Below are 53,560 nucleotides of genomic sequence, written 5' to 3' on the forward strand. Positions count from 1 at the left end.
CAGCCGCTCTGGTACGAGCCGATCTACAACGTCACCAAGGCGGCCCTGATGATGTTCTCCAAGACGCTCTCCACCGAGGTGGTGAAGGACAACATCCGGGTGAACTGCATCAACCCGGGCCTGATCCTGACGCCGGACTGGATCAAGACCGCCCGCCAGCTGACCGCAGACACCGGCGGGGACTGGCAGGGCTACCTCCAGTCGGTCGCCGACGAGCACGCCCCGATCCGGCGCTTCGCCACGCCGGAGGAACTGGCCCACATGGTGGTCTTCCTCTGCTCCGACAAGGCGACCTACTGCGTCGGCTCCACCTACCACGTGGACGGCGGCATGCTGAAGACCGTGTGACGGCGGCGCCGTCACGCCGTCGCCGCCTCCTCCGCCAGCCAGATCCGGAAGGCCGCCATCGCGCCGGTCTCCGGGCGCGATTTCAGCCGCGTCAGCCAGTAGCTGCCGACGGCGGTGCCGACGAGGAACGGCTGGACGACCAGTCCCGCCCGGAGGTGGCGCTGGAACATGAGCGGCGGCGACAACGCCACGCCGAGGCCCTGGAGCGCCGCCTCCATCATGGCCAGCGAGCTGTCGAACACGTAGCCCTTGGCGTGCGGCGCCGGGGCGTCGATCCCCGCCGCCTCGAACCAGCAGGTCCATTCGTCGGCCCGGTAGGAGCGCAGCAGCGTCTCGCCGAGGAGATCCCGCGGCTCCCTCAGGCGCTCGGCGATCTCCGGCGTGGCGAGCGGCGACAGGGGCGCCTCGAACAGGTGGCCGGCCTCGGTGCCGTGCCACGCCCCGTCGCCGAACCGGACCGCGAGGTCCAGCCCCTCGGCCGCCATGTCCACCCGGTTGTTGTTGGTGGAAAGCCTCAGGTCCACGTACGGGTGACGTTCCTGGAACCGGGGCAGGCGCGGCACGAGCCAGCCGACCGCGAACGTGCCGACCGCGCCCACCGACAGCACCTCGCGCACATGACCGCCCTCGAACCGCTCCAGCATGTCGGCCATCCTGTCGAAGGAGTCGCGCAGCACCGGCAGCAGCGCCTCGCCCTCGGCGGTGATCATCAGCCCCCGGGGCAGGCGGCGGAACAGCACAACGTTGAGGCGCGCCTCCAGTTGCTTCACCTGCTGGCTGACGGCCGCCTGGGTGACGCAGAGCTCGATCGCCGCCCGGGTGAAGCTGAGGTGGCGGGCCGACGCCTCGAAGGCGCGGAGCGCGTTGAGCGGCAGGTGGCGGCGGACCATGATTGCCCCAGTTTCTCTAATGGCTCCCGCTAGGTATCACGGTTTGTGAGGACGTGTCCCACAGGTCTATCCCGGTGATGCGGCCGGTGGCCGCTCGCCCCCCCTGTCCCAGTCCCGAGACCGGAGATCCAGCATGACCCAGCGTCCGACCCGACGGTGCTTCACCCTCATCACGGCAGGCCTCGCCGCCATCGCCGCCTTCGGCCCGGCCGTTCGCGCCGAGGCCGCGTCCACCGGCCGGAAAAGCCCGGAAACCCGGATCGCGGACCTGGAGAAGCGGCTCGGCGGCCGGATCGGCGTGGCGGTCGTGGGTGTCCGGTCCGGCCCCCGCTGGACGCACCGGCAGGACGAACGCTTCCCGATGGCGAGCACGTTCAAGGTGCTGGCCGCCGCCGCCCTCCTCAACCGTGTGGATGCGGGCGCGGAAAGCCTCGACCGGCTCGTCCGCTACCGCAGCCGCGATCTGGTCACCTACTCGCCGGAGACCGAACGGCACGTGAAGACCGGCATGACCCTGGCGGATCTTTGCCATGCGGCCGTGACCCGGAGCGACAACACCGCCGGCAATCTCATCCTCCAGGCGCTCGGCGGCCCGGAGGCCATCACCGCCTTCGCCCGCTCGCTCGGCGACCGCGACACCCGCCTCGACCGCTGGGAGACGGCGCTGAACGAGGCGCGTCCGGGCGACCCGCGCGACACCACCACGCCCGCCGCCATGGCGGCGGACCTGCGGGAACTCCTGTTCGGCGGGTCCCTCTCGGACGCGTCCAGGGAACGTCTCGCCGGCTGGATGATCGCCAACACCACCGGCGATGCGCGCCTGCGCGCCGGCCTGCCTGACGACTGGCGCGTCGGCGACAAGACCGGCACGGGCGAGAACGGCGCGACCGCCGACGTCGCCGTCATCTGGCCGGGCGACGGCGAGCCGGTTCTGGCCGCCGTCTACATGGCTGACACCGCCGCGTCGTTCGACGACCGCAACCGCGCGTTCGCCGAGATCGGCCGCATCCTCGCCGCCGACCTCGACGCCTGACGACGGTGCCAGGGGCGCTCCCCCGCGCCCCTCGCCTGCCCACGCCGAACATCGCCATTTCGACCGCTCGCCATTTTGGCGAGTGACCGATCGCCGCACACGGCCCGGACGACGGCGCGCGTAGCCTTCCCTCAACGATCGCCGAACGGGCGACGCAACAAGGGGTAGGACATGTCCAAGTTCTTCGGAGAGACCCACCGGCGGTTCCAGGACGAGAACGGCACGCGCCGGCTCGCCGACCGCCTGGAGGCGCTGGCCCAGCCGACGTTCGACGAGCGCGCCATCGCGTTCGTCCAGTCCGTGCCCATGTTCTTCCTCAGCACCGTGGACGAGAACGGCCGCCCGACGGTCTCCTACAAGGGCGGCGCGCCCGGTTTCGTCCGCGTCACGGGCCCGAGCGAGCTCGTCTTCCCGATCTACGACGGGAACGGCATGTACCTCTCCCTCGGCAACATGGCCGCCAATCCGGAGGTCGGCTTGCTCCTCATCGATTTCGAGCAGCCGAACCGCCTCCGCATCCAGGGCACCGCGGACATATCCGACGATGCCGCCCTCCTCGCCCACTATCCGGGCGCCGACTACGCGGTGCGGGTGACGACCACCCAGATCTACGTGAACTGCGGCCGCTACATCCACCGCGCCGCCGGCACGACCCTGTCGCCGCACGTGCCCGACACCGAGGGCCGTCAGCCCTTCCCCGCCTGGAAGACGCTGGACCTCTTCGCCGGGACGCTCCCGGCCGACGACGCCGCCAAGGTGGACCGGCTCGGCGGTCCGATCCCGATGGAGGACTACCGCGGCGAGGCCGATCCCGCCCCCGTGTCGGAAACCAACCAGGCCTGACGCTTGCCCGCTCGCGGGCCCGGCGGACCGACGCCGCCGCGTCTTGAAACCGCCCGCGGGGCCTCCCATATCACGGCTATCCCAGCGGATACTGGTGGACTTCGGCGCGGCGTGCATCAACGCCGCCGCCGTCGCGACCCGGTCAGGACGGATGTACTCCGACCCGGTCTGTTCCCGCGCTCGCCTGATGCTGCGAGCGCCCGTCTGGTACACCATCAGCCCCCGCCCGTAGCAGGCGCGGCAAGCGGCGCGCAGGCGCCCTTGCCCGTTCGCCCCGGAGCGGGGGCTTTTCGTTGCCGAGACCTCGGCCGAACCCGGGCCTCGCGCCGCGTTCCGGTCGTGCCATGGTTCAGCAGTCGGACGACCGGACGATCGTCAGCGACGGACGTCATCGCCTCCGGACCGGCGATCGGTATGTCAGGACCTGTCTCGAGAGCCCCCGTCCGCCAAGGAAGCGCCGGGCTGCCGGTTCGGCGACAGATCTGGAGGCGGAGCCTTGGGGACCTTGCCCCAGCCCATCACCCGCAGCGCCGGACCCGCGCCCGAAATGAGCGTGGACGGAATTCGCCGGCGCGGCCGGGCCGCGACTCTCCACGGGGCGCGACCGGGCATCACGACCGCGCTTTCCCGACCACCAGATGCATGAAGAGAATGGGCTTCAAGAGAAATGGTACAGCTGCCCCGGCTCGAACGGGGGACCTTCGGAGCCACAATCCGACGCTCTAACCAACTGAGCTACAGCTGCCTGCGTGAAGCGAGGCGGAACCTAATTTGATCCGAAGGGCATTGCAAGAGCAAAGACGCCATCACCCCGAAGCCGTTGGCGGCGAAGCCCGTTTGGGCCCGGGCGGGGGTCCCGCCCGTCTGGCTCGCGAGCGAAAAGAGACGCCGGGCGGTTGCCTCGCCCGCCACACTTCCCAGCAAAAGGAGGCGCCGGGCGGGCGTCGCGCCCGCGGGCCTGATCCCCGAACGGAAAAACGCCCGGCGCGGCGGCACCGGGCGTTTTTCGATGGATCGCCGGTCGCCGGCTTCGGGCCGGCGGCCGGAGAGGGACCCGGCGGGTTGCCGGGCGCGCCGGTCAGGCCGCGCGCACGTCCTTGAAGATCTTGGTGAAGGCTTCCTTCACCGGCTGCTGGGTCTCGGTCGTGTACTTGGTCAGGAGATCCTGCATCTCCTTGGCCTGCGCCGACACGAGATCGAACTGCTGGCGCGCGAAGGCGGTCTGCAGCTCGATGATCTCGGCGACGGACTTGACCGCCAGCACGTCCTTGGCGAAGCGGAAGGTCGCGTCGGCGTTGGCCTTGGCCGCCTCGATCGCCTTCGCGTTCAGCTCGACGAAGCCGTTGCGGGCCGTCTCGAACTGGTCTTCCAGCATGTCGGTCGCCTCTTCGGCGGCCGCGCGCATCTTCTCATAGTGTTCCTTGGCCTGCTTGACCGACTTCTCGGCCATGTCCCGGAACACCTCCGGCATTTCGGCCGGAGCCATCGTGAAGGCCTCCACCGTCTCCGGCTTCGGGGCGGCGGCCAGCTTGGCGGTCCGCACGGTCTTCTCGGCAGCGTCCTTGACCGGCTTCGCCGGGGTGATCTTCTCGACCTCATCCACCATGGCGTTCTCCTTCCGCGTCATGATCATCAGATCGGAGGCTGACACCACTCCGTACACGTCCAGTCCCGATCGCTTCCGCAAATATAGGCCAAGTCATGCTGCAATGCAACATGACCCCGCAGCGCAAAAAGTCTAAGGCCCCGCGTCCGGGCCTTTTCGGGGTGTTCGCACGGCCCGCCGGGTCACCGCTCGAACGGTTTGGTCAGGTCCTGCGCGGTCCGGATCGCGTTGTCCCCGAACACCCGCGCCTGACGGCCGAGCCGCTGCATCTGGGCTTCCAGGAAGGCCTTCTGGATGGCGGCGATCTCGGCCGGATCCTTGGCCTTGGAGAGCTGTTCCACGAGGGTGAAGGCCGCTTCGGCCGAGGCGCCGGCGAAATCCAGCGTCTCGCGGGTCATCTCCTGGAGGTTCGACTGCAGGGAGGCGGCGTTGGTCTCCATCCCGCCGATCGCCTTCTGGGCGAGGCCGAGGGCGTCGTCGAAAGCCTTGCGGGCCTGGTCGACGGTCTGTTCCGCGGCAGCCCGGAAGCTGCCCGTCGGATCGAGTCCGTCCGGCCCGCCACCCATCCCGGTGCGCTCGTTGCTCGCCATGATCGTCTCCTCTCGTCCCGGGGCCGACAAAGGGCCAGGTCGGCCGCATGCCAAGTTCACCACGTTCGATCTCCACAGGCAAACGGGAACGAAAGCCCGTATCGCCGGGCCCATTAACGGTGATGCCATCCGGCGGCGACGGCGACCGGTCGGAGAGTGGCCTTCCGCGACACGGCGGGGTATTAACGAAGGCTTAACGACGCCCGCCTCGGCGCGGCGGCGGAGCCCTGACGCGAAGGCGGCGGGTCTGTATGAGGGGGCGGCCACGCATCCGGCGGGCCGCGAACGGGAGGGACGGCATGGCCGACCTGGATGACGTCTTCCTTGCCGCCGCAGCCGATCCGTCGGTTGCGGCCCTGATCGAGGACGTGCGCCCGGTCTTCCTGTTCGACCGCCGGGGCACCCGGCTCCTGTTCGTCAACGCCGCCGGCGCAGAGCACCTCGGCGTTCGCTCGCTTCACGACCTGGCGGCGCTCGGCTTCTCCGCCGGCCACCCCACCGCGCGGCGCGTCGCCGCCATCGACGGCCAGCTCGGCCCCGGCGAGGCGCGCACCGACCGGGTGCCCTTGTCGCGCACCCTGGTGCCGCTGACAGTCGTCTGCCGGGCGAGCCGCTTCCGGTTCGCCGGCACGCGCGGCCTTCTCCTGGTGGTGCTCGACCGGTCGTCGCGCTTCGCCACCGCCGAAGACGCCCGGGCGGCCTTCGTCGCCCTCTTCGGCTCTCCCGGCGACGCCGGCGCCGCACCGTCAGACGCGGCCGCCGAACCGGACCCGGCCGCCGAACCGGATACGGTCCCGACCGCCGGAACGGGCGTGGCCGCCGTCCTCGGCGACGGACCCGACGAGAGCGAACCCCGAACCGCCCCCGACCAGCCCGCGCCGGATCCGGAGGACGACCTCTCCGAAGCCGAGGCGCCCGCCGTTGTCGCCGAAGCCGAGCCGGCCGTCGTCCTGTCGGACCCGCCGGACGGTCCGCCAGCCTTGCCCCCCGAAGCCGTCTCAGCCGAAGACGCGCTCTCGGAGCCTGCCGGCGACTATGGCGCCGACTACGGGGTCGAAGACCCGTTCGCCGGAGCGTCGGACCCGGACGTTGCCGGCTACGGAGCCCGTCCGGACGCGGCGGACGAGGACGCGCCCGACGCGGTCGCCCCGGACGCGGTCGACGACCTCGCGGCGGAGCCGGCCGGCGCCGAACCGCCCGCCTCGGACGTCCTGACGGTCCTGCCGCCCCGGCTCGCCGCCGCCCTGGAGGATGTGGAGGCCGCCTCGGACCCGGACACCGGCCCGGAGGCGACCACGGCCGGCGCATATCCCGCACCGGACGACGCATCGTCCCTGCTCGACGCGCCCCCGACCGCCGAGTCCGTCGCGACGGATCCGTCGGCGACCGCCCCCGCCGATACCCGTGACACTCGTCTGGCCGACGATCCCCTGGCCAACGATTCCCGAGCCGACGCCCCGCTGGCCGAGACGGCCACCCCGGACCTCATCCCCGCCCCGGAACCCGTAGAGCCGTCCCCGCCCCACACAGCCGCCGTGACGGACGCGCGGTCCGCCGACCCCGGCTTCGTCTTTCCGGACCACGGCCGCTCGGTGCGCTTCGTGTTCGAGCTCGATCCGGCGCTCGCCTTCAGCTTCGTGTCGGAGGAGTTCGGCGCCGTGGTCGGGCCCGCCGCCGCGCCCCGGAGCGGCGAGACATGGGCGGACGTGGCCGCCCGCCTCGGCCTCGATCCGCGCGGCCGGATCCAGGCCGCCCTCGCCCGCCACGACACCTTCACCGGCCTCACCGTGGACTGGCCCGTGGAGGGCGCGCCGCTGCGTCTGCCCGTGGACCTCGCCGGCATGCCGGTGTTCGGCCGGGACCGGGCCTTCAAGGGCTACCGGGGCTTCGGCATCGCCAAGAGCGGCGCCGCCTTCCCGGCCGCCGATCGCGTGGTCCCCTTCCCCCTGGCCTCCGCCGCGCCGGCACCAGCCCGGTCCCCCGGTCTGGCCGACGCGCCGGACGCGCCCCTTCCGGAGGTCGCGCCCCCGGCCGAAATCGACTCCCCGGACACGCCGGAGGCTGTCTCGAACCCGGCCCATCCGGCGCCCGCCGACGACGACCTCCCGCCGTCCGCCGCGCACACGCCCGATCCCACCGTGATCGACGAGCCCGCCGCCGTCGACGCAGCGCTGTCCGAGCCCTCTCCGGCCGAGCCGCTGCCGTCCGAGCCGGCAGTGTCCGAGCCCTCTCCGGCCGAGCCCGCGCGCGCGCCGGACCCGCTCTCGGCCGCCCTGGTGGCGGTCGCCGCCGCCGCGTCCGTGGTCGGCCGCCTGTTCGCTCCGGCTCGGGCCGAGCCGAGCACCGTCGAGCCGCTGCCCTCGCCGGAGGTCACCGGCGAGGCCGATCTCGCCGCCGCCGAGGCGCCCGCCATCGTGGTGGACGAGCCGGTGATCGTGCTGCCCACCGCCATCGAGGAGCCCGAAAGCGCCGTCATCGGGCTCGATCCGGACCGCATCTACGCGGCGGAGTCCCTGCTCTACGGCGCCGGCCCGGACCGCCGGGACGCCGACGAGGCCGAAGTCGCGGAACCGGACGTGGAGGACACGGTCCACCACGCCGGCGAGGACCGCTCCGAACCGGCCGCCGGGCCGCATGCCGAGACCGGCTTCGCCCTCGATGCTCCCGACGCCGCCCCGCACACCGTGACCGAGGCGGACCCCGCCGCCGGGTCGGAGACCTCCGGCGACGCGCCGGATCCCGCTCTGGCCGACGCCATCGTGGCCATCCTGCCGGACGAGCCCGCAGCCGACCTTGCCGAGGCCGACGTGGTGCTCCAGCCGGAAGAGCCCGCGCAGCCGGACGGCGAGCAGGCCGAGGAAGCCGCCGCACCGGCGGATTTCGTCACCGAGGCAGCCTCCGCCGAACCCGACGAAGTCCCGTTCGAGCCCGGGCCGCCCCAGCCGGACGACGCCGCCCTCGGCCTCGTCGAGGAGCCGGACCCGTCGGAGGACGACGTCGCCTGGAGCGAGCCGCCCCTCGGCGAGGTCGTCCCCGCTTCCATGTCGGCGCGGCCCCTGCCGCCGGAGCCGCTCTACCGGGACACCGACGCTGCCATGCGCCAGCTGTCCCGTCCGGAGCGGGAAGCGTTCCAGAAGATCGCCGAGGCCCTCGGCGCCCGGCTGGACGACGGTCACCACGACAGTCGCCAGGACAGTCGCCCGGATAGTCGCCAAGACAGTCGCCAGGACCGGCAGGCCCCGGCTCCGGCCGTCGATCCGGGGCCGCGGATCCTTGACGACGAGACGGCCCCGGACGGCGAACCGGCGGCCCCCGACGAACCCGTTTCCGCCCCCGCGCCCGTCCCGACCATCGAGCTTTCCATCCTGGACCGGCTGCCGCTCGCCGTCGCCATCCTGCGCCAGGGCGAGGCGGTGGCCGTCAACCGCGCCTTCCTGGAGCTGTCCGGCTACCCGGACTTCGCCGCGCTCGACGACGCCGGCGGCTTCGCCGAAGCCTTCGTCGGCAGCCCGCTCATGCGCGATCACCGTCTGCCGGCGATCCGCCGGCGCGACGGCGTGGAGGTGCCGGTGCACGTCCGGCTCCACAGCATCGGCTTCCAGGGCTCCATCGCGTCCATGCTGGTGGTCCAGGAGACCGCCAAGGCCACCGGGCAGATGCGCGCCGAGGCCGCCGAGGCCCGCGTCGGCGAGCTGGAGGCCATCCTGGACACCGCCACCGACGGCGTGCTCGTCATCGACGATCGCGGCGCCATCTTGGGTGCCAACCGGTCGGCGGAGGCCCTGTTCGGGGCCGAGCGGGAGGCGATGGTGGGCGCCCCGCTGATCGACTATCTGGCGCCGGAAAGCCACCGCGACGCGCTCGACTACCTGGACGGCCTCGCCCGCAACGGCGTCGCCAGCGTCCTCAACGACGGCCGCGAGGTGATCGGCCGGGTCCGGCGCGGCGGCCTCGTGCCCCTCTTCATGACGGTCGGCCGGGTGTCGCCGGGCCGGTTCTGCGCGGTCCTGCGCGACATCACCCAGTGGAAGCGCGCCGAGGAGGAGCTCACCACCGCCAAGCGGTCGGCCGAGACCGCCTCGTCGCAGAAGTCCGACTTCCTCGCCAAGATCAGCCACGAGATCCGCACGCCGCTCAACGCCATCATCGGCTTCTCCGAGGTGATGATGGAAGAGCGGTTCGGCCCTGTCGGCAGCGAGCGCTACAAGGAATACCTGCGCGACATCCACATTTCCGGCACGCTCATCATGAGCCTCGTCAACGACCTCCTGGATCTCTCCAAGATCGAGGCGGGCAAGCTGGACCTTTCCTTCGAGGCGGTGCCGGTCAACGAGGTGGTGCGCGAGTGCGTCGCCCTCATGCAGCCGCAGGCGAACCGCGAGCGGATCATCATCCGCACGTCCCTCTCCTCCAGCCTGCCGAGCGTGGTGGCGGACCACCGGAGCCTGCGCCAGATCGTGCTCAACCTCCTATCCAACGCCATCAAGTTCAACCAGCCGGGCGGCCAGGTGATCGTCTCCACCCTCTACGAGGACAGCGGCGAGGTGGCGCTCCGCGTCCGCGACACCGGCCCCGGCATGAGCCCGGAGGACGTCGAGAAGGCGCTCGAACCCTTCCGCCAGCTCCACACCACCCGGCCGGGGCGCGGCACCGGCCTCGGCCTGCCGCTGACCAAGGCGCTGGTGGAGGCGAACCGGGCGGCCTTCCGCATCGACAGCGCGCTCGGCCAGGGCACCCTCGTGCAGGTGACCTTCCCGTCCACCCGCGTCCTCGCCGAGTGACGGGCCGGGACCTCGGCGCGGCGCCCGCCGCGCCCTCGTCCGCCCCCTCCCGGCAAGCTGGAGCGTGGCCGGCCGCCGCGCGCTCAGTCCGTGCGACCTCCGGCCACGCGTCAGACGCTCCCTGAAAACCTGCTCCGGAGGCTCAACATTCCGCGAATAACTGGAGCAACTTAGCCAAGTTTTTGGAATCGTTCCAAGGAGGCGTGACCCAAGTTGTTGATATTGAACGGCAAATTCGATTGACAGCGCCGCCCGCTCCGGCCTAGATCCTCCCGCACCACGGTCGCCACGCGACCGTCCCGATGACAGGGCCTTGCCCCCTGCCGATTGGAGTCGATCGATGTCGAAGTCCAGCAGCCTTCTCGCCGCCCTCGCCGCCACCGTCCTGACGGCCCTTCCGGCGGTCGCCGCCGAGGTGAACGTCTACACCACGCGCGAGCCGGGCCTCGCCCAGCCGCTGTTCGACGCCTTCACCAAGGAGACCGGCATCACGGTCAACACCATCTTCATGAAGGAAGGCCTCGCCGAACGCGTCGCCGCCGAGGGCGCCAATTCGCCCGCCGACCTGATGATGATGGTGGACTTCGGCAACCTCGCCGACCTCGCCGACCGCGGCCTCACCCAGCCGATCGAGTCCGAGGCGCTGAACCAGGCGGTGCCGGAGAGCCTGCGCGACCCGGCCGGCAGCTGGTACGCCCTCTCGGCCCGCGCCCGCGTGCTCTACGTGTCCAAGGACCGGGTGACCGACGACAAGATCACCTACGAGGATCTCGCCGATCCCAAGTGGAAGGGCAAGGTCTGCCTGCGCTCCGGCCAGCATCCCTACAACACCGCCCTCATCGCCACGGTCATCACCAAGGACGGCCGCGAGGCCGCCAAGACCTGGCTGGAAGGCGTCAAGGCCAACCTCGCCCGCAAGCCGGGCGGCGGCGACCGCGATGTCGCCAAGGACATCCTGGCCGGCCTCTGCGACATCGGCGTCGGCAACTCCTACTATGTCGGCCTGATGCGCTCCGGCAGCGGCGGCGACGAGCAGAAGACCTGGGCCGACGCCATCGAGGTCGTCCTGCCCACCTTCAAGGACGGCAAGGGCACCCACGTGAACGTGTCCGGCGCGGCGCTCGCCAAGAATGCCCCGAACAAGGACAATGCGGTCAAGCTCATGGAATTCCTGGTCTCCGAGGAGGCCCAGGAGATCTACGCCAAGGCCAACTTCGAGTATCCGGTGCGCGCGGGCGTCTCCCCGGACCCGATCATCGCCGAACTCGGCCAGCTCACCGTGGACCCGACCCCGGTGACAGACATCGTCAAGAACCGCAAGGACGCCAGCCTCCTCGTCGACGAGGTCGGCTTCGACAACTGATCCGGCGGGGCGCCCCCGCCCTGCTCCACCCGCCCGGCGACCGCCCGGGCGACCGACCCGATCCGCCCGGCCTTCGGTGTTCCCGAACGGCCGGGCGTCGCCATGAGGACCCGATGACCGGCAAGGCAACGCGCGGACCACGGCCGGACGGCCGTTCCTTCCGGATTGGAACCGGGGCCGGCGGTCCGGGCCCGCGCGCGCGCGACACGTCCGGCCACCTCTGGATGCTGGCGAGCGGCGTCATCGTGGCGGGCGTCCTCGCCCCCGTCGGCGGCCTCGTCTACTACGCCGCCAAGGGCTCGGGCGACCTCTGGCCCCATCTCGCCGGCACCATCCTGCCGGCGGCGCTGCAGACGACCCTCCTCCTCCTCGCCGGCGTCGGCCTCATCGTGTCGGCGGTCGGCGTCGGCACCGCCTGGCTCGTCGCCATGTACCGCTTCCCCGGGCGGCGCCTGTTCGAATGGGCGCTGTTGCTGCCGCTCGCGGTGCCCACCTACATCGTCGCCTACGCCTATCTGGACGTCCTCCACCCGGTCGGCCCGGTTCAGACGGCGATCCGCGGCGTCCTCGGCCTCGCCAGCCCGCGCGACCTCTGGTTCCCGGAGATCCGCTCGCTCCCGGGCGCCATCGTGCTCCTCGGCTTCGTTCTCTACCCCTATGTCTACCTGCCCGCCCGGGCGCTCTTCATGATGCAGTCGCCCGCCCTGGTGGAAGTGGCCCGCACCCTCGGGTCGTCGCGCCGGCGCGTGTTCTGGCGGGTGGCGCTCCCCCTCGCCCGCCCCGCCGTGGCGGTCGGCGCCAGCCTCGCCCTCATGGAGGCGCTCAACGACATCGGCGCGTCCGAATTCCTCGGCGTGCGCACCCTCACGGTCGCCATCTACAGCACCTGGGTCACCCGCTCGTCCATCGAGGGCGCGGCCCAGATCGCCCTCGTCATGCTGGCCTTCGTGGTGCTCCTGGTCACCCTGGAGCGCGCCGCCCGCCGCCGCCAGCGCTTCGTCAGCCGCTCGTCGAAGACCCGCACGGCCGTGCCGGAAACCCTTTCCGGCCTCGGCGGCCTCGCCGCCACCGCCGCCTGCGCGCTGCCGATCGCCGTCGGCTTCCTCGTCCCGGCGAGCTATCTCGTCCACCACGCCGCCCGGCGCCTCCTGGAGCACGGCCTGCCGAACGCCTTCCCCGGCTGGGTGGCGAACACCCTCGGCGTCTCCGCCGGCGCCACGGTGGCGACCATTCTGGCCGGCCTCGTCATCGCCTACACGGGCCGGTTCGCCCGCCACCGGGCGGCGCGCTCGCTCGTCCGCCTGTCCAGCCTCGGCTACGCCGTCCCCGGCACCGTTCTCGCCGCCGGCATGCTGATGCCCTTCGCCGGCCTCGACAACCTGATCGCCGATACGTGGCGCGGCCTCACCGGCGAGCGGGTCGGCCTCATCCTCTCCTCCACGGGCATCGTGCTGGTGCTCGGCTACGCCATCCGGTTCCTCGCCGTGTCGTCCGGCGGCATCGAGGCCGGCCTCACCAAGATCCCGCCCAGCCTCGACATGGCGGCCCGCACCCTCGGCGCCCGGCCGCTGCGCACGGTGGCGCGCATCCACGTGCCGCTTCTCAGGCCGGCGATCGCGGCCGCCGGCCTTCTCGTCTTCGTCGACTGCATGAAGGAGCTGCCGCTCACCCTGATGCTGCGGCCGTTCAACTTCGAGACCCTCGCCACCACCGTCTATGGGGAGGCGGCCCGGGGCACCTACGAGGACGGCTCCATCGCGGCGCTCACCATCGTGATCGCCGGCCTCGCGCCCGTCATCTTCCTCGCCCGCTCCTCCTTCCGCGACGCCCCGAAGGCGAGCCGCCGCAGCCCGGCGTCCGACGACGCCGTCGTCGAGGCCACCGCCGCGCCGGCGGTCTGAGGCGCCTTCAAGTCCAGCACGGCCCGCCTTCCAATGGCCCTGCGCACGCCCGCCGCACGCCCGGCCCTGTGGCGGCCGCGCAACAGAACGGCGCAAGCCCCGTCCGGCCGGGAACATTCCCTGGCGGCAGCGGTTAAGAACCGTTCGAGGCTTTCGGGGAAGCCATGTGTTCTCAGGATCGGATCCACGTGTCGCTTGACGGCAATCGCTATCGCCTGCTCGTCGACGCCATCACTGACTATGCCATCTACATGCTCGATCCGAACGGGATCATCGCGAGCTGGAATCCCGGCGCCCGCCGGTTCAAGGGCTACGAGGAGGCCGACGTGGTCGGCACCCACTTCTCCCGCTTCTACACGGAGGAGGATCGAAAGGCCGGATTGCCCGCCACCGCGCTTCGCGTGGCGGACCGCGAGGGACGCTTCGAGGCGGAGGGTTGGCGCGTCCGCAAGGACGGCACCCGCTTCTGGGCCTATGTGGTCATCGACCCGATCCGGAGCCCGAGCGGCGACCTGATCGGCTTTGCCAAGGTCACCCGCGACCTTTCCGAGCGGCGCGAGGCCGAGCTGGCGCTCCGCCGCAGCGAGGAACAGTTCCGCCTCCTCGTCCAGAGCGTCACCGACTACGCCATCTTCATGCTCGACCTGCAGGGCAACGTGTCGAGCTGGAATGCCGGGGCGGAGCGGATCAAGGGCTATTCGGCGGCGGACATCCTCGGGCGGCACTTCTCCGCCTTCTACACGGACGAGGACCGCGCCGCGGGCCTGCCCCGGCGCGCGCTGGAGATCGCCACCCGGGAGGGCCGCTTCGAGCAGGAAGGCCTGCGCGTGCGCAAGGACGGCAGTCGCTTCATGGCGCACGTCATCATCGATCCCGTCCGCTCCGAGAGCGGCGCCCTCGTGGGGTTCGCCAAGGTCACGCGCGACATCAGCGAGCGGGTGGAGAACCAGCGCAAGCTGGAGGAGGCGCGCGAAATCCTGTTCCAGTCGCAGAAGATGGAGGCCGTCGGCCAGCTCAGCGCCGGCATCGCGCACGACTTCAACAACCTGCTGGCGGCCATCCTGGGCGGCCTGGAGATCCTGAAGAAGCGTCCGCCCGCCGACCCGCGCGCCGCCGCCATCCTGGACAATCTCGTCCACGCGGCCGAGCGCGGCACCGGGCTGATCCGGCGCATGCTGGCCTTCGCGCGGCGCCAGGATCTCCTGGTCCAGCCGGTCGCGGTGCCGGACCTCGTCCGCAGCATGTCCGACCTCCTGGCCCGCACCATCGGACCGCAGATCTCGATCGAGGAGGACTTCCCCCCGGACCTGCCGATGGCGCTGACGGATACCAACCACCTGGAGACCGCCATCCTGAACCTCCTGGTCAATGCGCGCGACGCGATGCCGGACGGCGGGACGGTGCGGATCCGGGCGGCCGCCGAGCGGCTCGCCTCCACCCCGGAAGGGCCGGCGGGCGACTACGTGCGCATCACCGTGGCGGACACCGGCGAGGGCATGGACGCGGCCACGCTGGCGCGCGCCATCGAACCCTTCTTCACCACCAAGGAGGTCGGCAAGGGCACCGGGCTCGGGCTCTCGATGGTCCACGGCCTCGTCACCCAGTCGGGCGGGCGCATGAAGGTCGCCAGCACGCCGGGCGTCGGCACCGAGGTTACCTTGTGGCTCCCCGTCGCGGACGTCGCCGTGGCGCCCGCCCCCGCCGGGCCCGAGGCCCGGACCACCGCCGGATCCGGCGCTCCGCTGCAGGTGCTGGCGGTCGACGACGACAAATTGGTCCTCTCCAGCACGGCGACGATGCTGGAGGAGCTCGGCCACCGGGTCACGGGCGTGACGTCCGCCTCCGAGGCCCTCGAGGCACTGAGGGCCGGCCCGGCCTTCGACCTCGTGGTGACCGACCACGTCATGCCGCGGATGACCGGCCGGGAGCTCATGGACGAGGTCCGGCGGCTCCGCCCGGGTCTCGCGGTCCTGCTCCTCACCGGGCACGCGGACCTCGACGCGGACGACGTCGACGTCCCGATGCTGCAGAAGCCGTTCACGGTGGCGCAGCTCGCCTCGGCCGTCGCAGGGGTCGCGCCGCGCGCCTGAGCCTCCGTCCGGCCCCGTTCCGTCGGGGCCGGTCCTGCCTTACGTCTTCAGCTCCGGACGGTCCCGGAAGAGGTCCAGCGCCTCAGGGTTGGCCAGCGCCTCCTTGTTCTTCACGGCCCGGCCGTGCACCACGTCGCGCACGGCGAGCTCGGTGATCTTGCCGGACTTGGTGCGCGGAATGTCCGCAACCCTCAGGATCTTGGCCGGCACGTGCCGGGGGCTGGCGCCGGTCCGGATCTCGGTGCGGATGCGCTTCTCCAGGTCCGCGTCCAGCTCCGCGCCGTCCTTCAGGCGCACGAACAGGATCACCCGCACGTCGCCGTAGAAGTCCTGGCCGATGGCGAGCGCCTCCACCACGTCCGGGATGCGCTCCACCTGGGCGTAGATCTCCGCGGTCCCGATCCGCACCCCGCCGGGGTTCAAGGTCGCGTCCGACCGGCCATGGATGACGAGGCCGCCGTGGGCCGTCACCTCGGCGAAGTCGCCATGGCACCAGACGTTGTCGAACCGCTCGAAATAGGCGGCGCGATACTTGGCGCCGTCCGGGTCGTTCCAGAACATCAGCGGCATCACCGGGAAGGGCTTCACGCACACGAGCTCGCCCTTCTCGCCCACCGCCGCCGGCCTGCCGTCATCGCCCCACACCTCCACCGCCATGCCGAGGCCCGGGCCCTGGATCTCGCCCTTGAACACCGGCCGCGTCGGATCCCCCAGCACGAAGCAGGAGACGATGTCCGTGCCGCCCGAGATGGAGGCGAGGTGCACGTCCGCCTTGATGCCCTCGTAGACGAAGTCGAAGCTCTCCGGCGCAAGCGGCGATCCGGTCGAGCAGATCGTCCGCACCGTGGAGAGGTCGTGCGTCTCACGGGGCACGAGGCCGGCCTTCTTCACCGCGTCGATGTATTTCGCCGAGGTGCCGAACAGCGTCATGCCCTCCTGGTCGGCGAAGTCGAAGAGCACGGCGCCGGAGGGATGGAACGGCGAGCCGTCGTAGAGGAGCAGCGTAGCCCCCGCCGCGAGCCCGCCCACCAGCCAGTTCCACATCATCCAGCCGAGCGTCGTGAAGTAGAACACCCGGTCGCCGGGCCGCGTGTCCGCGTGGAGGCCGTGCTCCTTCAGGTGCTGCAGCAGCACGCCGCCCGCCCGGTGGACGATGCACTTCGGCACGCCCGTGGTGCCGGACGAGAACAGGATGTAGAGCGGATGGTCGAAGGGCATGCGCTCGAACGTCGGCGCCGCCGGCTCGAACGGCGCCACGAAGGCGTCCAGCGTCACCGCCGTCTCCAGCCGCGCCGCCACCTCCGGCGCGTGGCCGAGGTAGGGCACGATCACCACGGCCGAGACGGTCGGCAGCTCCGGCACCACCTCGGCCAGCTTGTCGGCGATGTCGATCCGCTTGCCGGCGTACCAGTAGCCGTCGCAGGCGAGGAAGACCTTCGGCTCGATCTGGCCGAACCGGTCGAGCACGCCGCGCGGCCCGAAGTCCGGCGAGGCGGACGACCAGACCGCGCCGAGCGAGGCCGTCGCCAGCATGGCGGCCACCGCTTCGGGCATGTTCGGCAGCAGCCCCGCCACCCGGTCGCCCGGCCCGACGCCGGCGGCCCTCAGCGCCTGCTGGAGCCGAGAGACGGCCGCCCGGAGATCGTCGAACGACCAGCGGGACGACGCCTTGTCCTCGCCGCGAAACACCAGCGCGTCCTCCGGGCCGGACCGGCGCAGGAGGTTTTCGGCGATGTTCAGCGTCGCGTCCGGAAAGAAGCGCGCCCCCGGCATCCGGTCGCCGTCCACCAGCCGCCGCTCGCCCTTCTCGCCGATCACCTCGAAGAAGTCCCAGACCGCGTCCCAGAAGGCGGCCGACTCGGCCACCGACCAGGCGTGCAGCGCCGCCGTATCGTCGAAAGCGCGCCCCGCCCGCTCCTCCGCGAACGTCTTGAACCGCGTCATGGCGGCCTCGGCGACCCGGGCCGGCGAAGGGGTCCAGAGCGGAGCGTCGGTCATCGGGGTCTCCTCCAGAGGGCGTTCGGCACGATCCCGAGTCGCCCCGCGTCGCACCGCACCATATCCCGCCGCCCGGCAGGGCAAAATGCCCGGAAGGGCGATGGCGCCCGGATCCGCGCCCGGTCCCGGTCGCCCGAACGTCCGGTCTTCGGTGGGCACGGCGCGTTTCCGGCCCAGGTCGGCGCGAGGCGCGCGTCCAGCCCCGGTCGGCACGGCGCGCCGCCCGGACGCGAAGACAACCCCTTCCGGCCCTTCGGGCCACCTTCCCCTGAGGGGAAGGATCAGCGCGGCGACACGGACGTTATCCTTCCCCTCAGGGGAAGGTGGCCGGCGAAGCCGCCCGGAAGGGGTCGTCTTTGTCTTCTTACCAAGGCCACCAACCGTGAAGCTGTTGCAAGAACGGATGCGGGGAACCGCCCTCAGTTCCCTCCCGTCACCCCGCCTGCAGCACCGCCGCGCGCTCCGCCTTCTCCTTCTCCACCTGCGCCCGCTTGGTGTAGAGCGAGGCCGCGATCACCCCGACCGCCACCACGGCGATCATCACTGTGCAGACCGCGTTGATCTCCGGCGTCACGCCGAGCCGCACCTGGCTGTAGATCTTGATCGGCAGCGTGGTGGCGCCCGGGCCGGTGTTGAAGCTCGCGATCACCAGGTCGTCGAGCGACAGGGTGAAGGCCAGCATCCAGCCGGCCACCACCGCCGGCAGGATCAGCGGCAGCGTGATGGCGAAGAAGGTCTTGGCCGGCGGGCAGCCGAGGTCCTGCGCCGCCTCCTCCAGGCTCTCGTCGAAGGTCACCAGCCGCGACTGCACCACGACCGCCACGAAGCACATGGTCAGCGTCACGTGGGCGATCGTCACCGTCCAGAAGCCGCGGCTGAAGTCCATGGCGACGAACAGGAGCAGCAGGGACAGGCCGGTGATCACCTCCGGCATCACCAGCGGCGCGTAGATCATGCCGGAAAACAGCATTCGCCCGGGAAAGCGCACGTAGCGCGTCATGGTGATGGCCGCCAGGGTGCCGAGCACCGTCGCGATGGTGGCCGACAGAACCGCGACCCGGATGGTCACCCAGGCGGCGTCCATCAGGGCCTGGTTGCGGATCATCTCGCCGTACCATTTCGTCGAGAAGCCGCCCCACACGGTGACGAGCCGCGACTCGTTGAACGAGAAGATCACCAGAAGCAGGATCGGAATGTAGAGGAACGCGAAGCCCAGCGTCAGGGACGTGACGTTGAACCAGGAGAGCCGGCGGTTCATCGGTGCGCTCCGGTCAGATTTTCTTCTGGTAGTTCTGGAAGACCATGATCGGCACCACCAGGATGACGAGGAGCACCACCGCCACGGCCGACGACACCGGCCAGTCGCGGTTGGAGAAGAACTCGTTCCAGAGCGTCCGGCCGATCATCAGCGTCTCCGATCCGCCGAGGAGGTCCGGGATCACGAACTCGCCCATGATCGGGATGAAGCACAGGAAGCAGCCGGCGATCACGCCGGGCAGCGACAGCGGCCAGGTGATCACCCAGAAGGCTTCCACGGGCGGGCAGCCGAGGTCGGAAGCGGCCTCCAGCAGCGTCCCGTCCAGCTTTTCGAGCGCCGAGTAGAGCGGCAGGATCATGAACGGCAGGTAGGAGTAGACGATGCCGATGAAGACGGCCGTCTCCGTGTTCATGATCCGCACCTGCTCGTCCGGGCCGAGCACGCCCAGCCCCTGGAGCGCCACGGTCAGCAGCCCCTCCGGCTTCAGGATGCCGATCCAGGCGTAGACGCGGATCAGGAACGACGTCCAGAACGGCAGGATCACCAGCATCAGCAGCGTCGGCCGGATCGACTTCGGCGCCCGCGCCATGGCGTAGGCGATCGGGTAGCCGATCAGGAGCAGCATCAGCGTGGACAGGCTGGCGATCCGCAGGCTGGACAGGTAGGAGCGCCAGTAGAGCGGGTCGTCCGTCAGCCAGACGTAGTTCTCCAGCGACAGCTCGCGCACATTGTCCCAGAAGGTCGCCAGGCCGTCGAACACCGGCGCGTAGGGCGGCATGGCGATCGCCGTCTGCGACAGCGAGATCTTCACGATGATCACGAAGGGCGCCAGGAAGAAGACCAGCAGCCACAGGTAGGGTACCGCGACGACGAGCCACTTGGTCCAGGTCGGCCCGCGGGCGGCGGATTGGTCGGCCATCACCGCCTCCGGTCAGGACGTCAGAACCAGGCCGGCGTCGCGCGGCCAGGAGAGATAGGCCTTGTCGTCCCAGCCGATCGGCCGCTCCACGAGGCGCGTCACGTTGGCGAGGGTGGACTTCACCACCGTGCCGTTCGGCAGCTTCACCCGGTAGACCGAGACGTCGCCGAGGTAGCCGATGTCCCACACCTCGCCCGCCACCACGTTCAGCGACGGGTCCGTCGGGGCCTCCAGGCCGATGCGCACCTTCTCCGGCCGGATCGCGAACCACACGGTGTCGCCGGCCTTGGCGCTCCCGGCGTGCTCGGTCACGATCGGCCGGTCGAGCCCCGCCGCCGCGATGGTGGCGTGCTGGCCCTCCACGGCGGCCACCCTGCCCTCCAGCAGGTTGATGTCGCCGATGAAGTCGGCCACGTAGCGGCTGTTCGGCTGCTCGTAGATCTCCGCCGGCGTCGCCACCTGCACCATCCGGCCGAGGTCCATCACGGCGATCCGGTCCGACATGGTCATCGCCTCCTCCTGGTCGTGGGTCACGATCAGGAAGGTCAGGCCGAGCTCGTACTGGATGTCCATCAGCTCGAACTGGGTCTCCTCGCGCAGCTTCTTGTCGAGGGCGCCGAGCGGCTCGTCGAGGAGCAGAACCTTCGGCCGCTTGGCGAGCGCGCGGGCGAGCGCCACGCGCTGGCGCTGGCCGCCGGACAGCTGGTGCGGCCGGCGGCCGGCGAACTTCTCCAGCTTCACGAGCTTCAGCATCTCGGCGACCCGGGCCTCGATGTCCGGCTTCGGCATCCGGTCCTGCTTCAGCCCGAAGGCGATGTTCTCCGCCACGCTCATGTGCGGGAACAGCGCGTAGGACTGGAACATCATGTTCACCGGCCGCCGGTGCGGCGGCACGCCGGCGAGATCGTTGCCGTCGAGGAGGATGCGTCCCTCGGTCGGCTCCTCGAAGCCGGCGAGCATGCGCATCAGGGTGGTCTTGCCGCACCCGGACGGGCCGAGCAGGGAGAAGAACTCCCGCTCGTAGATGTCGATGGAGAGGTTGTCGACGGCCGTGAAGTCGCCGAACCGCTTCGTGACGGCCTCGAAGCGGATGTAGGGCTTCGCGTTCGGGTCGAGCCACGGCGCGAACTTGCGCTTCACCGGTCCCACGGATTTCGACATCAGCCTCGCCCCTCGCCTTGGTCCGCGCCGGTGCGCGTCGGGTCGCGCGCGGCCGGGCGGTCCGTGCCGCCGGCCGCCGCCCGGCCGCCACGCAGAAAGACGCCCGGTGGTGAACCGGGCGCCGTGGTCTTCGTCTGTCTCAGGTCCCGGTCTTCACCGAGGTCCACACCCGGGTCAAGACCCGCTGCGCCTTCGGGTCGTAGGGCGAGATGGTGAAGAGCCGCTCCACCACCTCCGCCGGCGGATAGATGGCCGGGTTCTCGAGCACTTCCTTGTCCAGGAACTGCTGCGAGGCGAGATTGCCGTTGGCATAGGCCACGTAGTTGCTCGCCTTGGCGATCACCTCGGGACGCAGGAGGTAGTTGATGAACTCGTGCGCCTCCTCGACGTTCTTGGCGTCCGCCGGAACGGCCAGGTTGTCGAACCACATGTAGGTCCCCTCGGTGGGGATGTGGTACTCGATCTTCACGCCGTTGCCGGCCTCCTCGGCGCGGGCCTGGGCCTGCAGCACGTCGCCGGACCAGCCGAGCGCGAGGCAGATGTCGCCGTTCGCCAGCGCGTTGATGTATTCCGACGAGTGGAACTTGCGGATGTTCTTGGCGGCCTCCTTCCAGAGTTCGCCCGCGGCCTCCAGGTCGGCCGGATCCTTGCTGTCCGGGTCCTTGCCCAGGTAGCGCAGCGCGATCGCGAAGGTCTCGTCCGGCGCGTCGAGCGCGTAGATGCCGCACTCCTTGAACTTCGACGCCCATTCCGGGTCGAAGATCATCTTCAGGCTGTCCACCGGCGCGTCCGGCGCGATGGCCTTGATCTTGTCCACGTTGAGGCCGATGCCCGTGGTGCCCCACATGTAGTTGACCGCGTACTCGTTGCCCGGGTCGTACTTCGACAGGCGCTCGGCGATCTGCGGCCACACGTTGTTGATGTTCGTCAGCTTGGACTTGTCCAGCTTCTGGAACACGCCGGCCTGGATCTGGCGGGCGAGGAACGGGCCGGTCGGCACCACCACGTCGTAGCCCGAGCCGCCGGCGAGCAGCTTGGTCTCCAGGATCTCGTTCGAATCGAAGACGTCGTAGACGACCTTGATGCCCGTCTCCTTGGTGAAGTCGGCCAGGATCGAATCGTCAATATAGTCCGACCAGTTGTAGACGTTGACGACGCGCTCCTGCGCGAGCGCCTGTCCGGCAACGGCCGTGAGCGCGACGGCCGCGATTGCGCCGATGACCGGGAGTGTCCTGGACTTGTTCATCACCTGCGATCCTCTGTTCCGCCGGGACTGCCGGCGCGATGGCGTCTGTCGGGAGTGGGGCCCCGCCGCCGTCCGAGATGCCCCATGTTTTCCACTCCGACTGGATTATGCAAGTTGCTTCATCATGCCAATGACATCATCAGGAGACGCCATCGGGAGCGCCCGGCCCGGTGCTCCGGCCTCGGCGCGCCGCCTCAGAGATAAGTGGACCGCTCCAGCGGCGTGATCTCCTCGGCGAAGGCCTTCAGTTCGGCCCGCTTCAGGGCCGCGAACAGCTTGCGGTACTCCACCCCGAACGCGCGGCGGACGAAGTCGGAGCGCTCGAACAACCGGATCGCCTCGTCCATGGTGGAGGGAAGCTGCGGGTCGCTTGCCGCGTAGCCGTTGCGGTCGCACGGAGGCGGCGCCGCCGCCTCCCGCTCCAGGCCGTCCGCCATGCCGTTCAGCACCGCCGCCAGCACCAGGTAGGGGTTGGCGTCCGCTCCGGCCACCCGGTGCTCGATCCGCCGGGCCGCCGGCTCCGACATGGGCACGCGCAGCGCCACCGACCGGTTGTTGTGGCCCCAGGTGGCGCGGGTCGGCGCGTAGGAGCCGGGCTGCAGCCGGCGGAAGCCGTTGAAGGTCGGCACGAACATCAGCGTCGAGGGCGCCATGCCGTCGATCAGGCCGCCGACCGCGTGGGTCAGCCGCGCCTCGCCGACGCCCGGCGCCGAAAAGGCGTTGGCGCCGTCGCCGTCGATCAGGCTCACGTGCACGTGCATGCCGTTGCCGGCCCGGTCGATGAAGGGCTTGGCCATGAAGCTCGCCCTCAGGCCATGCTTGCGGGCGACCTCCTGGATCAGCCGTTTCAGCATCACCGCGTCGTCCGCCACCGCCAGCGGGTCCGGCCGGTGCTTCAGGTTCACCTCGAACTGGCCGGGCGAAGCCTCCGACACGATGGTGTCGAGCGGCAGGCCCTGGGCGAGGCCGGCGGTGCGGATCTCGTGGAACAGGTCGGAGAAGGCCGAAAGGTCGGAGAGCGCGTAGATGTTCTGCCGCTCCGGCCCCGGCTCGCCGGTCAGCACCGTGCGCGGCGCCGCGTCGGCGCGCTCGGTCTGGCGCGGGTCGATCAGGTAGAACTCCAACTCGAACGCCGCCACCGCCCTGAAGCCCGCCTTGGCGAGCCGGTCGACCGCGAAGGCCAGCTGCTGGCGCGGGTCGGCCAGGAAGGGGATGCCCGTCTCCGTCCACATGGTCAGCATGGCCTGGGCCGTCGGCCGCGCCGCCCACGGGATGACGCGCAGGCTGTCGGGCACCAGGCGGCACACGCCGTCCCGGTCGCCGGTCTCCACGTGGAGGCCGGTCTCGGTCACCTCCCGGCCCCAGACATCCAGGCCGAACAGGCCGAGCGGGAAGTTGACGCCCGTGCCGGCCGCCTTGGCGAGCGACTGCGGCGGGGCCCACTTGCCCCTCAGGACGCCGTTGGTGTCGGAGATCAGGTATTCGACGCCCTCGACATCCGGATATGTCTTCAGGAACCGGGAGACTTCGTCCTTGGCCGGGTGATCGGTCAGCGCACGTCCCACGATATCCTCATCGATCGAACGCGCCGCGACCGGCCGATGGGCGCCGGACGGCACGCCGGAAGTCCGCACCCGGCCGCCCGTGCGGACCACGCCGCCGGCCGGGGACTTTCCTGTTGCACTCCGACGACATTGTGATCACAACTAAGTCGAGGCGGTCAAGAGCCGACGGAGACGCGGGCTTCACCTCTCGCGGTCAGGCGCCCGGCGCGGGACCGCCCGCAGGCAAGAACCGGGACCGGGCGCACGCCCGCCACCCCGGCTTCAAGCCCGTCGGCGTTCCGCTTTTTCGTCCTCTCCGCCGCGCAGGAAGGGGCTCGCGCATGGAAGGCATCCGGGCATGACCACCAACGGCGCGGCTCCGACTCCTCTCCGCCGTCCGCGCCGGCAGGCGCCGGCTCTCCCGGCCCTGGAGGCGCACCCCGAGGGCGCCGTCCGGACGGGGGTGCGCGACCGGGTCACGGAGGCGCTGCGGGAGGCGCTCATCATCGGCCGGATCCAGCCGGGCCGGCCGGTCACCCTGCGCGGCCTCGCCGAACAGCTCGGCACCAGCCCGATGCCGGTGCGCGAGGCGATCCGAGGGCTCGCCGCCGAGCGGGCCCTCGACGTGCGCGAGAACGGCCGCATCGCGGTGCCGCGCATGACCGAGCAGCGGCTTTCCGAGATCCTGAAGGCGCGCGCCCTCCTGGAGCCCGTCGCCGCCGCCCTCGCCCTCCCCCGCCTCGACCGCAAGGCCGCCGCCAGGCGGCTGCAGGTCATCGACGACGCGGTCGACGCGAGCCTGAAGGACGGCGACGTGGAGGCCTACATGCGCCACAACCACGCCTTCCACTTCGCCATCTACGAGGCGTCCGGCTCGGACGTCTTCCTGCCGCTGATCGAGAGCGTCTGGCTCCGCTTCGGCCCGTTCATGCGCATGGTCTACGGCCGCGTCGGCACCGCGGGCCTCGTCGACCACCACAAGGCGGCCGTCGCCGCCATCGCGGACGGAAACGCCGACGCCCTCTCCGAGGCCATCCGCCTGGACATCGCCGAGGGCATGGACCTCATCCGCGACGCCCTCGTCGCCGGCGCCGCCGACTTCGCCGACCCGGGATGAGTCCGGGCGCCGCCGGCCGGAGCGCGCCCGTCCCACGCTCCCTCCCGTCCTGGTTCGCGTCACGCCAACCCGCCACGCCGTCCCTCGTCCCGTGATCGCACGACGTCCGTCCGCCGTCTCCCGCGCCGCCTCGCCCCGGCAAGGCCGGCGCTCGAGCCCGAATTGACTTCCGCCGAATTTGTGATCACAAATAGCCGCGACACGACCACCGGCCGCAGCCGGGGTGGAGCCCGAGGCTGCAAGGGTGTAAGCCCGTCCCACGGTGAAACGACACTCGAGACGGATGCCATGACGACCAACGCCGACGACGCGAAGACCACCCACAGGGGCGTGGCGACGATCGAGGAGGCCCGGGCCTGGCTGTCGGAGCGCGGCATCGAGGACATCGAGTGCATGACCCCGGACCAGGCCGGGGTCGCGCGCGGCAAGCTGATGCCGGCCGACAAGTTCTTCACCGGCCCGGTCATGTCGATGCCGTCGTCCATCTTCACCCAGACCATCACGGGCGAGTATCCGGAGGAGGACGAGAGCTTCAAGCACGACCCGAACGACGGCGACATCCAGCTGAAGCCGGATTTCTCCACGCTCGCGGTGGTGCCCTGGGCGTCCGACCCGACCGCCCAGATCATCCACGACGCCTACACCCGCGACGGCCGCCCGGTGGACATCGCGCCGCGCCAGCTGCTCCGGCGGATCCTCAACCTCTACGACCGCCAGGGCTGGAAGCCCGTGGTGGCGCCGGAGATGGAGTTCTACCTCGTCCGCCCCAACACCGACCCGGACTATCCGCTGGAGCCGCCGGTCGGCCGGTCGGGCCGGTCGGAGAGCGGGCGCCAGTCCTACTCGATCCAGGCGGTCAACGAGTTCGACGACCTCTTCGACGACATCTACGACTATTCGGAAGCGCAGGGCCTGGAGATCGACACCCTCATCCACGAGGAGGGCGCCGCCCAGATGGAGATCAACCTGCGCCACGGCGACCCGCTGCAGCTCTGCGACCAGGTGTTCCTGTTCAAGCGCACCATCCGCGAGGCCGCGCTCCGGCACGACATGTACGCGACATTCATGGCCAAGCCGATGAGCCGCGAGCCCGGCTCGGCCATGCACATCCACCAGTCGGTGCTGGACCTGGAGACGGGGAAGAACATCTTCTCCGACGCGGACGGCAACCCGACGCCGGAATTCTTCCAGTTCATCGCCGGCCAGCAGCGCTACCTGCCGTCGGTCATGTGCATGCTGGCGCCCTACGTGAACTCCTACCGCCGCCTCGCCCGCCACACGGCGGCGCCCATCAACGTCCACTGGGGCTACGACAACCGCACGGTCGGCCTGCGCGTGCCCAACTCCAGCCCCCAGGCCCGCCGGGTGGAGAACCGCGTCCCCTCCTCCGACGCCAACCCCTATCTCGCCGTCGCGGCGTCGCTCGCCTGCGGCTACCTCGGCATCCAGGAAGGCCTCGACCCCGAGGCGCCGGTGGACGGCTCCGCCCGCGAGCTGCCCTTCGGCCTGCCCCGCGGCCTCCTCGAAGCCGTCGCCCTCTTCGAGGAGACCGAGGAGCTCGGCGAAATCTTCGGCAGCCGCTTCGTCTCCACCTACCGCGCCATCAAGCAGCAGGAGTTCGAGACCTTCATGAAGGTGATCTCGAGCTGGGAGCGGGAGTATCTGCTGTTGAGTGTGTAGGGGGAGGCAGTAGGCAGTAGGGAGTAGGCAGTAGGGAGGTTGAGCGAGGGGACGGACCTTCGCCCTTACTCCTTGTCTTCAATTCAAACGCCGGAACCTCCGCTTCCTACTGCCTACTGCCTATTGCCTACTGCCTCACCTGCTCAGGAACCCCCACCATGACCGTCTCAAACAAATACCCCACCGCCCACTACCGCGCTCTCGACGCGGCGCATCACCTGCATCCGTTCTCGGATACGCGCGCCCTGAATGCCGAGGGCACGCGGGTGATCGTCAAGGGCGAGGGCGTTTGGCTGACGGATTCGGAGGGCAACCGGATCCTCGACGGCATGGCGGGGCTCTGGTGCGTGAACATCGGCCATGGGCGGCCGGAGATCGCCGAGGCGGTCAATCGCCAGATGGCCGAGATCTCCTACTACAACACCTTCTTCAAGACGACGCACCCGCCGGCGGTGGACCTCGCCGCCCTCCTGCAGTCGGTCGCGCCGGCGCAGTTCAACCGGGTGTTCTTCACCGGGTCGGGCTCGGAGAGCAACGACACCGTCGTCCGCATGGTGCGCACCTACTGGGCCACCCTCGGCAAGCCGGACAAGCAGATCATCATCGCCCGGCGGAACGCCTACCACGGCTCCACCATGGCGGGCGCGTCGCTCGGCGGCATGAAGCCCATGCACGCCCAAGGCGGCCTGCCGATCCCCGGCATCCACCACATCGCCCAGCCCTACTGGTTCGACGAGGGCGGCGAGATGAGCCCGGACGACTTCGGCGTCTGGGCCGCGGAGGAACTCGGCCGCGCCATCGACGCCCTCGGCGAGGACAAGGTCGCGGCCTTCATCGCCGAGCCGATCCAGGGCGCCGGCGGCGTCATCATCCCGCCCCGCACCTACTGGCCGACGGTCGCCCGCATCCTGAAGGAGCGCGACATCCTGTTCGTCTCCGACGAGGTGATCTGCGGTTTCGGCCGGCTCGGCCGGTGGTTCGGGTCGGAGCATTTCGGCACCGAGCCGGACCTGATGCCGATCGCCAAGGGCCTCTCGTCCGGCTACCTGCCCATCGGCGGCGTCATGGTGTCGGACAAGGTCGCCCACGTGCTGGAGGAGACCGGCGACTTCAACCACGGCTTCACCTACTCCGGCCACCCGGTCGCCTGCGCGGCCGCCATCGCCAACCTGACGATCATCAGGGACGAGAAGCTGGTGGAGCGCGTCGCCGACGACATTGGCCCCTACCTGCAGGCGAAGTGGCGGGCGCTCGCCGATCATCCGCTCGTCGGGGAGGCCCGCATGGAGGGCCTGATGGGCGCGCTCGAACTCGTGCCCGACAAGCGCTCCCGCCGCCGCTTCGAGGGCGACGGCAAGGTCGGCCTCCTCTGCCGCGACATCTCCTTCCGCAACAATCTCGTCATGCGGGCGACGCGCGACTCCATGATCATCTCCCCGCCCCTCGTCCTCAGCCACGACGAGGCCGACGAACTCATCCGCCTCGCCACCCTGACGCTCGACCAGACGCACGCGGAGCTGAAGCGCCAGGGGTTGATGGGGTGACCCGGCGCGGCCGGGGGGCGTTGTCACGGGCCCGTGTCGAGCCCCGCCTCCAGGTCGGTCGGGCTCGGCAGAACACGCGCGATGTCGGACGGAAGGACCGTGTAGGCGGAGACGGCGATCGGCTTGCTGACATGACGAAGCGCATACTCCACGACAAGCCCGGTCTTGCTCCGGCAGAGGATCAATCCGATGCTCGGGCGGTCGCCTTCGGTCATCAAGTGGTCGTCCACGGCGGCGAGATAGAATCCCATCTTGCCGATGAATTCCGGCTCGAACTCGCCGATCTTAAGGTCCACGACCACGTGGCAGTGCAACTTCGTGTGGTAGAAGAGAAGATCGAGATAGTAGTCGCGTCCCGCCACGGTCAGTCGGTACTGGCTCCCCAGGAAGGCAAATCCCGTCCCAAGCTCCAGGAGCAGGTTGCGGATGCGGTTCACCAGGGCCGCTTCCAGGTCCCGCTCCCGGCCTTCCGCGGCGAGGTCGACGAAATCGAGAATGTAGGGATCCTTGAACAGTCCGGCCGCGGCGATCGCCTGCCCCGGCTCCAAGGTGGAGACGAAATTTTCCGTCGCCCTGCCCTGCCGCTCGTGGAGCCGGGTCTCGATTTGATGGACGAGCACGTCACGGGTCCAACCATGGGCGTTGGCGGCCTGCGCATACCAAAGCCGCGCGTCCGGCGCCTCCAGCTTGTCCAGAAGGGCGATGTTCACGGACCAGGGCAGTCGTGCAAGGATGCCTTGCACGATTGTCCGATCCGGCCAGACCTCGGCAAACCGGCGCATGTATTTCAGATTCCGGGGCGAGAAGCCCTTTGCGTCTGGAAAGGCTTCCTTCAGGTCCACCGAAAGTCGATCGATGACTCGGGCGCCCCAGCCGAGATCGCGCTGGCGGTCCAGGATGTCGCGTCCGATCCGCCAGTAGATGAAGCTCATTTCCGCGTTGATGGCCAGAACGGCGCGGGTCCGTGCCTGCCGGATGGCGTCCTTCAGGTCGCTGAGCCAGTCTCCGTACTCCGGCGGGACAGGGTTCGACGGCATGAAGGCTCCTCTGCGGTCGTTTATCTTCGCCAGTGTAGACCGTCGGTCCATGCCGTCCAGGTGACAAGCGGCTACCACACGCACCATCGGGTTGTGCCATGACCCCCACCGCCTTCATGCCCCCGCTCGGCCGCGCGCCGCACGCGCCGTCCTGGTATGCGGCGACCGCCGGCGCGCTGCCCTCCCATGCGCCGCTGAAGGGCGCGCGGCGGGCGGACGTGTGCGTCATCGGCGGCGGCTACACGGGGCTTTCGGCGGCGCTCACCCTGGCGAAGGCCGGCTACGACGTGGTGGTCCTGGAGGCCAACAAGGTCGGCTGGGGCGCGTCCGGCCGCAACGGCGGCCAGATCCACACCGGCCAGCGGCGCGATCCGGACTGGCTCGCCGGCCGCCTCGGCGAGCCCGCCGCCCGCCGGCTCCTCGCCCTCGCGGACGAGGCCTGGCACTTCCAGCGCGCGCTCATCCGCGATCACGCCATGGAGGTCGACCTCGCCGACGGCCTCATTCACGGCATCCACAAGCCGCGTTGGGTGGAGGACGCCCGGCGCGAGGCGGACCATCTGACGACGAAGTGGGGGCTCGGCCCGATCCGCTTCCTCGACAAGGCCGAGACCGCCGAGAAACTCGGCACCGAGGTCTATCACGCCGGCACGCTCGACCCGAAGAGCGGGCACCTGCATCCGCTGAAGTTCGCCCTCGGCATCGCCCGGGCCGCTGCGGCCGCCGGCGCCACGATCTTCGAGGACAGCCGCGCCCTTTCCGTGCGCCATGGCGCCAAGGTGGAGGTGACGACCCCGGACGGCGTCGTGACCGCCGACACCCTGGTCCTCGCCGGCAACGGCTATCTCGGCGGTCTCGATCCGGAAACCGACGCCCGGGTGATGCCGCTCAACAACTTCATCCTCGCCACCGCGCCGCTGCCGGAGGACCTGATCCCCGGCAACGAGGCGGCGAGCGACACCCGGTTCGTGGTCTACTACTGGCGGCAGACCCCGGACCGGCGGCTCCTGTTCGGCGGCGGCGAGACCTTCACGCCGAAATTCCCGAAGGACATCAGGCGTTTCGTCACCCGGCACATGACCGCCATCTATCCGCGGCTGAAGGCGGTGCCGATCGACTACGGCTGGGGCGGCACGCTCGGCCTCACGGTGAACCGGCTGCCCTATGTGCGCCGGCCGAAGCCGAACGTCTGGGTGGCGGCGGGCTATTCCGGCCAGGGCGTCATGCTGGCGCCCTTCGCCGGGCACATCCTCGCCGAGGCCATCCGCGGCCAGACCGAGCGGTTCGACGCGTTCGCCGACATTCCCTGCCCGCCCTTTCCGGGCGGCACGCTGATGCGCTGGCCCACCCTGGTCGCCGCCATGAGCTGGTTCGCGCTCCGCGACCGGATCTGACCGGCGGGCGGCGCGCGCCGTCAGCGCGCCACGGTCTCCAGCGGCTTGCGCGGCTCCTGGGAGCCGCCGGCGAACACGGTCGTGACCTTGATGACCTCGCCATGCTCCGTCGCGCTCGTCGGGTGCCGGGCGAGTTGCCCGGCTTCCAGCCTGGACAGGGCATCCAGGAGGGCGAACAGGCTGTCCGCCGACATGCGGCCCGGATCGAGCCCCTGGGTGAGGCCGAAGCGCAGGTAGAGCCGATCGACCGTTTCCGAATGGCCGGCGTAGACCGACGTCCAGTCGTCGAACCGGCGTTCATCGATTTCGCCCGCCGAGAGCACGGTCAGGTTGGCGGCGCGCTTGTCCCGGGCGATCCGCATCAGGAGGGATGAGAGCCGGCGCCGGTCGCCCTCGATCACGCCGACGAAATACTGGTCGTTGAAGGCCAGCACGCCGGTGATGCCGGCCGCCGGGTTGTTCTTCTGTCCGGACAGGACGATCGCCTTCAGCTCCTTGGCGAGCGGCAGCCCGAGGTCGCGGATCTTGTTCTCCGAGTAGTAGACCAGCCGGTGAAGGTACATGACCGTCTTCCTCGCAGTCTTTAGTCAGATGCTAGGCGACCGCGGTGAACCGCGCCTGAAATCTTTCGATCGATTTGGAACGATCGGGCGATTTTGTTGCCGACGGCATCGACCGGACCCACCCGAGGGCCGTCCCGGGCCGTCGGGCGCCGGTTTATTCTTTTGCCCGGCTCGGGCGGGGCGAAAAGCGTTTTCGTCGGCTTCGCGAGATTTAGAATGTGCGACGCCGCAATTTTTTGCCGCATCGCTTATCTGTCCTTCTCACGCCATGACAGGCGCGCCATCAGGACGGACAAAGCCGAACGCCATGCCGCAGATCGTGACCGCCAATTCGCTCATCGAGGGAGACGTGGTCTTCCGCACGGCCGACGGCGGCTGGGTCCGGGACATCGACGCCGCCGGCGTGCTCGCCGACAAGGCGGCGGCCGAGGCCGCCCACGCGGCCGCCCTCCAGGACGTGAAGGCCGCCAAGGTTGTCGACGTCGCCCTGATCGACGTGACCGCCGAGGCCGGCAAGGTGGTGCCGGTGAAGCTGCGCGAACGCATCCGCGCCTTCGGCCCCACGGTCAAGTCCGATCACCGGGCGGACCTGAAGCCCTTCACCGCCTGAAGCTTTTCGCCGCCTGAAGCCCTCTGCCGCCTGAAGCTCTTCGCCATCTGAACGTCGCATCCTCCGCAGGCCCGCTCCGCACGACCGCGTTTCTTTCCGGGATCCACCATGTATCGCTACGACGAGTTCGACGCCGCCTTCGTGCATGAGCGCGTGGCCCAGTTCTCCGACCAGGTGGTCCGCCGCGTCGCCGGGGACATGACCGAGGAGGAGTTCCGGCCGCACCGGCTGATGAACGGCCTCTACCTGCAGCTCCACGCCTACATGCTGCGCGTCGCGATCCCCTACGGCACGCTCTCGTCCCGGCAGCTGCGCAAGCTCGGCCGCATCGCGCGCGTCTACGACAAGGGCTTCGGCCATTTCACCACGCGCCAGAACATCCAGTACAACTGGCCCGCCCTGAAGGACATCCCGGCCATCCTCGGCGAGCTCGCCGAGGTCGAGATGCACGCCATCCAGACCTCGGGCAACTGCATCCGCAACGTCACCGCCGACCACTTCGCCGGCGCCGCCCGCGACGAGGTGGCGGACCCGCGCCCCTACGCGGAGATCCTGCGCCAGTGGTCGAGCATCCACCCGGAATTCTCCTTCCTGCCGCGCAAGTTCAAGATCGCCGTCACCGGCGCCGCCCACGACCGGGCGGCCATCCGGGTGCATGACATCGGCCTGGAGGTGCGCCGGAACGAGGCGGGCGAGATCGGCTTCCGGGTGCTCGTCGGCGGCGGCCAGGGCCGCACGCCCATGCTGGCGCGCGAGGTCAACGCCTTCGTGCCGGAGAAGGACCTCCTCGCCTACATTGACGCGATCATGCGCGTCTACAACCTCTACGGGCGACGCGACAACAAGTACAAGGCGCGCATCAAGATCCTCGTCCACGAGACCGGGCTCGACGAGCTGAAGCGCCAGATCGAGGCCGAGTTCGAGGCCATCAAGGACGGCGTGCTCACCCTGCCGGCCGACGAGGTCGAGCGGATCGAGGCCTATTTCGCCCCGCCGGTCTTCCCCGAGCGGCCGGCCGCGAGCGCGTCCTTCGAGGCGGCCCGCGCCGCCGACCGGGAGTTCGACCGCTTCGCCCGGGTGAACCTCCACCCGCACAAGACGCCCGGCTACACCTCGCTCACCATCTCGCTGAAGCCCATCGGCGGCATTCCGGGCGACGCCTCGGCCGACCAGATGGACGTGGTGGCCGACCTCGCCGAGCGCTACGCCTTCGACGAGATCCGCGTCAGCCACGAGCAGAACCTCGTCTTCCCGCACGTCGCCCTCGACGACGTTCACGCGGTCTGGTCCGTCCTCAAGGAGCACGGGCTCGCCACCGCCAACGCGGGCCTCGTGACCGACATCATCGCCTGCCCGGGCCTCGACTACTGCGCCCTCGCCAACGCCCGCTCCATCCCGGTGGCGAGCCGCATCTCCGAACGCCTCGGCGACCCGGACCGGCAGGAGGCGATCGGCCCCCTGTCGATCAAGATCTCCGGCTGCATCAACGCCTGCGGCCATCACCACGTGGGCCACATCGGCATCCTCGGCGTCGACAAGAAGGGGGTGGAGGTCTACCAGCTCACCCTCGGCGGCAGCCCGGACGAGACCGCCGCCATCGGCGAGATCGTCGGCCCGGGCTTCGACAGCGACCAGATCGTGGACGCCGTCGAGACGGTCGTGGACACCTATCTCAAGCTGCGCTCCTCCCCGGACGAGACCTTCCTCGCCGCCTATCGCCGCGTGGGCGAGGCACCCTTCAAGGAGGCGCTCTATGGCGCTTGACGCACTCGACATCGGCGCGGGACACGCGTCGGACGCCCTCAAGGCGGAGGCCCGCTCGCTGGCGGCCCGCGCCGAGGGCATGACCGCGGAGGAGATCCTCCGGCTCGCCCGCGACCACTTCGGCGGCGGCCTCGCGCTCGTCTCCAGCTTCGGCGCCGACAGCGCCGTGCTCCTCCACATGGTCTCGGAGATCGACAAGGCGACGCCGGTGATCTTCATCGACACCGGCAAGCTCTTCGGCGAGACGCTCCGCCACCGCGACGCCCTCGTGGCCCGGCTCGGCCTCACGGACGTGCGCTCGGTGAAGCCCCAGCCGGCCCGCCTCCAGGAGGTGGACCCGGAGGGCACGCTCTGGTACCGCGACACGGACGCCTGCTGCGCGGTCCGCAAGGTGGAGCCGCTCGCCCTTTCGCTCACCGGCTTCGACTGCTGGATCACCGGCCGCAAGCGCCACCAGGCCGAGACGCGCGCGAACCTCGCCATCTTCGAGGCCGACGGCGACAAGCTGAAGGTGAACCCGCTCGCCGGCTGGACCTCCAAGGACGTGGAGGCCTACCGGGTCGCCCACGACCTGCCGGCCCATCCGCTGGTGGCGGACGGCTACAAGTCGATCGGCTGCATGCCCTGCACCGACCGGGTCGCCGAGGGCGAGGACGAGCGCGCCGGCCGCTGGCGCGGCAAGGCCAAGACGGAATGCGGCATCCATCTCGGCCTCGCCGGCCGTGAAGCCTTCGGCAGCGGGATCTGACGGACATGACCATCCAGGCCACCACCATCGACACCACGCCCGCCGACGTGTTCCGCGCCGGCCATTTCGTGCCGGACGACTGGCGCCGCCTCGCCGACGACGAGATCGTCCCGGCGGACGGCCGGGTGTTCCTGTCCGTCGGCCGCTTCCTGAAGGAGGCCGAGGCCGGCACCCTCGGCAACAAGACCGTCGGCGTCCTGGTGGAGCCCGCCGACCGGGTCTCGTCCCTGGTGCCGCACCTCGACCGCCTGTCGGCGATCGCGATCGACTTCCCGAAGTTCGCCGACGGCCGCGGCTTCAGCCATGCGGCGCTCCTGAAGCGCCACGGCTTCGCGGGCGAGATCCGGGCGGTCGGCAACATCCTGATCGATCAGATCACGCACCTGAAGCGCGTCGGCTTCACCGCCTTCGAGGTCACCCACGCGGTCACGCGCCGCTATCTGGTGGAAGGCCGCGACCCCGCGCCGAAGCACTACTACCAGCCCGGCGCCGGCGACGAGATCCCCGCCGGCACCCGCCCCTGGGCCCGCAAGCCCGCCTGAGGGCCGGTCGGCCTTTCCGAAGCGTGCCGCTCATCCGAATCCTTCCCCTCAGGGGAAGGTGGCGCGAAGCGCCGGAAGGGGTCGTCCTTGTTCGGTATCGCCTGATGTGCCGGCGCGTCTTCTGATTGAAAACGCGCGATCGAACGGGAAAAGCGACCCCTCCCCAGGCCCGACCCTCCCGTCACGGGAGGGCTATGGGGCGCTCGCGGCAATCGGCCTTTGGTGAAAGCCGGCGCCGCCCACCCCTCCCCTCACGTCCCGTCCCCGCGCACGAACTTGAAGAACCGGCTGGTCGAGCCGTCCTTGGTCTTCTCCTGGTAGAGGAACTGCAGGCCGGACTCGTCGAACTTCTCGAAGAACTCGTCCCAGGAGATCTCGTCCAGCTTGCTGTCGTCGCCCCGGCCCGGGAAGTCGATCCTGAGGATGCCGGCGTCGTCCTTCTCGTGCGTCGCCTTGACGGACGCCGGCCGGCCGCCGCGCTCCTCGGTCCACTTGCGGATCGTGTCGTGGTCGGTGGTGGTCTTGGCTTCGGACATGGGTACGCCTCCGGTGAACGAGCCCCCGCCGCCCTCGCGGTGAAGAACAGCCCACCCCCAGGGATGGTTCGCCGCCGCCCATGGCCAGCGCCCTCCCGGTTCGATCGCGCTGCCCCCGCCGCCCAGGCGACCCGCCCTCCTCAAGCCCCGCCCTGCCACGCCCGGATCGCCTCCACGGGCCAGAGCAGCATGATGACGTTGAGGGTCAGGTTGTCCCGGATCATCCAGCCCACGAAGAGCTCGGCCGCCACGGCCAGCGCCACGGTCGCCCACACCGGCAGGCGGGAGGCGAGCCAGAAGCCCACCGCCATCGCGCCGATGTCCGCCACCGAGTTGAGGATGCTGTCGCCCACATAGTCGAGCGCGATGGTCTGGCTCCTGTAGCGCTCGATGATGGCGGGCGAGTTCTCCACCAGTTCCCACGCCGCCTCGATCGCCACCGCGATGGCGAGCCGCGCGCCCATCGGCAGCCGCCGGGCCGCCAGCCACGTCAGGCCGTAGAACAGGAAGCCGTGGATCACGTGGCTCGGCGTGTACCAGTCGCCGAGGTGCTGCGAGGTGTCCGAGCTCATCACCTCGCCCACCCAGAGCTTCACCGTGCCGCAGGTGCAGATCGGCTCCCGACCCATGGCGAACAGGATGGCGGCGGTCAGCGCCGTGAGTCCGATCGCCACCGCGGCCCAGAAACCCGGCCGTCCTCCGCCCTTTGCCGTCCTGTCCGCCGCCGTCATCGCCGCCCCCTTTGCGGATCTAATACATAAGCAATCATCTATGTCTCACGTCGATTTGAACCGCTCCAGCGGCCGTTCGCCGCCGGTGATACAGTCCCTTACACTTTCCGAGGTTTTCGATCGGGCAAGCGATACAATATCCAGGGACCAATCGTGCGCTGCCGTCGATCCGGCGGCCCCCGCCCGCGCGTAGACACGCGACGCGTACCCTGGTGCGTAACCCGCGACCCGCAAGTTGAGGACGTTCTCTCCATGGCAGCCTGGAAACAGGGTCTCATCGTCATCGCCCTCGCCGTCGCGGCACTCGCCGGCTGGGCCTGGTTCGACCCGTCCGCCCGCGACAGGCTCGCCGCCTACGGCGTCCCCGAGGCTCTCCTGCCCGCCCCGGCCGAGACCGCCGGCGCCGCGCCCGGCGAGGCGCCTGCCGGCCAGGCCGCCCCCGGCCGCCAGGCCGGCGGCGGCGGCGGACGGCCCGCAGCGGGCGGACCCGGAGCCGGGGGGCCCGGCGGCCGCGGTCCCGGCGGTCCGTCCCCGGTCACCACCGGGGCCGCCACGCAGGCCGTCACCAACGACCGGGTGTCGGCCATCGGCACCGCCGAGGCGGACCGCACCGTCACGGTCTTCCCCCGCACCGCCGGCATGGTGGACGAGATCCTGTTCCGCCCGGGCGAACGGGTCGCCGCCGGCGCGGTCCTCGTCCGCCTCGACGACGACGCCGAGCGCATCGCCATGGAGCGCGCGCAGGTCACCCTCGCCGACGCCCGCGCCAAGGCGGAGCGCTACGAGCGGCTCGCCGCCAACAACTCCATCTCGTCCGTGGAGCGCGACGCCGCCCGGTCGGAGCTCGCGTCCGCCGAGCTCGCGATCCGGGAGGCGCGGCTTGCGCTGGAACGGCGCGAGGTGAAGGCGCCCTTCGCCGGCGTCGTCGGCCTCACGGACGTGGAGGTGGGCGACATGGTCTCGGGCACCACCGCCATCGCGACCGTGGACGACCGCTCCGTCCTCAAGGTCGAGTTCCGCATCCCGGAGGCCTACGCCGCCCGGGTCGCCCTCGGCGACACCGCGAGCGCCGTCACCCCGTCCCGGCCCGGCAAGACCTTCGAGGGCACCGTGTCGGCCCTCGGCAGCCGGGTGGAGGCGGACAGCCGCACGCTCGTGGTGCAGGCCCGGCTCGACAACGCGGACGACGAGCTCCGCCCCGGCATGTCCTTCCTGGTCACCCTGCAGTTCAGTGGCGACACCCGCGTGGCGGTGCCCGCCCTCGCGGTCCAATGGGACCGGGACGGCTCCTACGTGTGGCGGGTCGCCGAGAGCAAGGTCAGCCGGGTCGGCGTCACCATCCTGGAGCGCACCGCCGACATGGTGCTGATCGACGGCGAGCTCGTGGTCGGCGACACGGTGGTGGTGGAGGGCGTCCAGCGCCTGCGCCCCGGCGCCACTGTGGCCGACGCGGGCGCCGCCCCGGCCGGCATCGAGGCCGTTCCGGCCGGCGTCCCCACCTCCGGCACGGGCGCGACCGCCGCGCCCGCCCGCCGCTCCTGACGGAAAGACCCGCGCATGTCCGCCCACGGCACCGACACGCCGGCCCCGAGCCGGGCCTCCGCCTTCACGGCGCTCTTCGTCCAGCGTCCGGTGCTGGCGCTCGTCATCAACCTGCTGGTGATCGTGGCCGGCCTCGCGGCGCTCAACGGCATCGAGATCCGCGAACTGCCGGACGTGGATCGCCCGGTCGTCACCGTCACGGTCGACTATTCCGGCGCCTCGCCCGAGACGGTGGACAGCGAGATCACCGCCGAGGTGGAGAGCGCCGCCTCCCGGGTGTCCGGGGTCGCGTCCATCTCCGGCCAGTCCCAGTTCGGCCGCAGCCGCGTCACCGTGGAATTCCTTGACAGCGTGGACCTCAACGTCGCCGCCAACGACCTGCGCGACGCGGTCTCGCGCATCCGCAACAGTCTTCCGGACGATGTTGACGAGCCGCAGATCGTCAAGGCGGACGCGGACGGCGACGCCATCATGCGCGTCTCGGTCATGTCCGACACCATGACCATCGAGCAGCTCACCACGCTCGTGACCGAGCGCATCGAGGACCGGATCGCCTCCGTCAACGGCGTCGCCGACGTGCAGATCTTCGGCGACCGGGAGGCCATCTTCCGCATCGACGTGGACCAGGCCGCCCTGGCGGCCCGCGGCCTCACCATCGGCGACCTGTCCGAGGCGCTCGGAACGGTCACGTTCGACGCTCCCGCCGGCTCGCTGCAGAACCAGAACCAGAGCCTCGTGGTCCGGGCCGACGCCCGGCTGGTGAAGCCGGAGGAGATCGGCAACCTCCTGCTCAACCCCACCACCCGCGTGCGGGACGTGGCCGAGGTCACCCTCGGGCCGGACCTGCGCACCTCGCAATTGCGCGTCAACGGCCGGGTCGGCGTCGGCCTCGGCATCGTCCGGGCCGCCCAGTCCAACACCATCGAGATCTCCACCGGCGTGCGCGCCGCCGTGGAGGAGCTCCGCCCCACCCTGCCGGAGGGCGTGGACCTGCGCGTCACGTCCGACGACGCGCTCTTCATCCAGGGCGCGCTTCACGAGGTGGAGATCGCCCTCGGCCTCGGCGTCGCCATCGTGGTGGCGGTTATCTGGCTCTTCCTCGCCGACTGGCGCGCCACCCTCATCCCCACGCTCACCATCCCGGTGTCGCTCATCGGCACGCTGGCGGCCATGTGGCTCGTGGGCTTCTCCATCAACATCCTCACCCTGCTCGCGCTGGTGCTCGCCACCGGCCTCGTGGTGGACGACGCCATCGTGGTGCTGGAGAACATCGTGCGCCGCCGCGCCATGGGCATGAAGCCCCGCGCCGCCGCCGTCCTCGGCACCACCGAGGTGTTCTTCGCCGTGCTCGCCACCACGGCGACGCTGGCCGCCGTGTTCGTGCCCATCTCCTTCCTGCCCGGCACCGCCGGCGGCCTCTTCCGCGAGTTCGGCTTCGTGCTCGCCATCTCGGTCGGCATCTCGTCCGTCACGGCGCTCACCTTCGGCCCCATGCTGGCGGCCAAGCTCCTGCCGGACATCAGCGAGCGGCCGGAGCGCCGGTCGCTCGCCGGCCGCGTCCTCGACGCCGTCGGCGGCGTGCTGGCGCGCCTCTACATGGGAATCCTCAGGGCCTGCCTTGCGGCCCCCATGGTGGTGGTGGCGGTCTCGCTCGCCTTCGGCTTCGCCGCCTGGGTGGCCTTCCAGGCCCTGCCGCAGGAGCTCACCCCCCGCGAGGACCGGGGCGTCGTCCTGATGAGCGTGTCCGCCCCCCAGGGCGTCTCCATCGACTACACCGGCCGGCAGATGGACCGCATCAACGCCATCCTGCAGACCTACCTGGAGAACGGCGAGGGCGCGGCCGTCTTCTCCATCGCCGGGCGAGGCGGCAACGTGAACTCGGGCTTCGTCGTCCTCACGCTCACCGACTGGGCCGAGCGCGAGCGCAGCCAGCAGGAGATCGCGAACGAGATCAACGGCCGCGTCGGCCGCATCCCCGGCGTGCGCGCCTTCGCGATCAACCCGAACAGCCTCGGCATCCGCGGCGGCGGCCAGGGCCTGCGCTTCGCCGTGCTCGGTCCCGACTACGGCGGCCTCGCCGAAGCGTCCGACAGGCTGATCGCCGCCATGGAGGAGCGGCCGGAGTTCCGCGGCGTGCGCCTCGACTACCAGACCACCCAGCCGCAGCTGTCCGTCGAGATCGACCGCGACCGCGCCCAGGATCTCGGCGTTTCGATCGAGGGCCTCGGCGTGGCCCTCCAGGCGGTGCTGGACGGGCGCGAGATCGCCGAGGTCACCGCCGGCGACCGGTCCATCCCGGTCAAGCTGCTCGCCACCCGCTCGCCGCTCAACGACCCGAAGGACCTGGAGAACGTCTTCGTGCGCACCGGCGACGGCCGCATGGTGCCGATCTCGGCCATCGCCTCCATCCGCGAGGAGGCGGTGGCGCCGTCGCTCGCCCGCGAGGGCCAGCAGCGCGCGGTGCCGATCACCAGCGAGCTCGGCGAGGGCACAGCCCTCCAGGGCGCCCTGGAAACCGTGCGGGAGATCGCCGCCGAGGTGCTGCCCGAGGGCTACCGGATCGAGCCGCTCGGCGAAGCCGCCACCCTGGAGGAAACGTCCGGCGGCCTCGCGCTCACCTTCGGCTTCGCCATCGTGGTCATCCTCCTGGTGCTCGCCGCCCAGTTCGAGAGCTTCGTCGCGGCGCTCATCATCATCGCCACCGTGCCGTTCGGCCTCGCGGCCGCCGTGTTCGCCATTCTGCTCACCGGCGGCACGCTCAACCTCTACAGCCAGATCGGTCTCGTCATGCTGGTCGGCATCATGGCCAAGAACGGCATCCTGATCGTGGAGTTCGCCAACCAGCTGCGCGACGAGGGCTATGCGGTTCGCCGGGCCATCGAGGAGGCCTGCCGCATCCGCCTCCGGCCCGTCATGATGACCATGATCGCCACCATCGTGGGCGCCGTTCCGCTGGTGCTGGCCTTCGGGGCGGGCGCGGAGGCGCGCGTCGCCCTCGGCTGGGTGCTGGTCGGCGGCCTCGGCTTCGCCACCGTGTTCACCCTCTTCCTCACCCCCGTCGTCTACCTCCTCCTCGCCGGCTTCACCAAGCCCCGCACCGCCGAGGAAGCCCGCCTCGCCCGCGAGCTCCGCGAGGCCGAAGCGATCCGCCTCATCGAGGAGGACGACACCCCCCGCCACGACTCCCCCACCCCGTCCCCAGCCGAATGAGTGGCGACGCCGTGGCGAGGGGACCTTTCGCTGAGCGGATCGGAACTCCGCGCCGGAGCCGACCCGGACTGCCCCTGAAGGGGACGTGTTTTCCGTGCCGGAAAGCCTCCCCGCACCTGCTCGGGCGGCCGCTGACCCTCCCCCTCTTTCCACCCGTCCAACCGTCATGGTCGGCTTCAGGCCGACCACCCACGCATTCCCCGGCAACCTCCGCCGGCGCACCACCGGCACCCGCCGAAACACTCCACCCCCCACCTCCGTCCGCCCCGGGAACATTCGGCCGCGCCCACGCTTTTTCCTTTACCAGCTAAGCAATAATCGGCCGCTTCCGCGCGGCGCGCACGAGCGTTCCCATGTCCGGCCCTTCGGTTCTCCTCGATCTTCTCGGCGGCGTCGCCCTCCTGGTGTTCGCGACGCGCATGGTGAAGGCCGGCATCCTCGGGGCGTTCGAGCCGGCGCTTCGGGGTCTCCTGCGGCGCGCCGGCGGCAACCGGATCAGCGCCCTTCTCGGCGGCGTCGGGGCGGCCGCGGCCCTGCAGAGCTCCACCGCCGCGGCGCTCCTCACCGTGTCCTTCGCCGAGCGCGGCCTGCTCACCGTGGCGGCGGGCCTTGCGGTCATGCTCGGGGCCGACATCGGCTCAACGCTCGTCGTCCAGGCGCTCTCGGTCGATCTCACCGCCCTTGTGCCCGTCCTCCTCCTCGCCGGCGTGCTCCTCCTCGGCGGCCGGGCGGAAAAGACCCGGCAGGTCGGCCGGATCGCGGTCGGGCTCGGCCTCCTCATCCTGGCGCTCCGCCTGGTGATCGGGGCGTCCCTGCCGCTGCGCGAAAGCCCGGCGCTCGACGCCGTCCTCGCCGCCGTCGCCGGCGAGCCGCTGGTCGGGCTCCTCCTCGCGGCCGGCCTCACCTGGCTCGTCCATTCCAGCGTGGCGGTGATCCTGCTCGTCATGTCGCTAGCCGCCACGGGCGTCCTCGGCGTCGAGCCGGCGCTCGCGCTCGTGCTCGGGGCCAACGTCGGGTCCGGCTTCATCCCGCTCATGCTGTCGCTGAAGGCCGCCCCGCAGGTCCGCCGCATCCTCGTCGGCAACCTCGCCTTCCGGGCGCTCGGGGCGGCGCTCGCCCTTGCGGCCCTGCCGCTCGCGACGCCTCACCTCGGCCATCTCGGCGCCGATCCCGCCCGCGTGGTCGCCAACGCCCACACGGGCTTCAACCTGGCGCTCGCGCTTCTCTTCCTGCCGTTCACCGGCGTCGCGGCCCGGCTGCTCGCCCTCGCGCTGCCGGCCCCGGCCGCGCCGCCCTCGCCCGCCCGTCCGGTGCACCTCGCCGACGACGCGCTCGACCGTCCCGGCCGCGCGCTCGGCGCCGCCACCCGCGAGGTGATGCGGCTCGCCGACCTGGTGGAGGCCATGCTGCGCGACGCCATCCTGGCGTTCGAGGCCGAGCCGCGCCTCTCCACCGCCGACATCGCCCGGCGCGACAACGACGTGGACGCCCTCCAGGAGGAGATCAAGCTCTACCTCGCCCGGCTCATGCGTCAGCCGCTCGACGAGGCGGACGCGCGCCGGTGCTTCGACCTCATCGTGTTCACCACCAACCTGGAGCACGTGGGCGACATCATCGACAAGGGCCTGATGCTGCTCGCCGAGAAGAAGAGCCGCCAGCACCTCGCCTTCTCGGAGACCGGCTGGCGCGAGATCCAGGCGCTGCACCGGCTGGTGCTCGACCAGCTGCGGCTCGCCGTGACGGTCTTCGTCACCCAGGACGAGGCCATGGCCCGCGACCTCGTCGCCCACAAGGACGAGATCCGCACCCTGGAGCGCCAGGCGATCCAGAGCCACCTCACCCGCCTGCGCGATGGCACGCCCGCGTCGATCGAATCGAGCTCGGTCCACCTGGACGTCATCCGCGACCTGAAGCGCATCAACGGCCACGTGGCGACGGTCGCCTATCCGATCCTGGAGCGCGCCGGCGTTCTCGCCGGCTCGCGCCTTCGCAGCGTCTGAGCGCCGCCGCCCGTCCGGGGACGCGCCCCCGGCGTCATCCTTCCGCCCGGAAGCGCCGGGCGTTGGACGGGTTGGAGAACACGTCCCGGTCGAGCCGCGCCAGCGCGTCGGCGATGAGGCCGGTGATGATCATGTCCTTCTCGTCCGGAAGGGTCTCGAACACCGTGAACCGCCGCAGGTCCTCCACCAGGGCGTCGTCGATCGCGCGGTTCATGGCCGGCTCGATCAGCGGGAAGGCGCGGGTGGATCCGCCGGTGAAGACGATCCGGCTCGGGTTGACCAGCGCCATCAGCCGGGCGAGCCCGTAGCCGAGCGCCTCGCCGGCCTGCTCGTAGATGGCCCGGATCCGGGCGTCGCCCGCGGCCGCCGCCGCCTCCAGGGCCTTCAGGTCGTCGCGCGACGGGCTGGCGTCGCGCGGGTCTGTGTCCGGCGGCATGCCCTGGGCCTCGCGCCAGATCGCGTAGTCCGCCACGTAGGCCTCGATGCAGCCGTGCCGGCCGCAGCGGCAGAGCGGCCCGTGCGGGATGTGGTTCATGTGGCCGAACTCGGCCGCCGAGCCGTTCGCCCCCGCGTGCAGGTGGCCGCCCACGAAGAGGCCCATGCCGACGCCGTAGTCCACGAAGATCACCGCGAACGTGTCGCCGTAGATCTCCGGGTCCTGGGCGTGCAGCGCCTCGGCGATCATGTTGGCGTCGTTGGAGATCACGCAGGGCACCTCGAACGCGTCCTCCAGCGGCCCCACGAGGCGCACGTCCCGGTCCCGGAAGGCGGGCGACCACATGACGGAGCCGGACACCGCGTCCACGAACCCTTGCGCGGCGATCGACACCTCGGCGATCCGGGCGAGCGGGATCCGGTGGGTGGCCAGGAAGTCGCGGACGAGGCCGATCAGCGTTCTCGGGAAGCTGTCCCGGGTCTCCGCCAGTGTGCGCGGCGTCAGGTTGGCCCGCGCCACGATCACGCCGGTGAAGTCGGCGAGGATGAGCGTCACCTGGTTGATGGCAATCTTGATGCCGAGCACGAGGGCGGCGCGGGAATCGAGCTGCAGGAGGATGCGCGGCCGGCCCCGGCGCACCGGCGTCTCCACGTCCGCCGCCTCGGGGCACTCGGCCGGATCCACCGTCACGGTCTCGATCAGGCCCTCGCCGATCAGGTCGGCCGTGATGGCGGTGATCGTCGCCGGCGACAGGGCCGTCGCGGCGCCGAGATCCACCCGGGCGAGCGGGGTGCGCCGCCGGAGCGCGGAGAGCACGAGGGAGCGATTCTGCCGGCGGACGAGGTCGCTGTCCGCCTTCACCGGGCCGTTCCGATGGCGCTGGGTGGCGGGTTCGCTCATGGCGCCCTCCGCGCCGGGCTCCACGGGCCGTGGGCGGCGCCGCCCGTTCGGCCACGGCCTTGGCGCGCCGCGCACGGGCGCTGCCGGTTGTCCTGCATCGACGTCTACTCCTCCCACGGTGCCGACGCTCGGCTTCCTCGGCCGATCAGGGTATCCTCACACAAACCGCTGCGTCACGGTTCAACGTCGAAACATCCCCGTGTTCGTTCAGCTCCGAACAAATCCATGTTGACACCGGACCCGCTTGTGGTCCACACTTTTTTCGAGCTTCGAATTATAAGCACCGCACAAATTCGAGGTTTACCGTCCGGCTCCCGGGGAGGCGAACCGGATGGGCAACAAGCCGTTCAGTGGGGCTGCCCGCCGTCGTGCGACGGGCCGCCTCGGGAGGAGCAAGAGATGACGCGGATCCTTACCGCGCTCGCCGTCACGTTCGTGTCGGCCACGGCGCTCATTTCGTCTGCGAATGCTCAGGACAAGATCAAGGTCGGCGTGAGCTGGTCCAACTTCCAGGAAGAGCGCTGGAAGACCGACGAGGCCGCCATCAAGAAGGCCCTCGAGGCCGCCGGCGCCGAGTACATCTCGGCCGACGCCCAGTCGTCCGCCGCCAAGCAGCTGACCGACGTGGAAAGCCTGATCAGCCAGGGCGCCACCGCGCTCATCATCCTGGCCCAGGACAGCGACGCCATCGTGCCGGCCGTCGAGAAGGCCCAGAACGAGGGCATCCCGGTCGTCGGCTACGACCGCCTCATCGAGGTGCCGTCGGCCTACTACATCACCTTCGACAACAAGGAAGTGGGCCGCATCCAGGCTCGCGAGATCTTCAAGGTGAAGCCGGAAGGCAACTACGTCTTCATCAAGGGCTCGGCGTCCGACCCGAACGCCGACTTCCTGTTCTCCGGCCAGATGGAAGTCCTCAAGGAGGCGATCGACGCCGGCAAGATCAAGAACGTCGGCGAGGCCTACACCGACGGCTGGCTGCCGGCGAACGCCCAGAAGAACATGGAGCAGTTCCTGACCGCCAACAACAACGCGGTCGACGCGGTCGTCGCCTCGAACGACGGCACCGCCGGCGGCGCCATCGCGGCGCTCGCGGCCCAGGGCCTCGCCGGCTCCGTGCCGGTGTCCGGCCAGGACGCCGACTTCGCGGCCCTCAACCGCGTCGCCCTCGGCACCCAGACCGTGTCGGTCTGGAAGGACAGCCGCGAACTCGGCCAGAAGGCGGCCGAGATCGCCCTCGAGCTCGCCAAGGGCACGGCCATGGACGCCATCCCGGGCGCGGTGAAGTTCTCCGGCGGCCCGAAGGGCGCCGAGATGACCTCCACCTTCCTCACTCCGCAGGCCATCACCAAGGACAACCTCAACGTCGTCATCGACGCCGGCTGGGTGACCAAGGACGTGGTCTGCCAGGGCGTGACGGCCGGCTCGGTCGCGGCCTGCAACTGATCAGGATCGACGGGGCGCGCCTTGTCGGGCGCGCTCCGTCCCTCCCGGCCCGTTCGGGCCACCCTGGCGGCTCGAGCCGGATCGATCGCCTGTCCTGAAGGTCCGTCGCAGCGACGGCCGACCCGATACCTACAAACCCGTCGTCGAGCCGCTTCCGGCAAGCCCGTGTCTGTCGCATGATGCGACGGACCGCCTTCGCGCATCGTCGTGCGGGGCGCGGGTGGCGGTCGAGACGAGAAACGGCCGACAAGAGGCCGACGAGCCCTGGGAGCAGCCCATGAGCGACCAAGCCACGGCGCGCGCCACCGCGCCGAGCGGTTCTCCGCCGCAAGCCAAGACCACCTCCTTCCTGTCCGCCATGGAGGTGGACGTCCGCTTCCTCGGGATGCTCGGCGCCCTCGCCGTCATCTGGATCGGGTTCGATCTCCTCTCGGGCGGCACGTTCCTGACGCCGCGCAACCTCTGGAACCTGTCGGTCCAGACCGCCTCGGTCGCCGTCATGGCCACCGGCATGGTGCTCGTCATCGTCACCCGCAACATCGACCTGTCGGTCGGCTCGGTCCTCGGCGTCACCGGCATGATCATGGCGGTGGTCCAGTCGAGCTATCTCACGCCCATGCTGGGCTTCGACCATCCGCTGGTCTGGATCCTGACGCTGGTGATCGGCATCATGGCCGGCGCCATCATCGGCGGCGCCCAGGGCTATGTGATCGCCTATCTCGGCGTCCCGGCCTTCATCGTCACCCTCGGCGGCCTCCTGGTCTGGCGCGGCGCGGCCTGGTGGGTGGCGAGCGGCAAGACCATTCCGCTCACCGACAACAACTTCAAGCTCATCGGCGGCGGCGCCGAGGGCGCCATCGGGGCCACGTGGAGCTGGGCCATCGCGGCCGTCGCGTGCGTGCTCATCGCCCTCGCGGCCTTCCACGCCCGCCGCCAGCGCCAGCGCTTCCGCTTTCCGCTGAAGCCGGTGTGGGCCGAGGTCTCCACCGTGGCGGTCGGCATCACGGCCGTGGTGGCCGCCACCATGGTGGTGAACAGCTACACCCTGCCGCCGGTGCTCGCCCGCCGCTACGCCGAGGCCAACGCCATCCCGCTGCCGGCGGACGGGTCGGCCCTGTCGATCCCGTTCGGCTACGCGGTCCCGGTGCTCCTCGCCATCGGCATCGGCATCGCGATGACGTTCGTCGCAACCCGCACCCGGTTCGGCCGCTACGTGTTCGCCATCGGCGGCAACCCGGAGGCGGCCGAGCTCGCCGGCATCAACACCCGGCGCGTTACCATGATGATCTTCGCCCTCATGGGCGCGCTCGCGGCCATCGGGGCGGCCATCTCGACCGCCCGCCTCACCTCGGCAACCAACGCCCAGGGCACGCTCGACGAGCTCTACACCATCGCGGCGGCGGTCATCGGCGGCACCTCGCTCGCCGGCGGCGCCGGCACCATCGCGGGCGCCATGCTCGGCGCCCTCGTGATGCAGAGCCTGCAGTCGGGCATGGTGCTCCTCGGCCTCGACACGCCGCTGCAGAACATCGTGGTCGGCATCGTGCTCGTCATCGCGGTCTGGCTCGATACCATGTACCGCAAGCGCATCCGCTGAAGACGGGAGGACAGAACCCATGGCACAGAACACCGGGACGCCCCTCGTCGAGATGCGCGACATCTCGATCTCCTTCGGCGGCATCAAGGCGGTCGACCACGTGACGGTCGACCTCTATCCGGGCGAGGTCGTCGGCCTCCTCGGCCACAACGGCGCCGGCAAGTCGACGCTGATCAAGATCCTGTCCGGCGCCTACAAGGCGGACGCCGGCTCCATCTTCGTCAACGGCCAGAAGGCCGAGATCGCCACGCCGCGCGACGCCAAGTCCTACGGCATCGAGACCATCTACCAGACGCTGGCGCTCGCCGACAACGTGGACGCGGCCGCCAACCTCTTCCTCGGCCGCGAGCTGCTCAGCCCCTGGGGCACGCTCGACGACGTCGCCATGGAGGCGGCGACGCGCCAGGTGATGGGCCGCCTGAACCCGAACTTCCGCAAGTTCAAGGAGCCCGTGAAGGCGCTCTCCGGCGGCCAGCGGCAGTCGGTGGCGATCGCCCGCGCCATCCACTTCAACGCCAAGATCCTGATCATGGACGAGCCGACCGCCGCGCTCGGCCCGCAGGAGACCGCCCAGGTGGGCGAGCTGATCAAGCAGCTGAAGGCCGAGGGCATCGGCATCTTCCTGATCAGCCACGACCTCCACGACGTGTTCGACCTCGCCGACCGGGTGTCGGTGATGAAGAACGGCAAGCTCGTCGGCTCGGCCCGCACCACCGACGTCAGCCAGGACGACGTCCTCGGCATGATCATCCTGGGCAAGTGCCCGCCCGGCGCCACCCGCGGCCCGGGCGCCATCTCCGAGAAGGAGCTCGCCGCCGTCGGCGCGCACCTCTGAGCCGTCCGGGCGTCCGCCCCGAAGGCTCGGCGGACGCCACGAGGGTCGATATCAGACCGGCCGGAGCCCGCTCCGGCCGGTTTTTCATGTCGAAGCCCGCGATCCGACCTTTCCGTCCGACCGAGACGACCGGCGGAGTTGCTTCGGTCCGCGGCGCGAACGACAGGATCGCTCCACCAGCCTCGCTCAATTGGTCGGCGCGGCCCGGTCGTTGAGCCCCGCCATCAGCCGTTCGAACAGCTCGGTCCCGCGCCGCGCGTCCGCCACGATCCGGCCGCCGTCCACCCGCACCAGCCGGTCCGCGAACGCCGCCTCGTCGCCGAGGTGGCTCGCCAGCACCACCGTGCGTCCCTCAGTCGCCGCCGCGAGCCCAGCCATCACCCGCGCCGCCGTGCCGGCGTCGAGCCCGTCCGTCGGCTCGTCGAGAAGGAGAAGCGCCGGCTCCGCCACCAGCAGCCGCGCCAGCGCCAGCCGCCGCCGCTCGCCGCCGGAAAGGCCCGCGCCGCCTTCGCCGAGCGCCATGTGGAGCCCGCCGCGCGCCTCCACCACCGGCCAGAGCGCGACCGTCTCCAGCGCCCGCCGGAACACCGCGTCCGACCCGTCCGGCCGGCCGAGCGCCAGCGCGTCCCGCACCGTGCCGCGGAAGAGCTCCGTCCGCTGCGTCAGCAGTCCCACGTCCGGCCGCCCGGCCTCGGGCGCGAACCCGTCCACCGCCATGCGCCCGCCCGCCGGCTCCACCAGACCGGCCAGCAGCGCCAGGAGCGTCGACTTCCCCGCCCCGCTCGGCCCGACCAGCGCCACCCGCTCGCCCGGCTCGATCCGGAGCGACACGCCCCTCAGCGGCGCCACGCGCCCGCCGGTCGCCGCCACCCCCGCCGCCTCCAGCACCACCGCCGCGCCCGACCCGGCCGGGACCCGCCCGCTTCCGCCGAACCGGGAGCCCGAACCGGCCACAGGCCGACCGGCCGCCTCCACGCCACCCGCCTCCCCGGCGGACCGGGCGCGCGAACCGGCCACAGGCCGACCGGCCGCCTCCCCGGCCCGCATCAGCGGCGCGACCCGCCGCGCCGCGAGCAGCATGCGGCCGAGGTCGAGCGCCAGGGTGCGCAAGGGCTGCACCAGTTCGGCGATCGCGAAGGCCGCCACCACCACCAGCGCGAACACCGGCCCGGAGACGGCCCCGGCCCCGACCAGCCCCGCCCCGGCAACCAGCGCCCCGGCGATGGCCGCTTGCGTCGCCAGCACGCCCGCGGCCCGGGCGATCATGTCCCGCCGGTGCTGCCGCTCCTCCACCGCCGCGACCCGGTCCGCCGCCGCGCCCACCGCCGCCACCGCCTCGCCCAGGCGGCCCGCGACGGCGAGCTCCGTCCGGCCCCGGTCGAGATCCACCAGCCGCCGGCGCACCGCGTCCACCGCGTGGTGGCGCCGCCGGGCGTCGCGCTCCCCTTTGACCGCCAACAGCACCGGACCCACGATCCCGAGCAGCACCGCCGGCCCCGCCGCCGCGAGGGCGAGGCCGGTCCCGAGCGTCGCGAACGCCGCCGCCAGCGCCGCAAGGGTCACCGCCGCCGCCGCGAGCGGGGCGGCGAAGCGCAGGTGCACCGCGTCGAGGGCGTCGAGGTCGCCGGACAGCCGCGCCAGCAGGTCCGCGCTCCGGCCCGCCGCTTCCCTGCCCCGCGCGATCCCGCGGAACACGTCCACCCGGAGCGCCGCCAGCACGCGGAACGTCGCGTCATGGCTCACCAGCCGCTCCAGGTAGCGCGCGCCGGTCCGCGTCAGGGCGAAGAAGCGGATCGCCGCGCTCGGCCGGAAGGTGTCGAACACGATCAGGCCGAGGCCCGCCAGGGCCGCCCCGGCGATCATGTAGCCGGACACCGCCAGGAGCCCCAGCCCCGACGCGAGCGTCGCCACCGCGAGCAGGATCCCGCCCGCGAGCCGCGCCGGCGCCGTCCGGGCGAAGCGCCCCATGATGGCGAGAAGCGCCCTCATGCCCGCCCCTCCCCGGCCGCCACCGAACCCGCGACGACCGCCGCGTCTCCGCTCCGCGACGGCGCGCCGGCGTCCGCCGCCCTCATCACCTCGGCCGCCCCGTCCGCCCCCGCCTTTTCCGCTGTCCGATGGTCCTCGCCCGCCGGCGCGATCCCGTTCCCCGCCGCCCGCGGCTCCAGCCGGATCACCCGGTCCATCCGCCGGGCGAGCGCCGGATCGTGGGTCGCGACGATCAGCGTCCGCCCCTCGGCCGCCGCCGCAAGCGCGCCCCGCACCGCCTCGGCGGTCTCCGCGTCCAGGTCCGCCGTCGGCTCGTCGGCGAGGATCAGCGGCCGGTCGGCGAGCAGCGCGCGCGCCACCGCCAGCCGGCGCAACTCGCCGCCCGAAAGCCCTGCGCCCGTCTCGCCCAGCGGGGTGCGCAACCCGCGCGGCAGCCGCGCCACCAGCCCGTCCAGCCGCGCCGCCGCCAGCGCCCGGTCCATGGCGGCGCGGTCGCCGGGCGCGATCAGCGTCAGGTTGCGCTCCAGGCTGCCGGCGAGCGCCAGCGGCGCCTGCCCTACCCAGGCGATCCGGCCGCGCGCCGCGTCCGCCGTCGCGGCGTCCACCGCCGCGCCGCCCAGCCGCACCGTCCCGGCGGACGGCGCCACGAGCCCCGCGATCGCGGCGAGCACGGTGGACTTGCCCGACCCGCTCGGCCCGAACAGCGCCACCCGCTCGCCCGCCGCCACGTCGAGGCTCACGCCCTCCACCAGCACGGCCCCGTCCGGCGCCGCCACCGTCAGCCCCTCCACGGTCACCGCCGGCGGCGGTCCCGCGTCGCCCGTCGGCGCCCGGCCGCCCGTCCCGACGATCCCGGCGCGCGCGGGCCGCACCAGCGCCTCCAGCCGGTCGTCGAGGGCGTCGGCGGCTGCCTTGTCGTGATAGGCGGCGGAAAAATCCCGCAGCGGCTGGAAGAAGTCCGGCGCCAGGAACAGCACGAACAGGCCGGTCGCCAGATCCACCGGCGCCAGCGTCGCCCCGAAGCCGATCCAGCCGAGGAGCGTGAACCCCACCCACACGGCCACCAGCGCCACCGCGATGGAAGAGAAGAGCTCGATCACCGCCGACGACAGGAAGGCGAGCGCCAGCACGCTCATGGTCCGGCGCCGGATCCGGTCGCCCGCGTCCGCGATCGCCTCCGCCGTCCGGTCCACCGCCCCGAACAGCCGGATGGTGGTGAGGCCCGACAGCCGGTCGAGGAGCACGCCGGTGAACGTCCCCACCTCTGCGAGCTGCGCCCGGCTGCGGTCGCGCGCCTCCGCGCCGATCAGCGAGGTGAACAGCGGGATGAACGGAAAGGCGAGCAGGAGGATCAGCGCCGACGCCCAGGACACCGCCGCCACCACCAGCGCGATCGCGAGCGGCACCACCATCAGCCGCGTCCGCGCCGGTCCGTAGCGGGTGAGATAGGGGTCGAGGCTCTCCACCTGGTCGCTCGCCAGAAGCGCGATCTCGCCCGGCGCCGGCCGCGTCGCGTCCACCGGCGACCACGCGGCCGCCGTCTCGGCGATCATCCGGCGCAGCCGCCGCTTTTCCCGCGTGGCGAACCCGGCCGCGATCCGGGCCGACCAGGCGTCGAGGCCCGCCCGGAGAACGGCGAGGAGCAGGAACAGCCCCGCGGCCGACGCCACGTCCGCCATTCCGGCGAGCCGCCCTTCCACCACGCCCGCCACCGCGCCGGCCAGCACGAAGGCCTGCGGAATCCACACGAGGCTCGCCGCCACCGAAAGGGCGCGGGCGCTCGCGGGCGCGGTCGGGATCGTCCGGTCGGGCGGTCTCATGCCGCCGGACATAGGGAGCGGAACCGGCCCGGCGAAGTGCGGGCTATCGCCGCGCCATTGAGGCGGCCGGCGCGTTCCGATACGGTTCGGCCAACCCGGACCCCGGTCTTGAAAGCAGAGTGCATGAATTCCCCGCTCCTTCCGCATGCCGTCAGCACGCATGATTCAGCGCCCGATCCGCGCAACGAGTCCATCCTCATCTACGTGAACGGCGACCTCTTCCCCCGCGACGAGGCGAAGGTCTCCGTCTACGACAGCGGCTTCATGATGGGCGACGGCGTCTGGGAGGGTCTGCGCCTCTACGACGGCCGGATCGCCTTCCTGGACGACCACCTGGACCGTCTCTTCGAGGCCGCCAAGGCCATCGACCTCGACATCGGCATGACGCCGGCCGAGATGGCGAAGACGCTCTACGACGTGCTCGACGCCAACCGCATGACCGACGGCGCCCACATCCGCCTCATGGTCACCCGCGGCCGCAAGAAGAACCCGTTCCAGGATCCGCGCCTGTCGGTCTACGGCCCGACCATCGTGATCATCCCGGAATACAAGGTCGCCTCCGAGGAGACCTTCCGGAAGGGCCTGAAGCTCTTCACCGTCCACGTCCACCGGCAGACGCCGGACAGCCAGGACCCGAAGCTCAACTCCCATTCCAAGCTCAATTGCATCCTCGCCCTCATCCAGGCCCTGAAGGCCGGCGGCGACGAGGCGCTGATGCTGGACCCGCACGGCTTCGTCAACACCTGCAACTCGACCAACTTCTTCATCGTCCGCAAGGGCGCGGTCTGGACCTCCACCGGCGACTACGCCATGAATGGCATCACCCGCGCCAAGGTGATCGAGGTCTGCCGCGAGGCCGGCATCCCGGTGTTCGAGCGCAATTTCTCGCTGGTCGACACCTACGGGGCCGACGAGGCCTTCGTGACCGGCACCTTCGGCGGCCAGACGCCCGTGGTGGAGATCGACGGCCGGCCGATCGGCACGGGCCGCCCGGGCCCGATGGTGGAGCGCGTCCGCGCCCTCTACAAGGACCTGGTCCGGCGGACCGCGTCCGCCAGCGCGGAAGGGATCGGCCGGTGAGCGAAGGCCTTCCCGAAACCCGGCTGCCGCCGGTCACCATCGTGGACCGGCGCACGGTCTACGACGCCTGGGTGACGCTGGAGGTGGTGGTGCTCGACACCACCGTTCGCGGCGAGCCCGTCCGCATCAAGCGCGAGGTCCACGACCACGGCAACGGCTCCGCCGTCCTCGTCTACGACCCGGACGCCCGCACCGCCATCCTGGTCCGCCAGATCCGCCCCGCCGCCCTCGTCAGCGACGGCTCGGGCCTGATGCTTGAGGCCATGGCCGGCATCGTGGACCCGGGCGAGGACCCGGCCGACACCGCCCGCCGCGAGGCGGAGGAGGAGGCCGGCGTCATCGTCGGGGACCTGGAGTTCGTCGGCGCGCCCTACTCCACCCCGGGCTCCGTCACCGAACGGGTCTGGATCTACCTCGCGCCCCTGAAGTCCCGCCTCCCCCGCGACACCGGCGGCGTCGCCGAGGAGCACGAGGAGATGGAGATCCTGGAAGTCCCCCTGCGAACCCTCGCCGCCCTCGCCGACGCCGGCGAGATCATCGACATGAAGACCTTCATCCTCATCGAAACCCTCCGCCGCCGCCGCCCGGAGCTTTTCGCGTAATCGACCAAGGCCCCGCCCCGCCGAAGCGCCGACCAGGGCCAACACCGCAGCCACCCCTCCCCACCCAGCCGTCATCCCGGCGTCCGCCGGGATCCAGCCGACGGCTCACCCCGCACGACGCTTCAGGCTTCCCGCCACCGCCGCGGATGGCGGACCGTCCGAATGGATCCCGGCCTTCGCCGGGATGACGCCGTTTCCTGTCGGCAGCGCAACGCATCGCCGGCTTCCGCCGGGATGACACCGCTCAGGATGGCAGCGCAACGGCG

At 71.0% G+C, this 53,560-nt stretch carries 39 protein-coding genes and 1 tRNA gene (1 of these 40 cut by a window edge); 23 read left to right on the forward strand and 17 right to left on the reverse strand.

Features of this window, described 5'->3' with window-relative positions; all coding sequences use genetic code 11:
• A protein-coding gene (locus HND91_RS08045) for an SDR family NAD(P)-dependent oxidoreductase (protein ID WP_181706028.1) crosses the window boundary here: on the forward strand, positions 1–348 show its 3' portion. The gene continues 444 nt to the left of window position 1, outside the view; only the last 348 of its 792 coding nucleotides appear in the window; its start codon lies off the left edge, out of view; it ends in the stop codon at positions 346–348.
• Between the two features lie 11 nt (positions 349–359).
• Here the strand turns inward: HND91_RS08045 and HND91_RS08050 are convergent, their stop codons facing one another.
• Entirely contained in the window at positions 360–1,238 is an 879-nt protein-coding gene (locus HND91_RS08050) for a LysR family transcriptional regulator (protein WP_181706029.1), read from the reverse strand.
• 133 nt (positions 1,239–1,371) lie between these two features.
• Here HND91_RS08050 and bla point away from each other — a divergent pair, with 133 nt between their 5' ends.
• Complete coding sequence (gene bla, locus HND91_RS08055; RefSeq protein ID WP_181706030.1) at positions 1,372–2,271, forward strand: class A beta-lactamase; 900 nt, start codon at positions 1,372–1,374, stop codon at positions 2,269–2,271.
• Positions 2,272–2,442: 171 nt separating this feature from the next.
• Complete coding sequence (locus HND91_RS08060; protein WP_181706031.1) at positions 2,443–3,114, forward strand: pyridoxamine 5'-phosphate oxidase family protein; 672 nt, start codon at positions 2,443–2,445, stop codon at positions 3,112–3,114.
• Positions 3,115–3,782: 668 nt separating this feature from the next.
• On the opposite strand, the gene HND91_RS08065 is transcribed toward HND91_RS08060, so the two are convergent.
• From HND91_RS08065 to HND91_RS08075, 3 genes are all read right to left on the reverse strand, one after another.
• A tRNA-His gene (locus tag HND91_RS08065) sits at positions 3,783–3,859 on the reverse strand.
• Positions 3,860–4,192: 333 nt separating this feature from the next.
• Positions 4,193–4,720, reverse strand: coding sequence for a phasin (locus tag HND91_RS08070; protein WP_181706032.1), 528 nt, complete (start codon positions 4,718–4,720; stop codon positions 4,193–4,195).
• A gap of 182 nt (positions 4,721–4,902) precedes the next feature.
• A complete protein-coding gene (locus tag HND91_RS08075; protein WP_181706033.1) occupies positions 4,903–5,310 on the reverse strand; it encodes a phasin family protein in 408 nt (135 codons plus the stop codon).
• 299 nt (positions 5,311–5,609) lie between these two features.
• On the opposite strand from HND91_RS08075, the gene HND91_RS22640 reads away from it, so the two are divergent.
• The 4 genes from HND91_RS22640 (at position 5,610) to HND91_RS08095 (ending at position 15,445) form a co-directional block, all read left to right on the forward strand.
• On the forward strand, positions 5,610–10,091 hold the full coding sequence (locus HND91_RS22640; RefSeq protein ID WP_246329351.1) for an ATP-binding protein: 4,482 nt from the start codon (positions 5,610–5,612) through the stop codon (positions 10,089–10,091).
• Between the two features lie 340 nt (positions 10,092–10,431).
• Positions 10,432–11,454, forward strand: a complete 1,023-nt coding sequence (locus tag HND91_RS08085) for a Fe(3+) ABC transporter substrate-binding protein (protein WP_181706034.1) — start codon at positions 10,432–10,434, stop codon at positions 11,452–11,454.
• 224 nt (positions 11,455–11,678) lie between these two features.
• Positions 11,679–13,355 carry an ABC transporter permease gene (locus HND91_RS08090; RefSeq protein WP_246329368.1) on the forward strand — a complete coding sequence of 559 codons (1,677 nt, stop codon included), beginning with the start codon at positions 11,679–11,681 and terminating at the stop codon, positions 13,353–13,355.
• Positions 13,356–13,519: 164 nt separating this feature from the next.
• Positions 13,520–15,445: a hybrid sensor histidine kinase/response regulator gene (locus HND91_RS08095; protein WP_181706036.1), complete on the forward strand. Its 1,926-nt coding sequence runs from the start codon at positions 13,520–13,522 to the stop codon at positions 15,443–15,445.
• Positions 15,446–15,484: 39 nt separating this feature from the next.
• Here HND91_RS08095 and HND91_RS08100 read toward each other — a convergent pair whose 3' ends face one another.
• The 6 genes from HND91_RS08100 to HND91_RS08125 form a co-directional block, all read right to left on the reverse strand.
• Positions 15,485–17,443 carry an acetoacetate--CoA ligase gene (locus tag HND91_RS08100; RefSeq protein ID WP_181706037.1) on the reverse strand — a complete coding sequence of 653 codons (1,959 nt, stop codon included), beginning with the start codon at positions 17,441–17,443 and terminating at the stop codon, positions 15,485–15,487.
• Between the two features lie 433 nt (positions 17,444–17,876).
• Complete coding sequence (locus HND91_RS08105; RefSeq protein WP_181706038.1) at positions 17,877–18,701, reverse strand: ABC transporter permease; 825 nt, start codon at positions 18,699–18,701, stop codon at positions 17,877–17,879.
• 13 nt (positions 18,702–18,714) lie between these two features.
• Positions 18,715–19,620 (reverse strand): ABC transporter permease subunit, encoded by a 906-nt coding sequence (locus tag HND91_RS08110; protein WP_181706039.1) that lies wholly within the window; start codon positions 19,618–19,620, stop codon positions 18,715–18,717.
• A gap of 12 nt (positions 19,621–19,632) precedes the next feature.
• Complete coding sequence (locus HND91_RS08115; protein ID WP_181706040.1) at positions 19,633–20,781, reverse strand: ABC transporter ATP-binding protein; 1,149 nt, start codon at positions 20,779–20,781, stop codon at positions 19,633–19,635.
• Between the two features lie 139 nt (positions 20,782–20,920).
• The gene (locus HND91_RS08120) at positions 20,921–22,027 is read right to left on the reverse strand and encodes a polyamine ABC transporter substrate-binding protein (RefSeq protein WP_181706041.1); all 1,107 of its coding nucleotides are present in this window, start codon (positions 22,025–22,027) and stop codon (positions 20,921–20,923) included.
• Between the two features lie 194 nt (positions 22,028–22,221).
• Positions 22,222–23,592 carry a glutamine synthetase family protein gene (locus HND91_RS08125; RefSeq protein WP_343057211.1) on the reverse strand — a complete coding sequence of 457 codons (1,371 nt, stop codon included), beginning with the start codon at positions 23,590–23,592 and terminating at the stop codon, positions 22,222–22,224.
• Positions 23,593–23,929: 337 nt separating this feature from the next.
• Here HND91_RS08125 and HND91_RS08130 point away from each other — a divergent pair, with 337 nt between their 5' ends.
• From HND91_RS08130 to HND91_RS08140, 3 genes are all read left to right on the forward strand, one after another.
• A complete protein-coding gene (locus tag HND91_RS08130) occupies positions 23,930–24,688 on the forward strand; it encodes a GntR family transcriptional regulator (RefSeq protein WP_181706042.1) in 759 nt (252 codons plus the stop codon).
• A 288-nt stretch (positions 24,689–24,976) separates the two neighbouring features.
• On the forward strand, positions 24,977–26,368 hold the full coding sequence (locus HND91_RS08135) for a glutamine synthetase family protein (RefSeq protein ID WP_181706043.1): 1,392 nt from the start codon (positions 24,977–24,979) through the stop codon (positions 26,366–26,368).
• A gap of 158 nt (positions 26,369–26,526) precedes the next feature.
• Positions 26,527–27,912 (forward strand): aspartate aminotransferase family protein, encoded by a 1,386-nt coding sequence (locus HND91_RS08140; RefSeq protein WP_181706044.1) that lies wholly within the window; start codon positions 26,527–26,529, stop codon positions 27,910–27,912.
• A 23-nt stretch (positions 27,913–27,935) separates the two neighbouring features.
• Here HND91_RS08140 and HND91_RS08145 read toward each other — a convergent pair whose 3' ends face one another.
• Entirely contained in the window at positions 27,936–28,949 is a 1,014-nt protein-coding gene (locus tag HND91_RS08145; RefSeq protein WP_181706045.1) for a PDDEXK nuclease domain-containing protein, read from the reverse strand.
• A 98-nt stretch (positions 28,950–29,047) separates the two neighbouring features.
• On the opposite strand from HND91_RS08145, the gene HND91_RS08150 reads away from it, so the two are divergent.
• Entirely contained in the window at positions 29,048–30,343 is a 1,296-nt protein-coding gene (locus tag HND91_RS08150) for an NAD(P)/FAD-dependent oxidoreductase (RefSeq protein WP_246329352.1), read from the forward strand.
• A 20-nt stretch (positions 30,344–30,363) separates the two neighbouring features.
• Here HND91_RS08150 and HND91_RS08155 read toward each other — a convergent pair whose 3' ends face one another.
• A complete protein-coding gene (locus HND91_RS08155; RefSeq protein ID WP_181706046.1) occupies positions 30,364–30,906 on the reverse strand; it encodes a BLUF domain-containing protein in 543 nt (180 codons plus the stop codon).
• 307 nt (positions 30,907–31,213) lie between these two features.
• On the opposite strand from HND91_RS08155, the gene HND91_RS08160 reads away from it, so the two are divergent.
• The 4 genes from HND91_RS08160 to HND91_RS08175 all read left to right on the forward strand — a co-directional run bounded on the left by HND91_RS08160 (position 31,214) and on the right by HND91_RS08175 (position 34,570).
• Positions 31,214–31,516, forward strand: coding sequence for a DUF2849 domain-containing protein (locus tag HND91_RS08160; RefSeq protein WP_246329353.1), 303 nt, complete (start codon positions 31,214–31,216; stop codon positions 31,514–31,516).
• Between the two features lie 108 nt (positions 31,517–31,624).
• Positions 31,625–33,280: a nitrite/sulfite reductase gene (locus HND91_RS08165; protein WP_181706048.1), complete on the forward strand. Its 1,656-nt coding sequence runs from the start codon at positions 31,625–31,627 to the stop codon at positions 33,278–33,280.
• A complete protein-coding gene (locus HND91_RS08170) occupies positions 33,270–34,028 on the forward strand; it encodes a phosphoadenylyl-sulfate reductase (RefSeq protein WP_181706049.1) in 759 nt (252 codons plus the stop codon). The genes HND91_RS08165 and HND91_RS08170 overlap by 11 nt, the downstream gene beginning before the upstream one ends.
• A 5-nt stretch (positions 34,029–34,033) precedes the next feature.
• On the forward strand, positions 34,034–34,570 hold the full coding sequence (locus tag HND91_RS08175; RefSeq protein WP_181706050.1) for a DUF934 domain-containing protein: 537 nt from the start codon (positions 34,034–34,036) through the stop codon (positions 34,568–34,570).
• Between the two features lie 251 nt (positions 34,571–34,821).
• On the opposite strand, the gene HND91_RS08180 is transcribed toward HND91_RS08175, so the two are convergent.
• Positions 34,822–35,106 carry a hypothetical protein gene (locus tag HND91_RS08180; protein WP_181706051.1) on the reverse strand — a complete coding sequence of 95 codons (285 nt, stop codon included), beginning with the start codon at positions 35,104–35,106 and terminating at the stop codon, positions 34,822–34,824.
• Positions 35,107–35,246: 140 nt separating this feature from the next.
• Positions 35,247–35,837 (reverse strand): DUF2585 domain-containing protein, encoded by a 591-nt coding sequence (locus HND91_RS08185; RefSeq protein WP_181706052.1) that lies wholly within the window; start codon positions 35,835–35,837, stop codon positions 35,247–35,249.
• Between the two features lie 252 nt (positions 35,838–36,089).
• Here HND91_RS08185 and HND91_RS08190 point away from each other — a divergent pair, with 252 nt between their 5' ends.
• From HND91_RS08190 to HND91_RS08200, 3 genes are all read left to right on the forward strand, one after another.
• Positions 36,090–37,379: an efflux RND transporter periplasmic adaptor subunit gene (locus tag HND91_RS08190; RefSeq protein ID WP_181706053.1), complete on the forward strand. Its 1,290-nt coding sequence runs from the start codon at positions 36,090–36,092 to the stop codon at positions 37,377–37,379.
• Positions 37,380–37,394: 15 nt separating this feature from the next.
• Complete coding sequence (locus HND91_RS08195) at positions 37,395–40,589, forward strand: efflux RND transporter permease subunit (protein ID WP_181706054.1); 3,195 nt, start codon at positions 37,395–37,397, stop codon at positions 40,587–40,589.
• 353 nt (positions 40,590–40,942) lie between these two features.
• Complete coding sequence (locus tag HND91_RS08200) at positions 40,943–42,589, forward strand: Na/Pi cotransporter family protein (protein WP_181706055.1); 1,647 nt, start codon at positions 40,943–40,945, stop codon at positions 42,587–42,589.
• Between the two features lie 34 nt (positions 42,590–42,623).
• Here HND91_RS08200 and HND91_RS08205 read toward each other — a convergent pair whose 3' ends face one another.
• Positions 42,624–43,925, reverse strand: a complete 1,302-nt coding sequence (locus HND91_RS08205) for an ROK family protein (RefSeq protein WP_181706056.1) — start codon at positions 43,923–43,925, stop codon at positions 42,624–42,626.
• 399 nt (positions 43,926–44,324) lie between these two features.
• Between HND91_RS08205 and xylF the strand changes: the two genes are divergently transcribed.
• From xylF to HND91_RS08220, 3 genes are all read left to right on the forward strand, one after another.
• The gene (xylF, locus tag HND91_RS08210; protein ID WP_181706057.1) at positions 44,325–45,371 is read left to right on the forward strand and encodes a D-xylose ABC transporter substrate-binding protein; all 1,047 of its coding nucleotides are present in this window, start codon (positions 44,325–44,327) and stop codon (positions 45,369–45,371) included.
• A gap of 277 nt (positions 45,372–45,648) precedes the next feature.
• Positions 45,649–46,968, forward strand: a complete 1,320-nt coding sequence (locus HND91_RS08215; RefSeq protein WP_181706058.1) for a sugar ABC transporter permease — start codon at positions 45,649–45,651, stop codon at positions 46,966–46,968.
• Between the two features lie 19 nt (positions 46,969–46,987).
• Positions 46,988–47,803: an ATP-binding cassette domain-containing protein gene (locus HND91_RS08220; protein ID WP_181706059.1), complete on the forward strand. Its 816-nt coding sequence runs from the start codon at positions 46,988–46,990 to the stop codon at positions 47,801–47,803.
• 186 nt (positions 47,804–47,989) lie between these two features.
• On the opposite strand, the gene cydC is transcribed toward HND91_RS08220, so the two are convergent.
• Both cydC and cydD read right to left on the reverse strand, forming a co-directional pair.
• Entirely contained in the window at positions 47,990–49,792 is a 1,803-nt protein-coding gene (gene cydC / locus HND91_RS08225) for a thiol reductant ABC exporter subunit CydC (protein WP_181706060.1), read from the reverse strand.
• Positions 49,789–51,612 carry a thiol reductant ABC exporter subunit CydD gene (gene cydD / locus HND91_RS08230; RefSeq protein ID WP_181706061.1) on the reverse strand — a complete coding sequence of 608 codons (1,824 nt, stop codon included), beginning with the start codon at positions 51,610–51,612 and terminating at the stop codon, positions 49,789–49,791. The genes cydC and cydD overlap by 4 nt, the downstream gene beginning before the upstream one ends.
• Positions 51,613–51,735: 123 nt before the next feature.
• Here cydD and HND91_RS08235 point away from each other — a divergent pair, with 123 nt between their 5' ends.
• Together HND91_RS08235 and HND91_RS08240 are read left to right on the forward strand one after the other, a co-directional pair.
• The gene (locus HND91_RS08235) at positions 51,736–52,692 is read left to right on the forward strand and encodes an aminotransferase class IV (RefSeq protein ID WP_181706062.1); all 957 of its coding nucleotides are present in this window, start codon (positions 51,736–51,738) and stop codon (positions 52,690–52,692) included.
• The gene (locus HND91_RS08240; RefSeq protein WP_181706063.1) at positions 52,689–53,294 is read left to right on the forward strand and encodes an NUDIX domain-containing protein; all 606 of its coding nucleotides are present in this window, start codon (positions 52,689–52,691) and stop codon (positions 53,292–53,294) included. Before HND91_RS08235 ends, HND91_RS08240 begins: the two co-directional genes overlap by 4 nt.
• Positions 53,295–53,560: the final 266 nt, after the last annotated feature.

The organism is Chthonobacter rhizosphaerae (assembly GCF_013839525.1).
GTDB lineage: Bacteria > Pseudomonadota > Alphaproteobacteria > Rhizobiales > Pleomorphomonadaceae > Chthonobacter > Chthonobacter rhizosphaerae.

Excerpts from the sequence above, each read along its gene's own strand:
- HND91_RS08050 (WP_181706029.1), bottom strand. The coding sequence starts at position 1,238 with ATGGTCCGCCGCCACCTGCCGCTCAACGCGCTCCGCGCCTTCGAGGCG.
- bla (WP_181706030.1), top strand. The coding sequence starts at position 1,372 with ATGACCCAGCGTCCGACCCGACGGTGCTTCACCCTCATCACGGCAGGC.
- HND91_RS08060 (WP_181706031.1), top strand. The coding sequence starts at position 2,443 with ATGTCCAAGTTCTTCGGAGAGACCCACCGGCGGTTCCAGGACGAGAAC.
- HND91_RS08070 (WP_181706032.1), bottom strand. The coding sequence starts at position 4,720 with ATGGTGGATGAGGTCGAGAAGATCACCCCGGCGAAGCCGGTCAAGGAC.
- HND91_RS08075 (WP_181706033.1), bottom strand. The coding sequence starts at position 5,310 with ATGGCGAGCAACGAGCGCACCGGGATGGGTGGCGGGCCGGACGGACTC.
- HND91_RS22640 (WP_246329351.1), top strand. The coding sequence starts at position 5,610 with ATGGCCGACCTGGATGACGTCTTCCTTGCCGCCGCAGCCGATCCGTCG.
- HND91_RS08085 (WP_181706034.1), top strand. The coding sequence starts at position 10,432 with ATGTCGAAGTCCAGCAGCCTTCTCGCCGCCCTCGCCGCCACCGTCCTG.
- HND91_RS08090 (WP_246329368.1), top strand. The coding sequence starts at position 11,679 with ATGCTGGCGAGCGGCGTCATCGTGGCGGGCGTCCTCGCCCCCGTCGGC.
- HND91_RS08095 (WP_181706036.1), top strand. The coding sequence starts at position 13,520 with ATGTGTTCTCAGGATCGGATCCACGTGTCGCTTGACGGCAATCGCTAT.
- HND91_RS08100 (WP_181706037.1), bottom strand. The coding sequence starts at position 17,443 with ATGACCGACGCTCCGCTCTGGACCCCTTCGCCGGCCCGGGTCGCCGAG.
- HND91_RS08105 (WP_181706038.1), bottom strand. The coding sequence starts at position 18,701 with ATGAACCGCCGGCTCTCCTGGTTCAACGTCACGTCCCTGACGCTGGGC.
- HND91_RS08110 (WP_181706039.1), bottom strand. The coding sequence starts at position 19,620 with ATGGCCGACCAATCCGCCGCCCGCGGGCCGACCTGGACCAAGTGGCTC.
- HND91_RS08115 (WP_181706040.1), bottom strand. The coding sequence starts at position 20,781 with ATGTCGAAATCCGTGGGACCGGTGAAGCGCAAGTTCGCGCCGTGGCTC.
- HND91_RS08120 (WP_181706041.1), bottom strand. The coding sequence starts at position 22,027 with ATGAACAAGTCCAGGACACTCCCGGTCATCGGCGCAATCGCGGCCGTC.
- HND91_RS08130 (WP_181706042.1), top strand. The coding sequence starts at position 23,930 with ATGACCACCAACGGCGCGGCTCCGACTCCTCTCCGCCGTCCGCGCCGG.
- HND91_RS08135 (WP_181706043.1), top strand. The coding sequence starts at position 24,977 with ATGACGACCAACGCCGACGACGCGAAGACCACCCACAGGGGCGTGGCG.
- HND91_RS08140 (WP_181706044.1), top strand. The coding sequence starts at position 26,527 with ATGACCGTCTCAAACAAATACCCCACCGCCCACTACCGCGCTCTCGAC.
- HND91_RS08145 (WP_181706045.1), bottom strand. The coding sequence starts at position 28,949 with ATGCCGTCGAACCCTGTCCCGCCGGAGTACGGAGACTGGCTCAGCGAC.
- HND91_RS08150 (WP_246329352.1), top strand. The coding sequence starts at position 29,048 with ATGACCCCCACCGCCTTCATGCCCCCGCTCGGCCGCGCGCCGCACGCG.
- HND91_RS08155 (WP_181706046.1), bottom strand. The coding sequence starts at position 30,906 with ATGTACCTTCACCGGCTGGTCTACTACTCGGAGAACAAGATCCGCGAC.
- HND91_RS08160 (WP_246329353.1), top strand. The coding sequence starts at position 31,214 with ATGCCGCAGATCGTGACCGCCAATTCGCTCATCGAGGGAGACGTGGTC.
- HND91_RS08165 (WP_181706048.1), top strand. The coding sequence starts at position 31,625 with ATGTATCGCTACGACGAGTTCGACGCCGCCTTCGTGCATGAGCGCGTG.
- HND91_RS08170 (WP_181706049.1), top strand. The coding sequence starts at position 33,270 with ATGGCGCTTGACGCACTCGACATCGGCGCGGGACACGCGTCGGACGCC.
- HND91_RS08175 (WP_181706050.1), top strand. The coding sequence starts at position 34,034 with ATGACCATCCAGGCCACCACCATCGACACCACGCCCGCCGACGTGTTC.
- HND91_RS08180 (WP_181706051.1), bottom strand. The coding sequence starts at position 35,106 with ATGTCCGAAGCCAAGACCACCACCGACCACGACACGATCCGCAAGTGG.
- HND91_RS08185 (WP_181706052.1), bottom strand. The coding sequence starts at position 35,837 with ATGACGGCGGCGGACAGGACGGCAAAGGGCGGAGGACGGCCGGGTTTC.
- HND91_RS08190 (WP_181706053.1), top strand. The coding sequence starts at position 36,090 with ATGGCAGCCTGGAAACAGGGTCTCATCGTCATCGCCCTCGCCGTCGCG.
- HND91_RS08195 (WP_181706054.1), top strand. The coding sequence starts at position 37,395 with ATGTCCGCCCACGGCACCGACACGCCGGCCCCGAGCCGGGCCTCCGCC.
- HND91_RS08200 (WP_181706055.1), top strand. The coding sequence starts at position 40,943 with ATGTCCGGCCCTTCGGTTCTCCTCGATCTTCTCGGCGGCGTCGCCCTC.
- HND91_RS08205 (WP_181706056.1), bottom strand. The coding sequence starts at position 43,925 with ATGAGCGAACCCGCCACCCAGCGCCATCGGAACGGCCCGGTGAAGGCG.
- xylF (WP_181706057.1), top strand. The coding sequence starts at position 44,325 with ATGACGCGGATCCTTACCGCGCTCGCCGTCACGTTCGTGTCGGCCACG.
- HND91_RS08215 (WP_181706058.1), top strand. The coding sequence starts at position 45,649 with ATGAGCGACCAAGCCACGGCGCGCGCCACCGCGCCGAGCGGTTCTCCG.
- HND91_RS08220 (WP_181706059.1), top strand. The coding sequence starts at position 46,988 with ATGGCACAGAACACCGGGACGCCCCTCGTCGAGATGCGCGACATCTCG.
- cydC (WP_181706060.1), bottom strand. The coding sequence starts at position 49,792 with ATGAGGGCGCTTCTCGCCATCATGGGGCGCTTCGCCCGGACGGCGCCG.
- cydD (WP_181706061.1), bottom strand. The coding sequence starts at position 51,612 with ATGAGACCGCCCGACCGGACGATCCCGACCGCGCCCGCGAGCGCCCGC.
- HND91_RS08235 (WP_181706062.1), top strand. The coding sequence starts at position 51,736 with ATGAATTCCCCGCTCCTTCCGCATGCCGTCAGCACGCATGATTCAGCG.